Consider the following 56536-nt stretch of genomic DNA (forward strand, 5'->3'; position numbering starts at 1 on the left):
CGCGCCGGGCCTCGGCGTCGGCCAGCGCGGCGCGGGCCGCCAGCTCCTCGACGCTGGGGCCGGCCTCGGGCGTGGCGTCGCGCTTCCAGGCCTGCGTGCTGCCCGCCGGGCAGGGCTCGGACTGGATGCTCACCGCGCCCTTGGCGTCGGTGCACTTGTAGAGCGATTCGGCCGCCGCCGGCCCCGCGGCCAGCAGCGGCAGCACCAGGAAAATGACCGCGCGCACCGTTTACTCCGGCTTCGCTTCCGCGGCCGGGGCAGCCGGCGCGGCGTTCTTCAGGTGCGTGTCGAGGAAAGCCAGCATGCGGCCGTAACCCTCGATCTGGTTCTTCTTCTTCGAGAATCCGTGGCCCTCGTCGTCGAACACCACGTATTCCACCGGCACGCCGTTCTTTTGCACCGCCGCCACGATGTCGTCGCTCTCTGGCTTGATCACGCGCGGGTCGTTGGCGCCCTGCAAGACCATCAGCGGCACGTTGATCTTGTCGGCGTGGAACAGCGGCGAGGTTTCGATGAGGAAATCGCGCTGCGTCTCCGGGTTGCCGATCTCCTGGTACAGGGCCTCGCGGAAGCTTTCCCAGTAAGGCGGGATCGATTCCAGCGTGCGCAGCCAGTTCGACACGCCGAAGATGTTCACGCCCACCTTGAACTCGCCCGGCTGGAAGGCCAGGGCCGAAAGCACCATGTAACCACCGTAGCTGCCGCCGACGATGCCGATCTTGTCGTCGTCGACGTAATCGAGGGTCTGCAGGTACTTCTTGGCTTCCACCGTGTCCCACAGCGGCTCGCGGCCGTGCTTGCCGTCGTCGGCGGCGAAGAAGGTCTTGCCGTAGCCCGAGCTGCCGCGGTTGTTGATGCCAAGCACCACGTAGCCATGGTTGGCCAGGTACTGGATGAGCGCGGAATGCGCGCGCGTGGTCTGGCCGCCCGGGCCGCCGTGCACCCACACCAGGGCCGGCGCCGGGTTGTCGGCGCTGGCCTGGTGCGGCTTCCACAGGATGTTCGGGATGGCCATGCCGTCGAAGCTGGCGAAACGCACCACCGTGGAATCGACCAGGTCGGCGGGGTCGATGGCCGGGTTGAGCGAAGTGGTGAGCTGCTTGGGCTCGCCGCCGCCCAGCTCCAGCACGTACAAGTCGTTGGGCTGGCGGTCGCCGTTGAGGTAGAAGGCCAGGCGCTTCTCCGAGCGCGACACGCGCAGGTTGCGCACTTCGCCGGCCGGCATCTCGGGCAAGGCCACCTCGGTGCCGCCGGCCACGTCGAACAGCTGCACGCGGGTGCTGCCGTCCACGTTGGTGGCCACGGCCAGGTACTTGCCGCCGTGCGAGAAGCTGGCGTCGAAGATGTCCCAGTCGGCCGACTGCACCGGCTCGTGCTCCCAACTGCCCAGCTTCACGCGGCGCAGCTGCGCGAACTCGCCCTGGTCGTTCGCCGTGTAATACAGCCACTGACCGTCGGGGCTGAAGTCCTGGGCATCGAACGCGGCCTGGCCTTCATGCTGCGACACCTTGGTGGATTTGCCCGTGGCGAGCTCGACCAGGTGCAGGTCGCTGTCGTTGGTGGTGTTGGACTGGCCCAGCGCCAGCCACCTGCCGTCCTGCGACACCACGCTGGGCTCGTAGCCGTCCTTGTTCTCGTAAACCCGGGTGCGCTCGTAGGTCGTGGCGTCGTAGCGGTAGACGTCGAAGAAGCGCGCGTCGCGCTCGTTGGTGATGACGTGGAACGCACCGCCGTCGGCGGTGAAACCCAGGAACCCGGCCTTGAGGTTTTCGCCCGGGGTCAGGTCGCGTTCGCTGCCGTCGGCTTCGATCACGTAAAGGTGGTCGAGTTCGTTGCCGCCCTGGTCGCGGGTGACCAGCACGCGGTCGTCGGCCGGGAAATAGGACACGGCATAGACGTTGTCGGTTTCGGAGGCCGTCACCGCGGTCCACTCGCCGCCGGCCAGCGGCATCGAGTAGGCGTTCCATATCCCGCTCTTGTTGGAGGAGAACAGGATGCGCGACTCATCGGCGTTGAACGACGCGCCCGAGACGCCCGTGGACTCGATGAACTCCTCGATGCCGTACTGCCGGCTCGGGCGCGCCACTTCGGCGGGCGCCGCGGCGGCCTGGGTGCCCTGCCCGTCGGCGGGCGGCGTACCGGCGGGCTGGCAGGCGGCCAGGGACAGGGCCAGGGTGATGGCCAGCGGCAGGGCGGTACGGCGAAGGGTCATGGCTCGGGCTCCGGCGGGCGGTGTGAGGCCCCGACTTTACGCCTGTGCCCGGCGGGCCGCGATCAGTCCGCGGCTTCCACCCGGTTGCGGCCGCCGGCCTTGGCCCGGTAGAGCTGCCTGTCGGCGGCGTCCACCAGCGCGGTGGGCTCGCGGCCGCGCACGGGCGCGCAGGTGGCCACGCCCAGGCTGATGGTGACCACGCCGGTGGCTGGGTTGCCCTCGTGCGGCAGGGCCAGCGCCTGCACCCGCTGCCGCAGCGATTCGGCCACGGCGCGGGCGGCGGCCTCGTCGGCGCCCGGCAGCACCACCACGAATTCCTCGCCGCCGTAACGCGCCACCAGGTCGCCGCCCTGGCGCACGCCGGCCTGCAGCGCCGCCGCCACCTGCTGCAGGCAGGCGTCGCCGGCCACGTGGCCGTACTGGTCGTTGTAGCGCTTGAAGAAATCGATGTCGGCCATGACCACCGACAGCGGGCCGCCGCTGCGCAACGCACGCTCCCATTCGCGCAGCAGCGCCTCGTCGAAGGCGCGGCGGTTGGCGATGCGGGTCAGGCCGTCGGTGGCGGACAGTTCGCGCAGGCGCGCCTCGAGCTCCTTCTGCGCCGAGACGTCGTGCAGCACGACGACGAAATGCGCGATCCCACCGTCCTCGCCCCGCACCACCTCGGCTAGGGCACTGACGGGGTAGCGGGTACCGTCGGGACGCGTGCCCCACACTTCGTCCTCCCAGTGGTCGCCGGCGTTGATCGCGGCCATGACGCGCGACATCAGGGCCGGTTCCTGCGCCAGGGTCGGCGGGAGCTGGCCGACGACGTCCACGGCGCGGCGGCCGGTGAGGCGCTCGAAGGCAGGGTTCACGCTGACCACGTGCATCCGGGGGTCGAGCACCATGATGGCTTCGCTGGTGTGGCGCACCACGATGTCGGCCAGGCGCAGGCCTTCCTGGGCCTGTTCGAGTTCGCGCAGCTGTTCGGCGAGGCGTTGGCCCAGCCTGGCCATCCGTTGAGCCGCCTGCCGCTGCAGCTGCAGACCCACCAGGAACAGCGCCACCAGCGCCAGCACCAGGCCGGCGATGGTGAGGCCGAAGCTGCGGTAACGCGCCTGGGTGTCGAGCCAGGAATCCTGTTCGATGTCGATGCCCAGGACGGCGATGAGCCGGCCGTCGGCGTCATTCACCGGCGTGAGCGCGCTGACGAAACTTCCCCACTCGTCCTGCACGACGCCCGAGAAGACCGGGCGGCCGGTTTCGACCACGTTTCGAAGTTCGTACGAGGGGCCCTCGTACACGTCGCCCGGCGCCGAGTAGTCGGACGAGTCCGGATCTTCGGCGTCGGCCAGGAACACGAAGCGGTCGCTGCGCCCGGGCAGCGGACGCATCAGGTAGACGAAGCGGAATTCCGGGTTGGCATCGCGCACGCTGCGCAGGTCGGCGCGAACGGCGTCGTGCGCGGGGCTGCCGGCGTCGGCGGGCTGGCCGCGCAGCGCGGCGACTTCGCCGGGCTGGAGCAGCGCGGCGGCCGTATTCACCACGCCCAGGCCATGCTGCTGCTCGACGCGCTCGCCGAACTCCACCATCTGGTCGACGAACCAGGCCGAGGCCGCCAGCGTCACCAGGAACAACAGGCCACCCAGCCACAGCGGGCTGCGGGAGTTCGCGGGCGGCGGCGGTCCGGCGGGATCGGGGTCGGCCATGCCCCGAGTGTATCCGCCGGGGGCGCCAATGCCAGCGCCGCGGGGCGGCCCCGGGACGGGGCGTCAGGGGGCCTGCGTGGCGTCCGGCAGGGCTTCGCGGGGCCTGGCCAGCTGCACGTCGGCATCCTGCGGCGCGGGGCGGGCGTCGTCCGGGGCCGAGACGTCAAGCGGCCAGGCCTCGCAGCTGGCCTGGGGGCAGAAGGTAACCGGCACCAGCACGCGCGTGGCCAGCGGCTGGCCGTCCACTTCCTCGACGGCGAAAGTCCATTTCGCCACGGCACGCAGCACGGCCTTTTCGAAGGACGCGCGGCGCGCGGCGTCATCCGAGGGCTCGCCATTGCGCGCCAGCGCCACCCGCTCGATGCGTGAGTTGGCCATGTCCACCTTGCCGTCGGCCCGGATGGACAACAACGCCAGCACGCCGGCGCCATAGCCCGCGCTGGCGGCGATGCCCGGGAAGGGCACGCGGCGGCGCTTGTCGAAGGCGGCCGAGCCGCCGCTGATGCCTTCCAGCCTGGCCAGGTAATCGCCATTGCCGTCCGGCTCGAAGCGCATCTTCAGCGTCAGCGAAGTGCGGCTGGGCACCGCCACGCCGCCCTTGCGGGCCGGTTCGAATTCCACCTTGCGGGCGGTGTCGTCGAGCAGGGCGCGGATGGGCCTGGGCACCTCGCCCAGCATATCGGCGTCGGTCACGCGGCCGCTGGCGTCCACGGACACGTGGGCGGAGTAGTACTCGACCTTGCTGCGCGGTGCAGCCCCGGGCGCGGCGGCGAAGGCTGGCAGGGCGAGCGAGAGCAGCAGGAGGGGAAACGTCGCTTTCATCGGATGTCCTGTGTCAGTTCCGGTTTCAGGCCGCCGGCACCGCGGGCGCGGGCAGGTTCGGTTGGGCCAGGCGGATGCCCGCGTCCACGGGCGCCGGGCGCGCCAGTCCCGCGGTGACTTTCCGGCTCCATTCGTCGCAGGACCGGCGTGCCTGCGCGCCGGTGGCCGTGGCCCCTTCGAGGCAGAGCGTGACGGGCACGCGAAGTTCGGTGCTGACTGCCACGCCGTCCACTTCCTCGAGGATGAAGGACCAGCCCTGCAGGGCTTCCAGCAGCGCCTCGCGCAGGTCCCGCTGCTGGCGCGTGCTGGCGCCTTCCACCAGGCGGTCGCCGCGGTAGAACTCGATGCGTTCCACCGACGAGGCCGCCACGTCGGCCTTGCCGTCGGGGCGGGTGCGCACCACCACCACGGCCAGTACGTTCCTCCCCGCGCGCACGATGGCGGCCGGGAACTTCGGCGCCTGGGTGGTCGCCGCGTAAGTGCCGCCGCCCGTCACCTCAAGCACCTCGGCGCGGTAGTCGTCGCCGTCGGGCGTGAACTTCATGCGCAGCTGCAGCGAGGTGCGGCTGGGCACCGGCACGCCATCGCGCAGCGCGGGTTCGAAAGGGATGCGCGCGGCCGATTCGGACACCAGGGCGTGGAAGGCCACGGGCGTGTCGTCGATGAATTCGGTGCCGGTCACGCGGCCTTCCGCGTCCACGCTGACGCGCACGTTGAAGCGGTGTTCGAAGGTCTTGCCGGCGGTGGCCTGGGCCTGGGCCGTCAGCACCAACGCCAACGCGAGCAGCAGGCTCGCCAGCAGCGGGTGTTTCATCGGGCTTCCTCCTGGAGTTCGATCGTCGGGAAGACCTTAGCGGCAATTTTCCCGGCCCGCGTCGCGATTGTCCTGTATCGCTAACGGGATGAGCGGCTCGAAGCGGCCGGTGCCAGCGCAGCATAAGCCGCGCGCACGGCCAGTTCGCCGTGCTTGCGCTCGAGGCGGCGCACGATGAAATGCCCGCGCGCGGCCTGCTGGAAATGGCTGATGAAGACGAGGTTGAGCGTGGCGCCGCTGGCCGCGCCCACCAGCGGCGCGGCCTGGGCCAGGGCCTTCTGCGTGACCGGGATGGAGAAGCGGCTGGCCACGCCCTGGATCAGCTTCACCATGGCGGGCGCGGCGCCGCTGCCCATGCCGGCGGCGACGTAGCGCGTGGCGGCCGTCACCTGCTGCGCCAGCGCGGCGCGGGTGGCGAAGTAGCCCGATTCGGCGCCGTCGTCGTCGCTGCGCGCGCCGCCCAAGGCCAGCACTTCCAGGCAGGCGATGCGGGTGCCCGGATCGGCCGGCGATTCGCCTTCGCTGCGGGCGATGTCGGCGATCGAGCGCAGCATGGCCGTGGTGGTGAGCGGCAGCTCCACCAGCAGGCCCGGCAGGCCGAAGAAGCCACCGACGGCTCCGGTGCCCGCCACGGCGGCCTTGTGCAGGCGCGGGCTGGCGGCGGCGCCGGGCGTGCCTTCGCGCAGGGTCAGCAGCGCGGCGCGGAAGGCGGTTTCCACGGCCTTGCGCGCGGCGCGGTCGAGCAGGCGCTGGGCCGGTCCGGGCAGGCGCCCGAGCATGCCTTCGATGGGCGCGCCAATCACGTTCGCCAGTTGCACCGCGAGCCCCGGCGATTCGAGCAGCGCGCGGGCGCGCTCGAGCTCGGCCTGGTCGGCCGGCGGCAGCGGCCACAGGATGTCACCCATGCGCGCGGGTCAGTCCCGGAAGCCGTCGCCGCGCGGGGTGCCGCGGCGCACCGCGCGGATCTCCAGCGCCGGCAGGTAGCCGTCCTGGCCGGGCGCACCGGGCCGGCCTTCGGGCAGGGGCGCGGGCGGGAAACCAACCGCCGGCATCGGCGCATCGAACGTGGTCTTCGCCAGCACGATGGGCAGGCGCACCAGGCTCGCCACCGGCTCGCCGCCCACCTGCTCGGGTTCGAAGCGCCAGCGCGCGATGGCCAGCCGGGCCACGCCGAGGTGGGCACGGGTGGCATGGCGCACGCCCTGCGCTTCGACGTTCGCGGGCACGCCCTCCGGCGTCACGGTGAAGGCCACCACCAGGGCGATGGGATCTCCGGTGCCCAGCGCCAGGCGTGGCGTTTCCCGCAGCAGCGGCTTGGGCCCGAGCTGGGTGCCTTCTAAGCCCACGTGGTAGTCGTCGCCCTGCAGGTGGCGAATCACGACGCGGGCGGTGAGCCAGCTGCGGCTGGGCGCGGGCTTGCCGTCGCGCGTCGCCGGCACGAAGGCCGCCGACTGCAGCTGTTCGGTCAGCGTCGGCTGCAGCACCGGCGGCACCTTGGCGGCGGGATCGAACTCGAACGCCGTCATGCGGCCCTGCGCCGAGATTTCGATCCAGCCGACCAGCGGAAGCTTGCGCACTTCCCCGGCGGGCGCGTCCGCCGCCTGCGCCGCCAGCGACGGCAACCACAGCAGGAAGGCGCAGGCGATCGAGCGGAACCATGGGTTCATGTCGGGGCATCCAGGGCAAGAGGGCTGCCCCCAGTCTGGCAAAAAACGTATCGTTCCGCCTGCGGCGTCGCCCCGGGTGCGCGGCATGGCCGACCATGGCACCGAGGTGAATGAAATGACCGAACGCATCCGCTGCCCCGCCCTGCTGGCGCGGCTCAAGACCGCCGACGAAGCCGCCGCGCTGATCGGCCCCGGCGACACCGTGGCCATGAGCGGCTTCACCGGCGCGGGCTACCCGAAGGCCGTGCCCGGCGCGCTGGCGAAACGCATCGAGGCCGCGCACGCCGCCGGCCAGCCCTTCCAGGTGCGCGTGCTCACCGGCGCCTCGACCGCGCCCGAACTCGACGGCGCGCTCGCCCGCGCCCAGGGCATGGAGCTGCGCCTGCCCTACCAGTCCGACCCCACCGTGCGTACGCAGATCAACGCCGGCGAGATGGATTACCTCGACATCCACCTCAGCCACGTCGCCCAGCACGCCTGGTTCGGCTTCTTCGGCGAGATCGACGTGGCGGTGGTCGAGGTCGCCGGCATCCTCGAGGACGGCCGCCTGGTGCCTTCCTCGTCGGTGGGCAACAACAAGACCTGGCTCGAGCAGGCCAGGCGCGTGGTGCTGGAAGTGAACCGCTGGCAGCCGGCCGCGCTCGAAGGCATGCACGACATCTACTACGGCACCGCGCGCCCGCCCGAGCGCAAGCCCATCCCGCTGCTCGCGCCGGGCGACCGCATCGGCGAACCCTACCTGCGCGTGGACCCGGACAAGGTGGTGGCGGTGGTGGATACCGACGCACCCGACCGCAATTCGCCCTTCTCGCCGCCCGACGCCGATTCGAAGGCCATCGCCGGGCACCTGCTGGAATTCCTGCGCCATGAGGTGTCGCGCGGACGGCTCACGCCCAACCTGCTGCCGCTGCAGTCGGGCGTGGGCAACATCGCCAATGCCGTGCTGGCGGGCCTGGCCGAGGGCGGGTTCCGCGACCTGAGCGCCTTCACCGAGGTGATCCAGGACGGCATGCTGGGCCTGCTCAAGTCCGGCGTGCTCAAGCTGGCCTCGGCCACCTCGTTCTCGCTCAGCCCCGCGGGCATCGAGGAGTTCAATGCGCACGTGGGCTTCTACCGCGAGCGCATCGTGCTGCGTCCGCAGGAAATGTCGAACCACCCGGAACTGATCCGGCGCCTGGGCTGCATCGCCATGAACGGCATGATCGAGGCCGACATCTACGGCCACGTGAACTCCACGCACGTGGCCGGCACCAAGATCATGAACGGCATCGGCGGCAGCGGCGATTTCGCCCGCAACGGCTACCTGTCGGTGTTCATGTCGCCCAGCACGGCCAAGGGCGGCGCCATTTCCTCGATCGTGCCCATGGCCAGCCACGTCGACCACACCGAACACGACGTGATGGTGCTGGTGACCGAACAGGGGCTGGCCGACCTGCGCGGACTGTCGCCCAAGCAGCGCGCGCGGTTGGTGATCGAGCACTGCGCGCACCCGGACTTCCGGCCGATGCTGCAGGACTACTTCGACCGCGCCTGCCGCGACAGCGCCGGCAAGCACACGCCGCACCTGCTGGGCGAGGCGCTGTCGTGGCATGATCGGCTCGTCCGTACGGGAAGCATGCGGCCCTAGCCGCGACCTGGCCGGACACCATCCCCGGGGGAAGGATGTCAGACCAGGCACACCGCGCCGCGGACGCCATCGCCGAGCTCGACGCGGCGATGGACGTGCACCTCGACTGGACGCGGCGCGTCCTGCGCTGCGCCCTCACCCGCGAACCGCCCGGCGAGCAGATGCTCGCGCCCGACGCCCACGAGCGCTGCCATTTCGGCCACTGGCTGGCCAGGACCCTGCCCGAACTGGAGCGGCTGGACGCCAGGAAGGCGCACCAGCTGGCGGCACTGCACCGGCGGATGCACGATGCGATCCGCGTCCTGTGCGGGAACGTGCTGGAAGGCCACCCCGGCGATGGCGCGGCGCTCGCCAACTTCGAAGAGGCGCAGGCCGGGCTGGTGCAGCGCCTGGCGAGCTTCAAGACGCGCATCCTGGCCGAAGCCGTGCGCCTCGATCCGCTCACCGGGCTGCCGCTGCGCTACAGCCTCGAGGGCGAGTTCGTGCTCAGCCAGCGCCACGCCCGTCGCAGTGGCTCGCTCTTCTTCGTGGCGATGTTCGACATCGACCATTTCAAGCAGGTCAACGACATCCATGGCCACCTCGTCGGAGACCTCGCCCTGCGCCACCTGGCCGACACCCTGCGGCGGATCCTGCGGCCCAGCGACCGGCTCTATCGTTACGGCGGCGAAGAGTTCCTGCTGCTGATGCTGGCCGAGGACACCGCCGAAGCCGAGGCCGCGATCGAACGCTTCCTGCATGCCGTGCGCAACTCGCCGGTGGCCCTGCCGGGCCAGGTGGCGCTACCGCAGCGCGTGACCATCGGCCTGGCCCAGGTGGCCCACGGCGAAACGCTGGAGCAAGCCGTGGAGCGCGCCGACCGGGCGCTCTACGAGGGCAAGCACGCGGGCCGCGACCGCTACGTCCTGGCCCGCTGAGGCCGCAGCCGCGCTCAGCCGCGCCGCAGCGCCGAAAACGCCAGCCCGGCGCGGTGCCGGAAGCCCATGCTTTCGTAAAGCCCGAGCGCACGCGTGTTCGAGGGGCTCACGTGCAGGAAGGGCTGCAGCCCGCCGGCCAGCAGGTCGTTGCACAGGAAGGCGGTGAGCCGGCGCGCATGGCCGCGGCCCAGGTGTTCGGGGTGGGTGCAGATGGCGCTGACTTCGCGGAAGCCCGGCGGGCCCATGCGCTCGCCGGCGATGGCCGCCAGGCGGCCGTTTTCGTACATGCCGAAGTAGCGGCCCATCGCCATGGCGCGTGGACGGAAGTAGTGCGGGTACACCAGCGCGATCAGCTCCAGCAGGTCGGCGCGGCGGTCTTCGCCCAATTCGACGATCTCGGGCCCCGGCGTTTCCGCCAGCGGCTCCGGGCAATGCATCTGCACCAGCGTGAACTGCGGCTCGAGCACGAAGCCCGGTGGCAGCGCCGGGTGCGGGCCGATCACCAGCGCGGTGTCGCCGGGCGGCAGCAGGGCTTCGAGCGCCGCGGCGTCGGCGTGGCCGTCGCGCGGCACGCCCAGGAAAGGGGCAATGTCGGCCGGGTAACGCAGCACTTCGCCGTGTGCGAGCGCGAGGCCGCGGTGGCGGTTCGCCAGCGAATCAAACGCGGGGTTGTCGAGCGGGTGCGGGGCCATGGCGGCCAGTGTGGCGGGGCGGGCCGGGCCGGGGATGTGTCGGAAGTCGCGCCGCTCAGGCCGGCAGGTCGGGGTCGCCGGGCGTGAAGCTGATTTCCTCGATCTCGTCGAAGGCCTTGCTGTCGAGCAGGCCGTCGTCGAACTCGAACTCCTCGGGGGCCGGGGCGGTCTGCCATTCCTGCACCAGCAGGCGGGCCTCGTCGGCCTCGTCGCTCTCCACCACCACGCGGATCTGCGGCGTGGTGGCCAGGGCGCCGGACGGGTCGGCCACCTGCGGGCCGAAGATGTGGGCAGCGATGCCCGAGGTGACCAGCAGCTCCTGCACCAACTGCGCGTCCAGTTCGTTCTGGGCGATGTAAACGGGAATCACGGCCGGTCCATCCTGCGAAGGGTCCGGGGAGACATTGGGACGCCGTTTCACGCGTGAAACTGTGAACTCCGTCACATTTTGCAAGGGTTTCGGGCAGGTGGTGCCTGGGGGCTGACCAGCGGAGCCCGGTCCTCCGGCATAGGCGAAGTGCGGCCAGTGAACGTATCCTTCACGGGGCGCTCCTTCAGGGGGAGCGGGAGCCACCGCCTTGTGAATACGCTCAAAGCCATCAACGCGCAGGTCACCGCGCCCCAGGAAAGTCCCGACGCGATCCCGCTCACCCTCAAGCCGGGTGACCCGGTATACGTGCGCCACGCCCACCCGGACCGCCCGGGTTACGTCTGGGCCGAAGACGGCCAGCTCAGCGCCGGCTGGGTGCCGCTGGACCTGATCGACATGAACTCCGGCCGCCCCCAGGCCAAGGCCGAATACTGCAGCGCCGAACTCACCGTGGAACCCGGCGACACCGTGCGCCTGATCTGGGAAGACCCCAAGCACGGCGCCTGCTGGTGCGAAGACCGCCACAGCGAGCGTGGCTGGATCCGCAACGAGCGGCTGGCGTTCGAGCAGAAAAACTGACGCCGCCCGGAGGCGGCGTCAGGTTGTGCGATTAGGCATAAGGCACTACCAGCCACCTTGCCACCGCTGGGCTGGCTCTGAACGGGCGTTTCCCAACGCGACTGAATGTGAGGCAAAAGGCACTATTTCCGCCTGGCAGGGAAGGCAAAAGACGCTATTTTCCCCTTCACGACCAAAACCATATTAAAATCAACGCCATACAATTGACGCTCGGCAGCTCCGGCACAGGCGATGCCCCGCCAACCCAAGCCCTTGAGTGGCAACAATCGAGCTTGATGCACAGAACAGTAGACATCACTGCTCCATAGCAACCGGTGGTGCCAACCGCCTAGATCATTCCGCCTCGCGCGGAAGCAGTGTGGCGAGCAGGCTGCTTTCGTCGTTCTTGGCGCGATCCGGCACATTATCCGGACCGCTGACGAGATAGACCACGTTCTCGGCGATATTGGTGGCGTGGTCACCGATTCGCTCGATGTTCTTCGCGACGAACAGCAGGTGGACCATGTCCAGCGTTTTGGCTCCCGGCGCGGACATGTGCTGCACGATGTCGCGGAAAAGCGCCGTGTGCAGCTCGTCGAGCGTGGCGTCCTGCGCCAGCACCTGTTGAGCCAGCGCGGCATCCTGGGCACCGAACGCCTCCAGGCTGTCACGCAACTGGGAAAGTGCCAGTTCCACCATCCGGTGCAGCCCAACCAGCATGCCTTCCGGCAGCCTTGACGGCATTACCGCGATCGCACGCTTGGCGATGTTGCTGGCCAGGTCCCCGGCACGCTCGAGATTGGCGGCAATGCGCAGGGCGGCCATGACGTGCCGAAGGTCCACCGCGAGCGGCTGGCGTCGGGCGATCAGGTTGATGGCGTCATTCTCGATTCGCTCGGCATCACGGTCGAGAGCCTCATCGCCAGCGCGGACCTCGTCGGCAAGAAGCGCGTCTGAAAGATCAAGCGCGCGGACCGCGTTGGCGACCTGCTCTCCGACGCGACGGCCAAGGTCACCGACCTGCTCGGTGATCGCGCGGAGCTCCAGGTCGAAGGCTTGCACTATGTGAGTGGTCATGGCGACGTCCTGGTGTCAGCCGAAGCGGCCGGTGATGTATTCCTGGGTCTTCTGGTGCTGCGGCTGCGTGAAGAACTTGTCCGTTGGCCCATACTCGATCATCTGCCCAAGATGCATGAAAGCGGTGAAGTTCGAGATGCGGGCCGCCTGTTGCATGTTGTGGGTCACGATGACGATTGTGTAGTCGTTGCGAAGCTCATCCACCAGTTCTTCGATACGCGCGGTTGCAATGGGGTCGAGGGCCGACGTGGGCTCGTCGAACAGGATCATTTCCGGGTTGGGCGCCAAGGCCCTGGCGATGCACAGGCGCTGCTGCTGGCCGCCCGAGAGTCCATAGGCCGACTGGGTGAGGCGGTCCTTGACCTCCTCCCACAGGGCCGCCTGTCGCAGGGCATGCTCGACCCGCTCGCTGACCACGGCCTTGTTGCGGATCCCTCGAATGAGAAGACCGGAAGCCACGTTGTCGTAGATGGATTTCGGGAAGGGATTGGGCTTCTGGAACACCATGCCGATGCGCAGACGGACCTGCATCGGGTCGACGTCCTTGCCCACGACATTCATGTCCTCGGGAAACAGCTGGATGCGCCCTTCGTAACGGTTACCCGGATACAGGTCGTGCATCCGGTTGAAGCAACGCAGGAGGGTGCTCTTGCCGCAGCCGGAAGGACCGATCAGTGCCGTGACCTGGCGGTCAGCGATCGCCAGGTTGACGTCCTTGAGCGCCTGGAAGTCGCCGTAGAAGAAGTTCAGCCCCTCGACCTGGGCACGATAGGTGATGTCATCCGGCGCCGGGGTGCGGGCCGAGGCCAGGGCGGTGGGCGGGGCGAAAACGACAGGATTCATGAGAGCTCCAGACATGGTCTCAGCGCATCTGCCGGCGCAGACGGTAGCGTAGCCAGATGGCGAACCCGTTCATGACCAGTGTCATGGCGAGCAGGATCAGACCAGTCGCGGCAGCGTTGATGTGGAAGCCGGCCTGCGGCCGGGACACCCAGTTGAACATCTGGATCGGCATCACCGTGAACGGCGAGTCGAGCCAGTCGAAGTTGACGAACGGGAAGGTCTCCTGGACCGGTGACGGCGGCAGGAAGGCGATGAAGGTCAGCGCACCGATGGTGATGATGGGCGCGGTCTCACCGATGGCACGGGACATGCCTACAATGGCGCCGGTCAGGATGCCGGGGCGCGCCGCCGGCAGCAGGTAGCCGCTGACGGTCTGCCACTGATCGGCGCCCAGGCCAAACGATGCCTCGCGTATTTCCTGCGGGATGGCGCGCAGGGACTCCCGGGTGGCCACGATGATGATCGGAAGGATCAGCAACGCCAGGGTCATGCCAGCCACCAGAATGGTCTGGCCGAGGTCCATCGTCTGCACGAACAGGCCCAATGCCAGCAGGCCATAGATGATCGACGGCACGCCGGCCAGGTTGGTGACGTTGATCTCGATGAAGTCCGTACCCCAGTTCTTGGGTGCGTATTCCTCCAGGTAGACGCCCGCCGCCACGCCCATCGGCACCGCCAGCGCGGCCGTGACAATCATCACGAGCGTGGTGCCGACCCACGCCGACAGAATGCCGGCACTGGCGGGGCGACGCGACGGGTAGTTGGTGAAGAAGTCGCCATCGATCCGCCCCGCGCCATCAACCATGAAGTCCGCGATCAGTGCGCACAGGAGTAACAGCGATCCCACCAGGACGATGACGCCGACCACGGCAAACACGCCATCGGACCATTTGGCCCGGCGAAGCAGGCTCGCCTCGCTGTAGCCGTCGAAGCGGCTGGACGAGAGGGGAGAAGCCATCAGTACGCCTCCCGGTAGCGGCGCCGCAACCAGAACGCCAGGATGTTGAAGGAAAAGGTCAGCAGGAAAAGAGTCAGGCCCGCCGCGAAGATTGTCAGGTAGGCGATAGAACCGTGAGGCAGATCGCCCATGCTCAACTGCACGATGTAGGACGTGATCGTCGCCGCGCCCTCCATCGGGTTGGTGGCTATCTTGGCCTGCTGACCAGCAGCAATGGCCACGACCATGGTTTCACCAACCGCGCGGGACATGCCCAGCAGGTAGGCGGCAGTGATGCCGGAGAACGCACCCGGCACCACGACCCGCAAGCCAGTCTGCAACCGCGTGAAGCCCAGAGCATACGCCCCCTCGCGCAAGCTGTTGGGCACGGCACGCATCGCGTCTTCGCTCACGGAGACGATGTAGGGCAGGATCATCAGGCCGATCACGATGCCCGGCACGAGCAGGTTGAAGCGTGCCAGGCCGGGGATGAATTCCTGGAAGATCGGCGTGAGGAACAACAAGGCGAAGTAGCCGAAAGCCACGGTCGGCACGCCGGCGATCAGCTCGAGGAAGGGCTTGACCACTTCGCGTATCCGGGGTTTCGCATACTCGCTCAGATATATCGCCAGCACGGTTCCGGCCGGGACGGCGACCGCCAGGGCGATCAGGGTGGTCATGAGCGTGCCCGAGAGCAGGGTCATGATCCCGAAATGCTTGTCCTCGAACACCGGCGTCCACTGGGTGTCGGTGAGGAAGTCCCAGAGGGAGACCTGGGCGAAGAATCGGATGCTCTCGCTGAGCAGGACATAGATGATCCCGGCCGTCACGAGCACGGACAGTGCGGCGGCCAGGAACAGCACCACGCGGACCGATCGGTCAATCAGGCGTCGCCGATGCAGAAAGGCGGCTGTCGGGACCAGACGGATAGGGGAGTGATTCGTGGCAGGGGACGGCGCGCTCATGGCAGGCTCCGAGGAATGCGGCGGCGGGATCCGCCGCCGCATCCGTCCGGTCAATAGACCAGCTTTTCCTTGAGCAGATCTTCGATCGAGACACCGATCTTGGACCCGTCGAACCCGGTGCCGATCTCACGGCGGGCGAAGCGCTCGCGCACCATCGCCTGCGCCGACTCCGGCATCGGCACATAGCCGACTTCCGCCACCAGCTCCGCCGCGTTGGCCGAGTCGAGGTAGAAGTCGACAAAGCGCGCGACTTCCGGGCGCTCATCTGCGGCCTTCTTGCTCACGTAGATGAAGATCGGACGCGACAGCGGCTGGTAGGTGCCGTTGCGGGCGTTTTCGACGCTCGGCTCGACCGCGGCCGCATCGGCGGTGGCCTTGATCCGGACGCCCTTGAGCTTGTCCTGGTTCTCGGTGTAGTACGCCAGGCCGAAGAAGCCCAGGGCGTTGATGTCACCCGACACGCCCTGGACCAGCACGTTGTCGTCCTCGGACGCCGTGAAGTCACCGCGGCTGGAGTGTTCCTTGCCCACGACCGCCGCCGTGAAGTAATCGTACGTACCCGAATCCACGCCCGCCCCGTAGAGCACCAGCGGCGCATCCGGGAAGCCCTCACGGACCTGGTTCCAGTTCATGATCTTGCCCTGGGCTTCTGGCACCCAGACCTGCTGAAGTTCCTGGATGGTCATTTCCTCGGCCCAGGTGTTCTGCGGGTTGACCACCACCGTCAGGGCATCGAGCGCGATCGGCAGTTCGATGTACTCGACGCCGGCGGCCTTGCAGGCCTCCTTCTCCTCGGCCTTGATCGGCCGGGACGCGTTGGAGATGTCGGTCTCGCCGCGGCAGAACTTCTTGAAGCCGCCGCCGGTACCCGACAGGCCCACGGTGACGTTGACGTCCGGATTGGCGTTCTGGAACTCCTCAGCCATCGCCTCGGTGACCGGGAAGACCGTTGAAGAGCCGTCGGTGGTCACCAGCGCCTTGCTTGTGGGCTGCGCCGCGGCCGGCGCCGCAGCGGAATCGGCCGGGGCATTCGCCGCCGGGGTCGCGTTGTCCTGGCTGCAGGCCGTCACGGCGAGAATCGCCGCCGCCAGCACGCTGTATCGCTTGAGTTTCATGAGGCATCTCCGACAGGAAGTGAGGGTGATCGGGAAAGGTTCAGTGCAAGGTCCGGCAGGCCGCGTGCGAGCGTTCCGACGAGGAAGATGCCCCGCGCGGCCTAGTTGGATCGGGGTCCGTACGACCCTGCCAGGGCGCTCGAAGGCGTCGCCAAAGCCGAGGTCCCTGTCCCGGCTTGGCAGCGCTCCGGACGTCCCTGGCAGCAGTCGTGGGTGAGGAAGCCCAGCAGGTGGTTCAATCGGTCCACGCACGCGCGGTACTGGATGAAGCGACCCTGGTGACGTCCCTGGACCAAGCCCGCCCGGCTCATGACGGCCAGATGGTTGGACAGGGTGTTGTGCCGCAAACCCATCTGTCGAGCCAGTTCACCTGCCGTCAGCCCCTCGGGCTCCTGGCGGGCGAGCCGACGAAACACGTCCAGCCGCGCGGAGCTCCCCAATGCCCGCAGCGCCGCCAGCGTGGGCGCTGCTTCCGCGGCGAAGTCAGCCAGTAGTTCGGATGACTCGTCTTTGGACGGTGCATCGGGTTGGTCAGTCATGCGCCACTCCCTGCTAGGTTTCCGGCAGCCGTCCATCGGCTCCCGGTCCTGTCGATGTGTCAGGACACGTCGACATGGCGCGAACCTTAGGTCCATCGCGTGACCCTTTGATGACACCCGATCCTGGCGCGGTCCCTGCTGACCTAGGTCGCGCATAGTCACGGCTGTTTCCCCCGTGAAGTCTGCTCGGACGAACGGTGGGCAGCCCGATCCAGCCACCAGTACATGACGTCGACCGCTGCCACCCCACCCAATCCGGCCAGCACGAACGCCGCAATGCCGGCCGATGGCGCAACGCCCGTGGCGCGCTGCGCCCAGGTGACCACCGCGCCGACGAAGCAGAACATGAGCACTCGCAGGACCACGATGGACCTTCGCGCCAGTTGTCATTTAGGTGTATTTCTACCATACTAGAACCATGGAAATGAAGCATGCCGTGACCGCGCTGGCCGCCCTGGCCCAACCCTCTCGCCTGTTGGTTTTCCGCCACCTGGTCGAACTGGCCCCGGAAGGCGCCCACCCGGGTGACATCGCAGCGCGGCTCGAGATGCCGCCCAACACCTTGTCCTTCCACCTCAAGACCCTGTCCCAGGCGGGCCTGATCGACGCCGAGCAAAGCGGCCGGTTCATCCGGTACCGGGCCAACATCGCGGGTATGCAGGCGTTGGTCGGCTTCCTGACCGAGACCTGCTGTGGCGGTGACCCCGGCCAGTGCATCCCGACGGTCGCCCTGCCAATGCCGGCGGTGAACCGCCGGCGCGCTGCCTCTTTGGCGTCCTGAACGCCATGAACGTCCTGTTCCTTTGCACCGGCAATTCGGCGCGCAGCATCCTGTGCGCAGCGACGCTCAATCATCTGGGAAGGCCCCGTTTTCGCGCCTACAGCGCCGGCAGCCAGCCCGCGGGGCGTGTCCACCCCGAGGCCTTGGCGGAGCTGGCCCGGCGCGGCATTGAGGCCCACGACGCCCGCAGCAAGTCCTGGGACGAATACACCGGGCCGGACGGCCCGGCCTTCGATCTGGTTGTCACGGTGTGCGACAGCGCCGCCGCCGAGTCCTGCCCCGTGCTCTTCGGCGACTTCGCCAAGGCGCACTGGGGGCTGCCCGATCCGGCCGCGGTCGCAGGTGACCCGGCGACGATCCGCGAAGCCTTCTCGCGCACCCAGGACGTGATCGAAAAGCGGCTTGCCGCCCTGGTGGTACTGCCCGCGGACAACCTGACCCCGCAAACCTTGCCGCAAGCACTGGCCGCCATCGCCGAACGCGTTCCGGCGGTTGCATTGGTGGGTGGATCGCCGTGACCCATGCCGCTGATCCGTCTGTTGCGCCAACGCGCCGCCGCATGCCGGTTTTCGAGCGCTACCTGACCGCGTGGGTGCTGCTGTGCATGGCGGCAGGCACCGGGCTGGGGTTCGTGTTCCCCGGTGTGTTCGCACAGCTGGGGTCCGCCGAAATCGCCAAGGTCAATCTGCCGGTGGCGGTGCTGATCTGGCTGATGATCATCCCGATGCTGCTCAAGATCGACTTCGGCGCCATGCGCCAGGTGGGTCAACACTGGCGCGGCATCGGCGTTACCGTCTTCGTCAACTGGGCCATCAAGCCCTTCTCCATGGCCTTCCTGGCCTGGCTATTCATCCGCCATCTGTTTGCGCCCTACCTGCCAGCCGAACAGATTGATGCCTATGTGGCGGGCTTGATCCTGCTTGCAGCCGCCCCCTGCACGGCGATGGTCTTCGTCTGGAGCGGGCTATGCGGTGGGGACGCGAAGTTCACGCTCAGCCAGGTCGCGCTCAACGATCTGATCATGGTGATTGCGTTCGCCCCCATCGTCGGCCTGCTGCTGGGGATCTCGGCGATCACGGTGCCCTGGGCCACCTTGATGCTCTCGGTGGCCCTCTACATCGTCTTGCCGGTCATCGTGGCGGTCTTGTGGCGCCGCCGGGTCATCGCCCGCGGCGGGGAGAAGGCCCTGGAGTCCCTGTTGGCGCGGCTGGGGCCGCTCTCGCTGGGCGCGCTCCTGGTCACACTGGTCCTGCTGTTCGGCTTCCAAGGGCGGCAGATCATCCAGCAGCCCCTTATCATCGGTTTGCTCGCGGTACCGATCCTGATCCAGGTCTACTTCAACGCGGGTCTGTCTTACCTGCTCAATCGCCGGTTTCGCGTCGCCCACTGCGTTGCCGGTCCTTCGGCGCTGATCGGCGCCAGCAACTTCTTCGAGTTGGCCGTCGCCACGGCAGTGGCTGTGTTTGGCGTGCACTCCGGCGCTGCTCTGGCCACGGTGGTAGGCGTGCTGGTCGAAGTCCCGGTCATGCTGTCTGTCGTCTACCTGGTCAACCGTACCCGACCCTGGTACGAGGCCGGAGCCGAGCCAATTCCTCCCGCGGCGTCCAAGCAATTGCCGTAACCACTACCCCGGAGCAACCCCATGAGTTTGAAAGTTGGCATCAACGGTTTCGGCCGGATGGGCCGCCTCACCCTTCGCGCTGCCTGGGGTGACCCGACGCTGGATTTCGTCCATATCAACGATCCAGCCGGTGACCCCAAGACCCTGGCGCACCTGTTAAATTTCGATTCCGTGCACGGACGCTGGGACCGCGAGGCCATCGCCGACGGCGACGCGATCGTAGTGGACGGCAAGCGAATTCCGGTCTCCCGCAACAAGGACGTCGCGGCGACCGACTGGTCGGGTTGCGATGTCGTCATCGAGGCATCGGGAAAGTTCCGCAAGCCCGACGTGCTGCAACCTTACCTCGACCAAGGGGTGAAGCGCGTGGTGGTGACCGCGCCAATCAAGACCGCCGGCACGCTCGACATCGTGATGGGGGTCAACCACGGTCGGTTCGATTCCCAAGTGCACCGCATCGTCTCCGCAGCATCCTGCACGACCAACTGCCTCGCGCCGGTGGTCAAGGTCATCCACGAGCAGATCGGCATCCGCCACGGCAGCCTGACCACGATCCACAGCCTCACCAATACGCAGACCATCGTCGATGCGCCCCACAAGGACCTGCGCCGGGCGCGCTCCTGCGGCAGCAGCCTGATCCCGACGTCCACGGGCTCGGCCACTGCGATCGCCGAGATCTTTCCCGAACTCAAGGGCCGCCTGGACGGCCACGCCGTACGCGTGCCGCTGACCAACGCCTCGCTGACCGACTGCGTGTTCGAGGTCGAGCGCACCACGACCGTCGAGGAGGTCAATGCGCTGCTCAAGGCCGCTGCCGAAGGCGAACTCAAGGGCATCCTCGGCTACGAGGAACGCCCGCTGGTCTCGATCGACTACCTGCACGACCCGCGCTCGGCCATCGTCGATGCCCTCTCCACGCTGGTCATCAACGGCACCCAGGTGAAGATCTACGCCTGGTACGACAACGAATGGGGCTACGTGAACCGTACGGCCGAACTCGTGCGACTGGTCGGCAGCGCGGGCTGACCATGCTCTCCCGCCTCGCACCCGGAGTCCGTCAGTACCTGGCCATCACCGGGAACTACTGGGCGTTCACCCTGACCGACGGCGCCCTGCGCATGCTGGTCGTTCTGCACTTCCACCAGCTCGGCTATTCGCCGCTGCAGGTGGCGATGCTATTCCTGTTCTACGAGATCTTCGGCGTCATCACCAACCTGGTCGGCGGGTGGCTCGGGGCGCGCATCGGCCTGAACCGGACGATGAACCTGGGGCTTGCACTGCAGGTGATCGCGCTGGCCCTGCTGACGCTTCCGGCGGCGTGGCTGACAGTGCCGCTGGTGATGGGCGCCCAGGCGCTGTCCGGCATCGCCAAGGATCTCAACAAGATGAGCGCCAAGAGCAGCATCAAGCTGCTGGTGCCCAACGATCAACAAGGGGCACTGTACCGCTGGGTCGCTGCGCTGACCGGCTCGAAGAACGCGCTCAAGGGCGTGGGCTTCTTCCTGGGCGGTGCGCTGCTTACCGCCGTCGGCTTCGCGCCGGCGATCGCGATCATGGCGGCCGGCTTGGCAGTTGTGTGGCTGCTCAGCATGGTGCTGCTGAAGCGTGACCTGGGGAAAGCGAAAGCCAAGCCGAAGTTTCGCGACATCTTCTCCAAGAGCCGCGCGATCAACCAGCTGTCGGCCGCGCGCATGTTCCTGTTCGGCGCCCGCGATGTCTGGTTCGTGGTGGCCCTGCCGGTGTTCCTGGCCGCTTCGCTGGGGTGGGATTTCTGGCAGGTCGGCGGCTTCCTCGCAGCCTGGGTGATCGGCTATGGCGTGGTGCAATCGCTGGCGCCGTACGTGACCGGCCGCCGAAGCGGCAAGGTCCCCGATGGCCACTCGGCGCTGGGTTGGGCGAGCGTACTCGCGGTGGTGCCTGCGGCGATGGCGATATTGTTGCTGCAGGGCCAGTCGCCGCAGCTGGTGCTGATCGCGGGACTGACCGTGTTCGGCGTGCTGTTCGCGATCAACTCCTCGCTGCACAGCTATCTGATCGTCAGCTACGCGGCCGAGGACGGCGTCTCGCTCGATGTCGGCTTCTACTACATGGCCAACGCGATGGGCCGGTTGCTGGGCACGGTGCTGTCAGGCTGGGTGTTCCAGCGCTTTGGATTGGCCGCCTGCCTGATGGTGTCGGCGGGGCTGGTCGCGATCGCAGCCTTGGCCTCGGTCACATTGCCGCGGCACGACCGTGAGGATGTAGTCCCACCACGCGACATGGTCTAGTCCCGCATCTCGTTTGGAAACATCAACTTAGGCAGGATTCGGCCCGTTTTTACACGAATCCCTGCCGACCCTCGAGATGCTCCCCCTTCTGTATGACAACTTGATGACAAGCGGCTATTCAGTTGGCGATAAAGGCTCCAAAAGCAAAAGTCCCGCGAGAGCGGGACTTTGTTGGGGTACTGGCACCCCAGCGGATGTTCTTTGCCGCCTAGCCACACGCGGCTGCGTAACAGTCTGTAATTTGTCTCACTACCTCCCGCGCATAACGGGTCACACCGATCAGTGTGGCTGACGCGGCGCCATTCCAGTCGCCATAGCCCAGCAGCCAGACCGATGGCTCTGCGACCGAACGAACCTTGGTGTCATCTACGTCGATCCGACCTTGGGCGTTGACCAGGCCCAGTCCTTCCAGGTGCGACAAGGCCGGCCGGAAGCCGGTGCACCAGATCACCGCGTCGAAGTTGCGTTCGCTGCCATCTGCCCACTGCATGCCGGTGGCGGTGAAACGGACGGGTGGCGTCATGGAAACCAGTACACCGCGGCGCCGTGCGTCCACCACCGGCGGCACCATGACGATGTCGCCAAAACCACCCTGCGGAACATCCGGCTCGCGTCCTTCCTGCTGAGCCCTCCACTTCTCGGTTGCGCGTGCGAACAGAACGCGCCCGTCGACATCGTCGGCCAGGAAGGCTGGCTCCCGCTGGGTGATCCAGGTGGTCTCGGCCACCTTGGAGACCTCGGCCAGAATCTGTGCGCCTGAGTTGCCGCTGCCGATGATTGCCACGCGCATTCCGGCGAAGGGTTCGGGATGGCTGTAGTGGGCCGAGTGCAGCTGCACGCCGCCGAAAGCGTCCAGACCTTCATATTCGGGCGTGTAGGGATGCCGCCACGTACCCGTGGCGCTGACAACTGCACGTGTCTGCCACTGCCGGCCGTCATCTGCTTCCACCCGCAGCCGGCTCCCCGAGCGGCTGATTCGTTCCACCTGCACGGGACGGATGACAGGCAGCGCATATTTATGCTCGTAGCGCGCGAGGTAGTCGAGCACTTCCGCCTGCGACGGGTACGGTTCCCGGGTGGCAGGCATCGGCCAACCGGGAATCGAGCTCCAGCCCGCCGGCGAGAACAGGTGCAGCGATTCCCACGCATGCTGCCAAGCACCGCCGGGGGATGCCTCCGCATCGAGAATCACATAGGACAGCCCGATCCGACGCAGGAAGTAGCCAGCCGAAAGACCTGCCTGGCCACCTCCGATCACCACCACATCGACGCTGTCCATCTGGGCTTCCTCACACCGCTGCACTCAGGCGGCGTTCTTGTGCTGCTGTTGATCGGAGATCTTAAGTGCATCCAGATAGCGCTCGGCGTCCAGCGCTGCCATGCAGCCGAAGCCGGCCGAGGTGATCGCCTGGCGGTAGTGCTGGTCGGCCACGTCGCCAGCGGCGAACACGCCTTCCACCGAGGTCTGGGTGGCGTTGCCGCCCAGGCCCGAACGGATGTCCAGGTAGCCGTTGTTCATCGCCAGTTGGCCATCGAACAGGCTCGTGTTGGGGTGGTGGCCGATGGCCACGAAGAAGCCGTGCGCCTCCAGGTCGCGGGTGCTGCCGTCCAGGGTGGACTTCACCCGCACCCCGGTGACGCCGGCGTCATTGCCCAGCACCTCGTCCACCTGGTGGTGCCAGACGGTCTCGATCTTGCCGGCGGCGACCGTGGCAAACAGCTTGTCCTGCATGATCTTTTCCGCCTTGAGGGTGTCGCGGCGGTGCACCAGGTAGACCTTGCGGGCGATGTTGGACAGGTACAGCGCCTCTTCCACGGCGGTGTTGCCGCCGCCTACCACCACCACGTCCTGGTCGCGGTAGAAGAAGCCGTCGCAGGTGGCGCAGGCCGACACGCCGCGGCCCTTGAAGGTTTCCTCGGAGGGGATGCCCAAGTACTTGGCGGTGGCGCCGGTAGCGATGATCAGCGCGTCGCAGGTGTACTCGGCGCTGTCGCCGATCAGCTTGAACGGGCGCTGGGACAGGTCGGCGGTGTGGATGTGGTCGAAGATCACCTCGGTCTCGAAGCGCTCGGCATGGGCCTGCATGCGCGCCATCAGGTCCGGGCCCATCAGGCCATGCGCGTCGCCCGGCCAGTTGTCGACCTCGGTGGTGGTCATGAGCTGGCCGCCCTGCTGCAGGCCGGTGATCACCACCGGGTTCAGGTTGGCGCGGGCGGCGTAGACCGCGGCCGTCCAGCCGGCCGGGCCGGAACCGAGGATCAACAGCGGGATGTGTTGGGTCTTGCTCATGACTCAATGACTCCGTGCGTCGGCAGGAAAGTAGCGCTTGCCCAGCCGCAGGGCGACATGGACCAACAGGATCAGCACCGGCACCTCCACCAACGGACCGATGACTGCAGCGAAGGCGACCGGCGAAGCCAGACCAAAGGCGGCGATGGCGACGGCAATGGCCAGCTCGAAATTGTTGCCAGCAGCAGTGAAGGCGATCGCGGTCGTGCGCGGGTAGTCTTTGGCAATGAACTTGCCCATGAAGAAGCTCAGCACGAACTGAATGATGAAATAGAGCGTCAGCGGGATCGCGATGCGCACTGCATCCATCGGGATGCGCAGCACATCGCCCCCCTTCAGGCTGAACATGGCAACGATCGTGAACAGCAGCGCCGCCAGCGTGATCGGACTGATCGCCGGCAGGAACTTCTCTTCATACCAACGCACGCCTTTGCGCGCCTTGAGCCAGCGGCTGGTGAGGAACCCGGCGAGGAAGGGGATGCCCAGATAAATCAGCACCGCCTCGGCAATGGTCCAGAAGCTGACGTCGATCACGCTGCCCTGCAGGCCGAACACCGGCGGCAGCCACGACAGGAAGAACCACGCATACACACTGAACAGCGCGATCTGGAAGATCGAGTTGAAGGCCACCAGGCCGGCCACGTACTGGCTGTCGCCGCGTGCCAGCTGGTTCCACACCAGCACCATCGCGATGCAGCGGGCCAGCCCGATCAGGATCAGGCCAGTCATGTACTCAGGGTAGTCGCGCAGGAACAGCACCGCCAGGCCGAACATCAGGAACGGACCGATGATCCAGTTCTGCAGCAACGAGAGCATCAGTACGCGCTTGTCGGCGAAAACCCGCGGCAGTTCTTCGTACTTCACCTTGGCCAGCGGCGGATACATCATCAGGATCAGGCCGATCGCGATCGGGATGTTGGTTGACCCTATGGACAGGCTGTTCAACGCGCTGGGCACACCATCGAACAACGCCCCCAGGCCGACGCCGAGCGCCATGGCGGCGAAGATCCAGAGCGTGAGATAGCGGTCCAGGAAGGACAGGCGGGAGGTATCAGTAGTCATGGGGATTTCCGGAAGGTCGGTCAGTTGATCTGTGCGATCGGATCGAGCCGGGCCTTGAGGGCCTCGCTGTCATCCCAGACGCTGTCGGAGATCTCCAGGAAGGCCTTCAGGCGCGCCTTGATGATCTGGTGCGCGCGATCGAAGGCTTCGGCCTTCTGTTCGTCCGAGCCTTCCACACCGGCCGGGTCGAACAGGCCCCAGTGCACCCGCACAAAGTCGCCGAACACCACCGGGCAAGCCTCGGCCGCCGCGCTGTCGCATACGGTGACGATCAGATCCATCGGGGCGGCATCAGCTTCGGCGAACTCGTCCCACGATTTGCTGCGCAGGCCGTCCACCGGGAAGCCCTCGCGCCGCAGCTGGGCGATCGCGAACGGGTTGACACGACCGGCTGGCTGGCTGCCCGCGCTGAAGGACTCGTAGCGGCCTTCGCCCCACTTTTTCAGGGTCGATTCGGCCAACACGCTGCGAGCGGAATTACCGGTACACAAGAACAAGACGCGACGGGTCATTTGAGCGATCTCTAAGGTAGGGTTGGTCAGCAGCCAGCGGGGCGTTCGCAGGACTGTTCGTCGGCACAGCAGTTTTCGGTGAGGTAGGCCAGCAGCTCGTTCATCGCCACAAACTCGGCCCGGTAGCAGATGGTCCGGCCACGTTGCTCGGCGCTGATCAGGCCCGCAGTCAGCAGTTCCTTCAGATGGAAGGAAAGTGTGGCGCCAGGCAAGGCGAGCGCTTGGGCGATGTCGCCGGCCAGCTTGCCGCCGCTGCCGGCCTGCACCAGCAGGCGGAAGATCGACAGGCGGGTGGCATGGCCTAGGGCAGCAAGAGCGTGCGTTGCGTTTTTATGTTCCATGCTTCTAGAATAGTCGAACCGAATTGGCAGGACAACCCCATGCAGCAGATTCCCAACGTGGTTCCGGGCGCCTTGGACATTCCTACGGCCGCCAAGCTCAGGGATCCTGACCTGAGACGGATCGTGTAGCCAGTTGGCTGGTGAGTTCTCTACCCTTAACAGGCAAGGAGAGCTCCATGAAGAAGCGATTCACCGACGAGCAGATCATCGGCATCCTGCGCGAGGCCGAGGTCGGCGCCATGTCGATCAAGGCCCTGTGCAAGAAGCACAACCTGACCGAGCAGACCTTTTTCCGCTGGCGCAACAAGTTCGGCGGCTTGGACGTGCCCGATGCCCGTCGGCTCAAGGACCTCGAGTCCGAGAACGCCCGGCTCAAGCGGCTGGTGGCCGAGCAGATGCTGGTCATCGACGGGATGAAGGAGATCGTCCGAAAAAAATGATGACCCCGTCGGAGCGACGCGACACGGTCCAGGTGCTGGTCCGTCGGGGACTCTCGCAGCGAAAGGCCCTTCGTTACCTGGGCCTGAGCCGCCGCATCGCCAGCTACGCCCCGCGCCAGGCCGCCAAGGACCAGGCGGTGGCCGAGCGACTGCTCGCCGCGTCGCCGAAGGTGCCGCGCTTCGGGTATCGCCGGATGGCGGCGTGGCTGGATCTGGGCGAGGCCCGGGTGCGGCGTCTGTGGCGCCAGCTGGGGTTGAACATTCCCCGCCGCCGGCCGCGTCGCCGCCGTTCCGGCAACGACATTCGCCTGCCGGGCGCGGTTCGCCCGAATGCGGTTTGGAGCTACGACTTCGTCCACGACCAGATGGTCGACGGGCGCGCCCTGAAGATGCTGTGCGTGATCGACGAATACACCCGCGAATGCCTGGCCATCGAGGTCGGGGCCAGCCTGCGGGCGCAGGACGTGATCCTGACCTTGTCGCGGCTGATGCGGATCTACGGCAAGCCGGCTTTTGTCCGCTCCGACAACGGCGCCGAGTTCACCGCGGCTAAGGTGATGCGCTGGCTGCGCGACGCGGCGATCGGTCCGGCCTTCATCGCGCCAGGCAGCTCCTGGCAGAACGGCTTCGTCGAAAGCTTCAACGGCAAGCTGCGGGACGAGCTGCTGAACCGGGAATGGTTCCGCAGCCGCGCCGAAGCGAAGGTGCTGATCGAGCGCTGGCGGCAGTTCTACAACGAGCAGCGGCCGCACAGCGCCCATGGCTACAAGCCCCCGGCGACCGTTCGCCGGAACTGGTCGGAACCCGATACCATCTACCCCGGACTCACTGGCTGATTGGCTACAAGTTCCATACTCAGGTCACAACAGCTTAAGCCGTGAGGGTGTGCTGGCTCGACCGTCGGTACCGGTCGAGGCTGACCAATTTGTGGGGGCGAAGGTACCGGAGGCCGTTTACCCTTGGAGAGCTTGCAGGAGCAGGCTTTAAGGTGGCGTTTCACCCAGGCTCATTAATTTAATCAATCGCCACCCTGCCCCCCTTTGATGCAGGCGCTTGGCGGGTCCGCGATGCGCCGCTGCCGGCCGCAAGCGCAAATCGGCCCCGAAGAAATTCCAGTCGTGATCGCCCCAGCGGGCAAACTCAGGCATGGCCAGTGCTGCCGGTACGTGCTGATCGGCGGTTCTGGAATTGACTGAGTCAGCGCGCCGGGGCAACAGCCAATTGCCGTTACCGGCCAGAAGCGGGGTTCCCCCGCTCGGGCGATTCCACCGAGTTAGGTCGCGTTGATCAACGGGACGTCCCAGATATGCCGCCGTCCGCGATCAACTTTTCGATCCAGTCCGCGTAGTTCCCCAGTCTGACGCCAAAGACTGTCTCCCCGTACTTACCGGGATGTAGCTCAGTGCCGGTGACTACGACGCGCTTCCACGCCATGAGACCCGCGACGTGCCATTCGTCTCCAGTTGCGACGAGGATCGGACCGCCGCTGTCCCCGCTGCCAGTAGACGCCTCGAGGGGGAGCGCGTTCGGCGGTTTGTCAAAGCGATAACCGATCCACCGGTCCTCCGAGACGCTGATCTTGTTGTAACCGTGGCGAAGGTCAGTCCGCTGTGGAGCGTACAGGTGGTGACCGGTCACCCCTGTTCCCGTGGCACCCCGCCCCATGATCCGAACGACCTTGCCTAACGCGTCGCCGTTGTAAATTCGTGCTGGCGCAACGTCCAGAACCGGCTCGGCAAGCTGGACCAGCGCAATGTCATCGGAAGACGCCATGAACTCAAAAAAAGGCTCCCAATCGCCCGACGCAAGTGCGGAGTCGATCATCTTCTGGGGAGGCTTCCTGAAGCCGGGATGGATGAAAACATTGCGCACGGCACGGGGAGCACCGGCGACTACGACCACGCCCACAGCATGGTGCCGGTCGACTACGTGCGCGGCGGTAAGGACCCATAGCGGCGCGATGAGGACGCCGTGCCCCTCGCCGGGCATGTCGGCCAGCGCCGGGAACTCGGATGCGGCCATTCGATACTGCAGGTCCGGGACATCGTCACGAATGACGACTGCACTCGCACCGGAGGAGACAAGGAGAAGGAGAAGGACCGCGGAGCGCATGAGGAAAATCCGTTCTTGTGCCAACTTAGTGTGGGGGCTCAACACCTTGTTGCGCAATCCGAGGCTCTCGTGAGGTCCGCTTCGGCTCGGGAGGTAACATCGATCAAGCCCGTCTGGCGCAGATATTCAGCCAGCCAGTGCTGTACTCGCTACTGAAATGCGCCACTGAGTATGGATCCCAAAGCACGACTGACTGAAGCGATGCCCTCGTCTGTTGAGATTAGCTCCGCTGGCTGTCTGCCACCCAGCGCAGGCTGTGGCCGATGAAGCCAATCTTGGAGCCAAAGATCAATGTCAAATTCGGGCGGAGTATCTTCCTGGACCTCTAGTCGTTGCTGAATCTCACGCTTCACCGCTTCAATCTGCTCCGGGACGGGAATAACTTTTACCATTTATCATTCTCCACGGAACACTCGGCATGAGGCAGGCTACTAGGCCGATGCTATAGCGCTCTTCCCCTAGCACGCAGCACGATTTCTACTTCAGCAGCCAAGAGAGCTTTACATCGCCACCATCCTGCAGGGTCACAACATGGTCTGGTTCGGCTGCGAACCAGACAAAAGAGCCCCATGCGAGGTCAGGGACGTTCTTCTTGAATACAGCGGAACTCCGATCCAAGTAGGCCGACACAAAAGCGAGATGGTGTAGCTCGAAACCGGCGTCCACAGCCAGCTCAGTCAGCACCACCTTTCGACTCGCGTGAATAGGTCCATCGGTCGCGACCACTTCCGTGAACACGAAGAGCATATCGGAACCGCTCTCCTCATCCCCCAGATCGACCAGGATGATATCTGGCAGAGCCTTCGATGCATCGATATTTAGCCCCAGCGATGCCGCCAGATCATCATCCCTTTTTACGACCTTACTGCCCGACTGGGAGAGCCACAGCACTGCCGGTCGCCTCAAAAACCTTGGCGCAAATTCTTCAATGACTGCCTTCGCGATAGCACTCGAAGGGCCAGCCTCAAGGGCGCGCACCTCGCCATTAGGAAATGTCACCGAAACTACATCCGCAGCCTGGACCAGCCCCTTCTTGACTAGCCGCTGCCGTGAAAGCGCTGCCTTGGATAAATGGGACGTCTGCCACTCCGAAATTGCACTCTCGAGACTTGCACCGACAAGCCCTTCATCAAACAAGGCTGCAAACTGGGCCTCTAGCGCGTATCGCGGTTTGTCGGACGTGGTCGGTATGTTCGTTCTCTCTACGACTGCACGTGCAGGAATCAGTGCATGGCGCAACGTCTCGTCGCGAATCGGCTCACGCGTATCGCCGGCATACCACGTAACCGCCGGCCTAGCCTGCTTCCTGCTCAGCGACATCTCAACCCATGCCAGCCTGTCTGAATCCTTCAACATCTCTGCCTGTTCGTCCGACATCACCGTCACTTGATTGGGTCGAATCCAGCGATCCGTGCCTTCCACAGCCCCGGCATAGAACATGACATAGATAGTTCGCGCGGCCATCTCGCGAATTGCATAGTTTCGATGGGCGCTCCCCTCTGGAAAGATTAGGGGGAGTCGCTGTGCGATGAGCGCCAACGGCGGAACTGGGATTAGTTCTCCCACGAGACACCGTACCAGCCGGCCACTCGCCGATCGATTAATGCCAACGACGCCCCACTTTCCACAAGACGCTCCAGCTCTCGCAGCTTACCAAGAGCGGGCAGCGGCACGGCGTTCAACTCGAATGCAGAGACAGCAACACTTCCGCTGATGCAGCGAAACAGGCGATCGACAACCGAAGTGTTCAGGAGTGCAGCTATCGTTCCTGGCGAAACTGGCGCGTCCGGCAGCGGCCTTACAACATTCAGGTGGTTCTCGACGACCACCCCACCGTGCTCATCCAGAAACGGGCGCGGCAGAAGGGCCGCGAGCACCCTGCGGTTTTGTTCCTTTGAAGTCGTTCTCTGCACCAACACACATGGCTCTGTGGTGATCAAATGATCTTGGTTTGGATACACCTCAAGGAACGGCACGTGATTCCTCCGCTCAGCGCTAAAGCTGAAGCCAGAGGCCGTCACGGACTCCGACCAAATGAGCGGATATGTGTTTCGATTCTTCTTCGTCCTTAGTTGCTCTCTATGCCTATTCCATACGAGTGGCCCCGTAGATACGGCATAGCCAACGTCGATCAAGCGATTTGGCATGGAACGGACGTTTTCGAGCAACTCGGCATCCGAGCTGGAGCGAGGAAGCAGCCATGGAGATCCGTCATCTGAAACCCTGGTCGTCGCAATGGGCGCGACATCGGCACCGCCCAGGCCCCTCGTCAAGACCCTTGACACATTTGATGCTCGATCATTGCGCCCTATCGAATGGACGAAAAGAATTGTTTCCTGGAGAACGTCGTCGAAGACTCCGTCTCGATCAGCAACGAAGTCGAGCGAAACCGGAGAACCATCCAGGCAAAGCAGCCTGCGCAGCGACTTGAAGTACTGCCCTCCAAGGAATGACGTAGGGGTGACAAATGCTAGAACACCACCGTCGCGGACGTGACGCAGCCCCCAATCCATGAAAAGGCCGTATAGATTCGCATGACCGTACAGCGACCTAGAGAAATACTGCCGCTGCTCCGCGCTCAGTTGCACCCTGCCGTACGGCGGATTCCCGATGACCAATCCATAGTTTGAGACGTCTCGGCGCTGGAGCGTGTCGCTCACCTCCACCACATTCGGCATCCGACGCTTGGCAGCCACGCAAATCGGAAGGACCGCTGCCTCTACCAGTACTGTGGTCATCCAAGCAGCAAAGGGATCCAGCTCAATTCCCTTCAAGCGCCGAGCCAGACGACCAAGAATGAGTTCGGGGGACTGGCCGGCCCACGCCTCCGCCATCCGGCTCGCCAGCGGTGCTAGAAACGCCCCGCCGCCGCACGCTGGATCAATAGCACTATCAGTTGCAATGTTGAAACCCGCATCCTGCGCTTGGCTGATCAATCGCGCCACAAGCGGCGGTGGGGTGTAATACGCACCCATGGATGTTCGGTGCGCGTCTGGCAACATGACTGTGTAGATCGAACCAATCAAATAGCCCGCATGGTCTACCGGAAACTCCGCGATTAGCCTACCGGCGCTCACCGCCACAGCCTTCGCTTCTCGCGAGAACGCTGGCAGCTGAAGTGGTACCGGCCTGATTTTCATTCGGGCGTCATAACGCTCGACGAGGGAGGCCCAAAACGCTTCCAACACAACGGCAGTGAAGGCTCTCGCTAGAGATAGACGGGTTCGCTCATTTGCGCGCGCCTGAGCGTAGCCCCGAGCCATTGCCTTGCAGGACCCGTAGCGCTCGAGCAGCCCATCATTGGGCTCAGTGGCGGCGGGAGCGTTCAGCATCAAGGTTTGTTCTCAGGCGTAGGACGAGGGCGTCCATGCGTTGGCCAGGACCGGATGCCCGGATGCTACCCGAAGGGGTGTCTCAGGAGAAGAGAATGGTTCTCGGCGCCACGGAAAAGCCGTGTGCGGTAGGCCCATGAATTCGAGGGGTCGAAACGAGCCTGGTCCGGCTCCCATGGGCCCGCCGATCCCGGCCTGCTCTCGACCGAACCCGCGTCATCGGCATCGATTTGGATCGGACGCGTTCTTGAGCGCGATAACGAGTCGACCGGACGTCAGGGACTTCCCTTCGGGATGGGCGTTGGCGCAAACCCACCCTGCCTTCAGCACCGCCTCAACTGCTCGGGCCTTAGTCATTTGGCCTGAGAGCCAGCCATCGGGGAGGCTGTCGATGGCTCGAATCGCCTCCTGACCGGACAAGTACTGGATCGCCGTGAGTAGAGACCACTGGACTCCCATTGCCTCGCGCAGCATTCGGCCCGCCTCCTTGTCGTCTACAAGTCCGCTCTCGACCGCAAGAAGCATCCGAGCGGCAAGCAATGCCCGCTCCAACGGTGGTAGTCGGTTCAGGCGCTTTGCGGATGTGTAGCGTGAGGCCATGCCGTGCGTTGGTGCTCACATTCAATGGGGTTCTACTATCTATATTGAATCCGCCACTAACTGGATGGCAATGGTTGAACCCTCCATGCGGACGAGCCTAGCCCCATCCGCGCTGGCTATCCAGGTACTGGCGAACGGCGGACAGGTCTGACATCTGCCCGCCCAGCATACGATCTAGGGCGCTGCCACCGGCGAAAAGGGCAGCCGCATTTGCGCGCTTGATCCATTCGTCCGCCTGCGCCGGCACTACGAACAAGACGTGGAGTGCCTGATAAATACCTAGCACATAGCTGATGCGCTCCAGGACGTCCTCCGTGAGCACCCCCGTGCGACCCCGCTTCCATCGGTAGAAGGTTGAGCGTGGCGGACGGCCCAGCAGGGTGCGTGCCTGCTCCGACGTAAGGCGCCATTTTCCGCATATGTTGAAGAACACGTTCAGGGCAGGCCCTGAAAGATCCCGTCTAGCATGCAAAGGCATCTGAACATCGGGTTTCACGCAGTGTCCTTGCTGGCTCATGGGCGATTGGTAATCGGCTGCCGCCGGTGTGCCGGTCGAGATTGATCAGTGCCCCCATCCAGCGCTGCTCGGATCGCAGCCTCATGCCGCCGATGGACAAAGACCGTCGAGTGTTGCGTCGTCTTGACGGTGACGTGATCGAATGCTTCGAAATTCAATCGCGCATAGGCCGACTTGGCGGTCGTGCCTAGGCGCTTCGCAGTCCTCGCGAGCGCCTCGTAGCACTTGTCGAACGCGATGACGGAGGCAAGGCAGGGCATGTCCCGACCATGCTGCCTCCGCGTTTCCAGGTGCCCGCCACGCTTGAGCCACGTGACCACGGCCGCCGCGCACCCTAGGCGCTCCGCGGTTTGGGCTACCGAAATGCAGACGGCGGCACCCCCGCGAGCGTGCCGGAAGTAGGCCGCCACGACCGCTTCGCTGACCTGAAGTCGGCCCGCGCCGCGGCCTCGTTTGCGGCCGAGCACCATCGCAGGATCGGCGAGGAGGCGGGCCAGCAAGGCGGATTTCTCTGTCGGCGAGGCAGTCCAGGTAGAGAACGCGGCATCAAGCGTAGTAACGCCCAGGTCATTGACAGCACGCTTGTTGGTGCCGAGACCGCGCACCCTTTCGGCGAAAGCCTCCACATCCTCGTGAGTCAAGCTACCGGGAAATGCTGGACGGTACTCCTCGTTGAATACGCCGCCGGCCCGCAACTCCTTGAGCGTGTCAATTGATACGCCGATTCGAGGCGCGGCATCGCGAATAGACACTGCCGGGTACTGCGTGAGCTTGAGTGATCGGATCGCGTCCAGGTCGACAACGATGGCGCGGGTTGAGTTCTTTTTGATGCGCCGGCTCTTGATCTCGCCACTGGCGATCCGCTTCTTGAGCGTGAGTTGGTGGAGACCTATCGCTTCGCGCGCTTCGGCCATGGTTCCCCACCGCACACTCTCCGGAAGAAGACGCTGGGAGTCCTCATCCCGCGCCATCGACCCCCGTGTCCAATGCTGCGCGCCGAAGCGGTAGACCTCTCGCTCCAGGAATGCGAACCCGGATCGCGCGCCTTCGTCGTTCTTTATCAGCCGCACCAACAGCCAACTGAACAGAGCGGGGAATCGAGGCAGCTCTTCGGCGTTCTGGAGCACGTCGTCGTAGGTGGCAGAGAGGAAGTCGCGGAACCCGACAGGCCACCTCGTCAAGGCAGACGCCACGACCTCCAGATGGTCCCGGTAGTGGCATCGAGCCTTTGGTGCCCGCTGGCCGCCCCCGGCCTGGTGCACCACACCGCTCATGACCCAGATCAGCTTGCAGAGACGGCGCAGGTCGAGGTGCGCCAGATGGCCCATCGTCGAGGGCGGCGGCGCCAGCGCGTCATCCTGGTAGACCTGGGACCGAATTACTGCCATGAGCTCCGCGAGCGCCGGCGTCGCTGGCGCAACCGGAGCCGTGGCCAGGTCGAACCCACACTTGCACTGCCGCACCTTGGAACGTGCCCACAGCAAGCGCTTGTGGCACCCGGGGCATTCGGACACCAGTTGAACCTGGTGCACCGGACACACCGCTGCCTGGGCCAGGTCCCAAAATGCTTCGCACGGTCGGCCCTCCGCCAGGCACGCGGGGCAGACCTTGGGGTGCCTGAGGTTGACCTCGTAGCCCGGCAGGTCCGACCCGTAGACCCGGACATAGGCTCGCGGCCGCTCCGCCGGTAGGTGCGTCAACCGATCGATGTCACCCTGGCCCACTCCGGCGAGGGTCGCCAGTCCGGCGGCATCGAGCCGACCTACCTTGGGCCGGTACCATTCCTTGCCCATAGCAGCGAGCACGTAGGCCGTGCTCGGGTAGCCATTGAGCTCGGTAAGGCGCAAGGCAAACCCCATCAGCGATTCGGTCGGCGCCGGTCGCGCCGTGACCACCAGCCTCACAGCGCCTTCCCCAGCTCTTTCTTGGGGTTGGGGCGCCCACGCAGCGGCGGGCGACCTTTCGCCTTCCTCGCCTTCCCGGGGGCGTTACGGACCCGGCGGGGTGCCGCAGGCGGCTCTCGGCGGTCCTCGACGTCGTCGGCGTCAGGCGCCGGCTTGTTCTTGCCGTAGACCGCGACAGCGGCGCTCTTGTCCGCCACCTCTTCCAGGGCCGCATTGGCAAAGACCGTCTCCTGCACCCCTTTGGCCAACAGCGCGGTCGTGTCCGCTCCAAACGGACCGCCAGGTACCGGGAAGAGACGGGCGGACCAGATGGCGCGGGTATACGCCTTCTTCAGGTCGTCCAACCCGATATTCACGGTCCCCGCACGCACGGCATTGCCCACTGCCCTGTCGAGAAGCTTGGCCACCAGGCCAATGCGACCCGCACTCGCAAGAAATACCCGGAGCGCCATCTCCCGGCCATCAAGCGCCGGGAGCTGGAAGGGATGAAGTTCGGCCTGGAACTGGCGCAGGATTGCCCGGAACTGGTCGGAAGAGCCCTTTTCCCCCCAGTCGAAGAGCGGCATCTTGAGTTCGTCGTCGAAGCGACCAGCCAGCTGGGGGTGACCATGAACCACCGAGGCCGCCGTCGGCAGCCCCACGGCCACCAGCCCATACTTGCGGCTCTCCAACAGAACCTTCAGCCAGTCCGCCAGCATGTGCAGTGACTGCTTTTGCCCCTTGTCGCACAGGTGCTGGAACTCGTCGAGGATTATCATCTTGCACTGAACGGCATCGAGCAGCGTGTAAAGCCGCTGGGTCATGTTGCCGAGGGAGCCCCGGCTCCAGTACGGATCGCCCAGCCCGTGGAGTAGGGACTCAAGCAATGACTTAACCGTGGCTTTGGCGGGCGCAACAGCGTAGACCACCGTCCGGATGGTGCGGTCTTCCACGTGGGTGGGCAGGTAGGTTTCCAGGAGATCCCGGACAACGCTGGATTTTCCGGTGCGACTCTCACCGGTGATCAGCAGGCACACCGGCGTTGCCGTGGCACCAACCGCGTCATACGCTTCGGTCAGCTCCTCCAGAATATCGGCATAGGCGCTGTGATCGATCCGGATGCGGGACACGATGTCACGGTACTTGCCCAGTTCCTTCTTGCGGCTCATGAAGCCACCCCCTGCCTGACTTTGCGGCTGGTAAAGGTCGGAATGCTGTCGTCGTCCTCATCCTCCGGTTGGGCCGTCTCGGGCTTGGGCTTCGACCGCGGCGACGGGTTGGCGGTTTCCTTCTTCGACTTCGCTACCGGCACGGACGGCACCACGGGGGCGGGGACGGACGCGGGAACCGCGGGGGACACAGGGTCTGCGGGCAACTGCTCCGCATTGCTCGATGCCTCGGTTTCCGCGGCCGGCGCACCCTCACCAACGAATCGCTGCTGCTTCTTGCGCGACTTGCGCGACCCCAGCCTCATGTCCTCCTCAATCAACGCCCGAATCCGCTGGCGAGCCTCGAGCAAACTGATCTCACGGGCATCGTCCTCCTGGACCCGGCGCTGGAACCGCTTGCAAACCTTGTGCTGCCAGCGCGTCAGGCCGAGCGCGTACTCGGGGTCCAAGGCCGGCACCTTGATCAGGGTGAGCTGGTCAGGCGACACCACCACCACGTGACCGAGGTCGTCATCGCACGTGCGGACCTCAACCTTGATACGGCTGCCGTGAAGCTCACGCAGGGTGCCGAGCTCCCGGGAGTTGTAGAGCAGCGAGTCGAACTCGATACCCTTGTGAGTCAGTTCCCGATGGCACGAGGCGCTGAACGCAGAATCCATCGCCACCGAGGACGGCGGGAGGTAGCGATCGACTTGCTGGATGCCGCTGTTCCAGGCTTCCTGTGGCGTCATACCCAGCCCGGAATGCACCTCCTGGTGGTAGACGTCCACAATCCACATCTGCAACACCCGGCGCAGCGTCGCCAGGGTCATCACCGCATGCTTGGCAGGGTCATAGTCGCCCTTGAGCACGACGCTGGAGAAGGTCTTACCCTTCATGTCCACCAGCAGTCCGGTGTTCATCGTGCCGAAGAACCGCTCCACCTTGCCCTTGTACCAAGGCTTGCGGCGAGGGCAGAACTGCACGTCGATGCCGTAGCGGCCGGCGCCGGCTTCCAGCGCGCGGGCATGAAACTCTAGGCCGTTGTCCACGACCAACAGCTCCATGACCCCCCAGGCATCCCAGGAACAGCGGGTGTCGGGGCACTCATCCTTAGGGGCCAAGGCATGGCGCAGCGCCCGGGTCATGCTGACGTTGCTCGGTTCCTCGAACCCGAGGTAGTAGCCCAACACGTAGCGGCTGTACTCGTCGATGACCAGCGTGAGCCACGGCCGACCCAGCGGCAGGCCGGTGCGGTCATCCACCACAAACAGGTCCATCCGGCTGTGATCCATCGCGGCGCGGGCGAGCGGGCGCGGCGCCACGACGCCACGCCCCGCCGCGCGGAACTCGATGTCGGCGGCGCGCTGACCATAGCGCGCCCGATAGACATCATAGGGAGCCAGTGCCTGTACCAGGGACTTGAAGTAGTTGTAGCTCGGGGTCTTCAGTTGGTCAGACTTCAATCGCGTGGCGTTGCGCTGAGCAATCAGGCCCTTCGCCTCGCCTCGTACCGTCTTGATCGATGGGCGTTCCAGGGTCAGGTAGCGCGTTTCGATGAGCTCCCGGGCAATGGTCTGGACTACCTCGTGGTGTCGCCCGGAGCAATTCCCCTTACCTTCATGCCGGTCGACCAAGCTACGCACATCGCGTCCGCTGGCCTGGTAGGCATTGATCCAGTTCACGACGGTGGTGAAGTGCGGACATTTCTTCTGCGGCTGGCCGTTCCTCCAAAGCTTCTTGTCGTCCCAGATCTCCTTGATGATCGGGGTCATCACTTCGAAGGTTCGCGGCAGCTTTTCCAGCCTCTCCACAAAGGCCAAGCGGGCCTTTGCCTGGTCCTGCTGGGCCTCGGAGTAGCTTTGGCGAAAGGCGTCCAGATGGGCGCTGTCTATCGCTTTCTGCCTGGCACTGTCCGGGGTCGTGTCCCCGCCATCGAGGATCAGACGCCCCGCCTTCCATTCCTTGAGCAGGTCTGCCACCGCATGCTGGGCGATTCGCCCGGTGGCGAGGTCCTCTACCGCGATGATTCCCTCGCCCAGATCGCGCAAGACGCGATGGCGTTGGTTGTTGAGCATCAGGCTTTGGCCGACGCTGAAGCAGCCGCCGGTCATGCGACACCTACCGCGCAGGCGGTGTCTCGGGCGAGCCAGACGCAGGTGCGGTCGGAGAGCGGGCCGTGCGTGTCGATGGCCGCATGGCCGCTCATGATCAGCTGTGCGATACCGACCGCCTCTTGGCTGTCGGCAACGCTCCAGCCAAACGCAGCCAGCGGAACGCGGTCAACGGCGCGCAGCTTCTCCAACGTCGCCAAGAGCTGAACCTCGCTGATCGCGTGACGCGCCCGCCGCAGGACGCGCAATGCGTTCTGGATGTAATCCCCTTGTCGCAGGTGGCGGTCGGTCAGCAGGCAGTAGTCGGCGCCCAAGGCCTCGAGCTGCCCCTCCAGATAGCGGGTGCGCTCACGCACCTCGGCGTCGACGTCCTTTTCGAACTTGATCTCGACAAACGTGAGGCGGTCAGCGACCACCACCGCGAAGTCGGGGATGTGGCTGCGCCAGCCGTCCTCAACCGTGTAGTGGATGCGTACCGGCTGCTCGGCGAAGGCCTGCACGACGGGGCTGACATCGAGGAGCAAGGCCGCCTCGTGTTCGAGTGCGGACTCGCACTGAACGACGCGGCCGAGCTTGACGGAGGTGGTCTTGAACACGGGCCGCGGAGCACCCCGGTGCACGAGGTTTCGGATGCGCACCTCGCCTGGGGGCGGGAGATCCAGACGCAGTGCTTGAGTCGATTCGGCGCCACGCTGGGCTTGCAGCAGGGCGCGGGCCAGCAGGCGTTGGCGCGGCAGCCCCAAGGCGGTGTCAGCCGTCGCTAGGGACGCGGGCGGTGAAGTCGGACGGCACCCGGCGGTCGCGAGATGGGAAAGCAAATTCATGGGCAAAGGGCTCCCGTCATCGCCGCGGCGCGGCGATGGAGTGTCGGTATCAAGGCGTTCCCGCCGGCGGCGGGCACGAATCGGCGCGACCAGGCGGCCCATTGGACGGGCGCCGCCGGTCTGCTAGACTGGGAGTCACTGCGGTGGTCCAAGTGCAGTGCCTCAACAACGGCCCGGGTCTTCACCCCGGGCCGTTGCCGTTTCCAGCCCTTACGCACTGGGCTAGGTGGTCATGGAGTGGCGCTCCTGTCGGGGGGCGAAGGGTTCAGGCCGGCCAGGTAGCGGGCCAGGTCGTCGGACCGGGCGTAGACGCCACGCGCCTGGCCCGGGAGCGGATAGAGCGGTATCGGCACCTGATTGGCCTGCCGGGCCCGCTGGAACGCCCGCTCGTTGGCAAAGCCCAGCGCCTGCCACAACGCCCGCCCGGACACCGGGACGATCGAGGGAGCAATGCCGGGTTTTGTCCGCATGGGGCGCTCCTTGTCGGATGCCGTGATAACCCCCCTATTCCAGCGAGCCCGGTTGGCGGGCACAACCCGGGCATAATTCGGGAATTCTGCACTCCTATCGACAGCATGCGAATCTCGGATGATTTGGCCTTCCGGCTCAGGAACTGGTTCTGGTACTGGCAGGTCCGGGCGATATCCGGTCTGAGTGACGAAGGCCTGGACCATAAGTGCTTCGGAGAGACCGAGAATCAGCGGCGTCATTTCGAACGGATCCGCGCCTCGGCCTCCTCACCTGACCGGGTAAAGGTAGTGGGCGATCTAACCCTGCTGGACGCGGTGGATGGCTGGGATCAAGTGGATGACGGGGAACCGGGCCCCTACGCCGAAGCAAAAAGAGCCTTCAGATCTCGCTTCTGGGAATTCCTGGCGACGCGTGACCTCGAGGCATGCGAGTACTCCGAATTTATCCAGAAGTACGTCAAGGAGCGCGACTGGATCCGAGTAAGCGCGGATGACAGTGCCCTCTTCCGCACTTTCCTTGGAGAAGAAGAACCGGCTATTGAACAAGGCATCTCCACCGCCTACAGCGCGATGTTGCACAAACTGGTGGAAGAAGCGACCCCTGACACTGCGGCTGTGCTCGTCGCGCTTTTCCGAGAGGCAATGCATCGCGTTGATCTTGATCAGGCAATCGCAATTAAGTCAGCGCTGAGCACGGCGGTGATGGTCATGTGCCGTCTCGCCAAGATTGATGGGCCCACCGGGCACATTATCTGGCAGATCACCAAGGACAGGGTGCTCGCCAACCATTGGATTACGGAAGCGCATTGGCGCGAGCACACACAGACCCCCGCGAAGCGAAACCGTAGCACGCGTGAACGGATCAAGGAGTTCCAGCAATGGGTCTGGTGGTATGTCGCGCGCCCATTGTCTTTCCACAACACCGGTTATGGCCTGTTTCCAATTGTCCCCGGATCCGAAAGGACTACCTGGATAGAGCAGAATCGCGGTGTGCTGGAAGCAATCCACGACGACGTCAGCCACTATCGTCGGGAACATCTCCTCACAAGAGATGCTTCTGACCCCGCAATTCGGCGCCACGCCGAAGAGCTGAGAGAAAAGGCTGACGAACTAGTTGCTGCCTTTCCTGCTCCGTCCGGCTCGCCCGCCCGATTCTATTTCAGTCGACCGAACCTGGAGATGGAGCACCTTCCACCAGCCTATGTCGAGGCGGAAGCGTCGGGCGCGTGTGCCGATTAAGTCGGTCGTCTGCTCCCGCCTATGCTGATCATGCCGCTGGGGCTGCCCGTGGCGGAGGTCGTGCTACCGTCCACATCCGATTCCGAACCTTAGCGGCCCAAGTTCCAAGTCGGTCTCCAACCTGAAGCGAACCCGAAGTGCTCGGCAGCGAACAGCCGGGACAGGGCGGGAATTACGGCGCAAGAAATGGGGACTCGTAATTTACGAAAAACCGCCTCAAATTTCGTAATTGGTCTTAATCCGTTGTTCTTGCGGGAAATTCCTGCGCATTTAGTATCACCCTTGAATCGCTAGCGACTTGGGCGCAAGGCCGTCTCCCAACCCATTCCAGAGATCGGCTCCGGCTCATAAAGCGAATTCGATTCAGACGATCCCCACTCGCCGGCAGGAAGAGATCACTCGCCTGCAGTGGACTGATCTAAACCGCGAGACGGGCACTGCCCTCCTCCGCGACGCGAAGCACCAGACGCACAAGATGGGCAACCACGGTGCGTTCCGGGTGCCGGCCGATGCTTTGGCGATCATTGATCGCCAACAGAAGTCAAAGCTAGAGGACGGCAGCGAAGATCCGCGGATCTTCCCGTTCAACCCGAAATCGATCGGCGCGGCGTTCACCCGGTGCGTGCAGTTCCTTGAGATTGAGGACCTGCACTTCCACGACATTAGGCACGAGACCGCTAGTCGGCCATTCGAGCGGGGCTATTCCATCCAGGAGCTGGCGCGGTTCTCGCTGCACGAGTCGTGTACTACGTTGAAGCGGTACACGCACCTCCAACCAGAAGACGTGCCAGAACGATAGACCTACAGCTTGAAGCCCTCGCTCTTCCATCGATCCCGCACGATTTCATCGAGAGCTACGAATACTTTCTCTTGCCCGATTTTGCAGTGGGCCCTCACATGAGCTGTGGCGTCATAGAGTTGGATCGCAATGTCGCCCAACGTCTGGTGGATCATGCGCTCATCAAGTTCCCGCAAGCGAATTCCTACGCAAACGAACTCATAGAAATTCAAAAGATACTTGACGCCTTGCAATGACTCATGTTTTGCGGTGATGAGCGCCAGTTCATTAGCGAACTGATCGTCTAGGGCGGGCAGCGATTCGTCTTTTGTTCTGCCTCTAGCTATGGCATGTGCTGCTTCCAGCGCGTCCTTTTGCTTCGCGTAGCCACGGGGCGAGATCAACTCCGCGTCTTGCATGGCTACGTCAACACCAGCCCAATAGACCTCGCACCGCTTCTTGACTTGGTTTTGGAACTCTGCGCTCAGTCGCGACTGAATGAGAACATTGAACGTATGCGTCCTGCGCGCCGCCCTAGCCGTGCTTTGCGCTTGAACAACCCAACCAATACCGACCACCATCGCTGCAGCGGACGTCGAGAGCAACGTAGTAACTGCGTTCGGATTACCCGACTCGAAAAGCGTGACAACGCTGATAACGATAAATGTGACCAACAGCCCTGAGCCAGTGCCCAAGAGGACCCCCATCGGAAGGTCATTCGTTGCCCGTCGGATGTTGATGATCGGACCAACTACGGCAACGACCAGCAAGCCCCAGGACGTGTACCAAAATGTTGGATAAAAAGCTTCATAGACCCTCCCCGCTCCACTCGTCTCTGGCAAGAGGCTCAGAACCAAAGTAACCAGAAAGAGGACCACAAAGGCGCCAAAGAAGATCCAGCTGAGCGGATCTGCAGCCCTTGCAAGCGGAGTAAGGACATCTCCCCACGCCATACCAACCACGTTGTCTTTTTTCATCCCCCCCCCCCTCAAATGCCGAGCCCCCAACATGTGGGGGCTCGATCCTGTGATTCTCGCGACGGCTTAACCTTCGCCGAAACCGGTCTGATAGCTCTTCATACGCTACTCCTCCTCAAATTGCGGTCCCTGTCTCCAACGCTGATCAACGCAACGTCCGGACAGTTAGACCAAGTGAAAGGGGCCAGCTGCACTGTTACGTGAATTCGCCGTCCTTGCGATCCATTCTCAGCAACTCCCTTACGGCGCGAGTATCGACATCCAAGACATGGTTGCCAACCCCCAAAAGACAATTCAGCGTTCTTGCGGGCGACATCCCGAGCCGTCGTTCCAAGCTATTGATTTTAATGGCTATTAACAAGCCTTCTGCTTGGAATTACTGAACGCAGCTGTACCGGTCTCAACGTCTATGAGCCGGAACACTCGAAAGTGCGCAGGTTCTGCGGGGCAATCTGGCGCAGCGGTAGGCTCGGCGGTGAGGCTCCCGCCGAGCCTACCGCTGGGCCAGATCAATCGCAACTCGCTGCGAAGGCGTTGGGTTCTGGTTGTTGGGAGACAGTCCGCCCACCGCGGCCCCCCGACCCGTCCCAGGTCACGACCTATCGACTTGCCACACGTTGAGCTCAGCCTCTGCGTCTACGGATGCCTTGAAATAGCGCATCTATCGCATCAATGTCCTGCAGCAGATCGGCTGGCTGCGTCACCGCACGCTGCTGGCCCGCGGCATGGGAATGCGCCCGGACGTTTCGGCAGCATTTGTCATGCAGTCGTTGAACCTCACGGTACTCGGCATCCTGGACGATCATCACTCCGTCGAGTCGGCCGACCGAGATGTTGTCTCGGAATCTCACGACTGTTTCATTGAGAATGGTGTCCTCGATCCCGACTTCGATCGTCACCCGAAGGTCGTCGTAAGCGTTGCGGATCGCAAGCCGTTCGTTGTCTCCCGGTGGATTGTTGAAGCTGGCGGCGATCCGCTGGTGATCGGCGCGATGCTGCGCGATGCGCTCACGGTGTCGCCGCATGTCATAAGGCAGTCCTGCGTCGATGTATCCGGGACCCTCTGCGCGATAGCAGATGGATCTCACACTGGATGCCCCACCCGCGTCCCCACAAAGTGTATTCAGCTCCCCAAAAAACACTGCGTCATGCGTGAAGACAATGACTTGCCGCGCGGCCGATTCCTCGACAATCCTTCTCGCCACGGCGGTTCGGTGGCTGTGGTCTAGACTCGATACCGGATCGTCGAAAACGATTCCGGAATAGGACCCAGATTGGTGGAGCTCAGCGAAGAAATACGCGAGCGCGCACATGCGCTGTTCGGCCTCGCTGAGCACGAGGTGCAGGTCTAGCTGGCTTTCGGGAAGGAGAATGCCAAGACGCACCGATCCTGCGTCGCCGGTTGAACTAACTCCGACGCGAATATGGTAGAGATCCAGCCTCCTGAGCTCATCATTCATTCGGTTGGCAAGCGCTTCGCTGACGTAGGTCCGGGCAAGCTGGCCTGCAAAAAGACTGATCGGGCGCGTGTTGCCGATATCCTCAAGGCATCTCTGAAGTTTTGCCTGGTGGCCGAGATTGTCGACCACGTGGACAATGCTTTCGATGTGGTCCGAGAGCATTCGTCGCGCTTCCAGCTCCTTCATCCGAAGCCGCTTAGCCGCTAGTGCAGCCTCGTCAAGGTTGGCGCGCAAGTCGGTAGCCTCGGCGCGCAAGTTATCCGCGATCTGGCGCATCGAAACAGTGGGGTTCGCGCCGCGGTACGCCGGCCTGTTCTGCCACTCCCCGTTTGCCATCGCGGTTCTGAGCCACTGAAGACGGGAAAGTAGGTCTTCCTGGAACATCCGGATAGCGTCTGGTAGCGTCTCCATGCGCCCACCCAAGCTGTCGGACATGTTCTGAGAGACGGCAAATGTGACCGACGCCAGCCCAACGTCGCGCACCACCTGGTGCCAGAAGTTGCGCGCGGCCTGGGCGGCTTCGGAGGCAGTATCCCGGACGTAGCGATCAAAACGCTGCAAACGATCCTTCGCTGCTGCCGTAAGTTCCTGCTGGCAAAGCACGCATTGCGAGCCTTCAGTGGTGACTGGAAAGGCTTGCTCCGGATACGCCGCGCCAGTCGAGAACTCGCGCGCGGCATTGAACAGAAGTGCCCAAGGGCCTTGGCCAGTACCCGGAAGAAGCTGCGTCACATCCTCGGCCTGCAGCAAGGCCGATGCGGCTCGCTCAGCCGCCTCGGCGTCAAGCAGCCGTCGATGCGCCGACTGCGCGGCGTCGATCGCATCATCGGACACAACACCGGCTGCGGTGCCGATAGCGTTGACTAGCTCGTCGACTCTCGTCGCGGCGTTCTCTAGCAGCGTCGCCTTGGCTGTGGGGTCTGCTTCGGTGATCTCTTGCGGCAGGCGCGCAAGCTCAGCTTGTTCATCTGAGGTGAGTGCACCAAGTGCGCGCGCACGCGTCGTATCTGTTGTGGCACTGATCGGATGCACCGCCCGGCCCGCCTCGGTGTCCCCGGGAATGACGTTGAACGGCGTGACATCCACCGCGAGCCCGGTGATCTCAGCCTGAAGCCGCGGACGCAGCGCCTGATTCAGGCCGTTGGCTAGCTGCTGAAGATAGGTGAGGGCGATCGGTTGAAAGGTGGCCGCTTCCCTCGCCTGAAGGTAGTGGCGCGCGCATTCGCCGTCCAGTACGGATATGCCCCGGAGTTCGGGCTGTGGAACGTGACCGCGTTGACCGCGCCAGTGCGCCTGATGCGGGATGCCGTCCAGCTCGAAGGAAATAGTGGCGCTCGGCGTGAGCTGCGGGAAGTTGGGGTCGTAAGCATTGGCATAGACGTTGCCGGGACTCCTGGCGCGGCAGGCCTGCTTTAACACGCGAGCATAGCCGGACTTTCCGGTGCCGTTGCCGCCGTACGCAATGGTTAGCCCGTGCGGCTGGAACTCCAGGGCTTGGTCGCTCGGAATTCTCCCGACGTTAACAAGTGTGTGCAGTGACGTGAGCACGACGGTAGAGTCCTGGCTCGCCGCGGCGGGAAAATGATCTCTTGCGAAAGGGATTGGCTCCGGCGCAGGGTCTAGCGCGCTGCCGATTCCGTGATGCTGCTTGGCAAGATCTAGAATCTCCCCAAGATCGTTCTCGTCCCACCCTCCTTGGACGCAAAGGCGCCGCAGTGCGTCCTGACGCCACGAGGGCAGCCTATCCGCCCATGCCAGCACTTCATCAAGAATTGCCATGTCTCGGCCCCTAGGTTCCCGAGATCAAGCATATGAGCTTGCGACGCATTCGGCGACCCACCGCGCCGAGCAGCTGAATGATCGAGACGCGGGGCTGCCGAGGCTCACTTCTGGAACTGTTCTCGCTCCCCAGGCTCAGTCCGCCAACAAGGCCAGGCCGTCTGGCTCATCACGTGTGCGATGGTGCGCGCCGGCCTCACCGCGATCTTTCGGTTGGCACGACTTGACCCCTGAGCGTCCCTCCTTTTCTGAACGAGGAGTGGACTTGGAAGGGCAGCTATAACCGCTCACCAATGGCCGACTATGTCGGGACCATAGCTCTTTCTCGCTTATTGCGGCGCGGTCGCCTCTATTGAGGCGCCCCTACCAATCGATCGCATGTCGATGAACATTCGCTCGTTTCGGCCGAGAAGCTCGGTGGTCAGATGCGGGGTCGGAGTTTCCGACCAAACAATCTGACCACCGAGAAAGCTAGGAAACAGGCGCCACCCAGGAATAGCGACTTATGCCTGCCCGAATAGTGCCTTATGCCTGCCCGAATAGTGCCTTATGGCTTACCGCACACAGGTCCACGCTACTGCGGGCGGGCTCTTCGCCTCAGCCGCACTTCGAATAGCCGCAATTCAGGCACGTGGCGCAGCCGTCCATGATGACGGTGGCCTTGGTATTGCACTTGAAGCACATGGTGGCGCTGGGCGGGAAAGAGGCGCCCTCGCCGGTCACCTGCACCGCCTCGTCGGCGCCGCGGGCGCCTTCGGTGCCGGAACCGGCGGGGGCACCGCTCAGGCCGGAATCACTGGACTTTTTTTTTGCGCGAGCCTCGTAGGCGGCGCGCTTTTCGGCGATCAGGCGCTTCTGCTCTTCGCCCAGCTCGGGGTCGAGGATCATGCCGATCGACTTGAGGTGCTCTTCGACCACCGAGCCGATCTCGGCCACGATGGACGGCATGTACACGCCGCCGGCCTTGAAGTAGCCGCCGCGCGGGTCGAACACCGCCTTCATCTCGTCCACCAGGAAGGTGACGTCGCCGCCCTTGCGGAACACGGCGCTCATGATGCGGGTCAGCGCCACGATCCACTGGAAGTGGTCCATGTTCTTCGAGTTGATGAACACCTCGAACGGGCGGCGCAGTTCGTGTTCCGTGCCCGGGTTGAGCACGATGTCGTTGATCGTCACGTACATGGCGTGTTCGACCAGCGGGGATTTGATCTTGTAGGTGGAGCCCACCAGCACTTCCGGCCGCTCGACCTTCTCGTGCATGTGGATGATGTTCGATTCCGGCTCCTGCACGACCACGGGCGCGGCGACGGGCGCGGCAGCCTCCTTGGCCTTGTCTTCCGGCTTCTGGACGCTGTAACCCTTGATTTTCTTGCTGATCTTGATGGCCATGCTCGGTTCTTTTCGCTTATGTGGTGCGGGGGGATCCTGCCCGGAGCCCCCCGCCGCGGGCGGCGGGGGGACGGGGTACGACAATCGGGACAGCCTCAGGCTTTAGCGCTTCCTGGCAACCTTTCGGGCCGTCGTCTTGCGGGCCGCCGGCTTCCTGGCGACCTTCTTCGCCGCCGCCTTCTTGGCGGCCGGTTTCTTGCGGGCCGGCGCCTTCTTGGCGGCAACCTTCTTCTTCGGCGCCGCCTTCTTCGCCGCGGCCTTGCGGGCCGGGGCCTTCTTGGCGGCCGCCTTCTTCTTCGGCGCGGCCTTCTTCACCGCGGCCTTCTTCTTGGGGGCTGCCTTCTTCTTGGGCGCCGCCTTCTTGCCTCCAACCTTGGCCTCGACCGCCTTCACCGCGGCCTTGACCTTCTTCTTCGCGCCGGCGACGGCCTTCTTCACCGCCTTGCCGGCCTCGGACTTCTCGGCCTTCTTCACCTGCGCCTTGGCCTTGCGGATCACCGGGGCGGCCTTCTTCTTCGCCGCCTTCACCACGACGTCCGCCTGGTGGGCGATGGCGCCGCCGATTTCCTGGGCCTTCTCGCTGACGCTGTCGGCGGCGCTGGAAATGGCCGCCGTGACTCCGTTGCCGTTGCTCATTACCGCTCTCCTCGTCATGGAACCCCGCGGCAAGTGCCGCAAGCCTAAGTTAGCGCGTTCTCAGAACTTGCCGTAGTAGCCTTCCTTGAGCGCATCGAACAGGTTGGCGGCGCTGTGCAGCTCGCCGTCGTATTCGATTTCCTCGTTGCCCTTGGCCTCCACCACGGTGCCGTCCTCGAGCTCGAAGCGGTAGGTGGTGTTCTCCAGGTCGGCTTCCTTCACCAGCACGCCCTGGAAGGCGGCCGGGTTGAAGCGGAACGTGGTGCAGCCCTTCAGGCCCTGCTTGTGGGCGTAGAGGTAGATGTCCTTGAAGTCCTCGTACGGGTAGTCCGTGGGCACGTTCGCGGTCTTGGAGATCGACGAGTCGATCCACTTCTGCGAGGCGGCCTGGATGTCCACGTGCGCCTTCGGGGTGATGTCGTCGGCCGAGATGAAGTAGTCCGGCAGGCGGGTCTTCTCGTCGGTGCTGAACGGCATCGCGTCCGGGTTCACCAGGGTGCGGTAGGCCAGCAGCTCGTAGCTGAAGACCTCGACCTTTTCCTTGGACTTCTTGCCTTCGCGGATCACGTTGCGGCTGTAGTGGTGCGCGAAGCTGGGCTCGATGCCGTTGGAGGCGTTGTTGGCCAGCGACAGCGAGATGGTGCCGGTGGGCGCGATCGAGCTGTGGTGGGTGAAGCGCGCGCCGCTCTCGGCCAGCTCCTTCACCAGCTCCGGGGCCACGGTGGCCACGCGCTGCATGTAGCGCGAGTACAGCGCGTGCAGCTGGCGGCCCTTGATCTTCTGGCCGACCTTCCAGCCGTCCTTCTTCATCTCCGGGCGCTTGCGCAGCATCTCGGCGGTGACCTTGAACTCCTCGTCCATGATCGGGGCCGGGCCCTTTTCCTTGGCCAGGCTCAGCGCCACTTCCCAGCCCGCCAGGGCCATCTCGCGGCTCACGTCCTCGGTGAACTTCACCGAATCGGCCTCGCCGTACTTCATCTTGAGCATGGTCACGGTGCTGCCCAGGCCCAGGAAGCCCATGCCGTGGCGGCGCTTGCGCATGATCTCGTCGCGCTGCTGCTGCAGCGGCAGGCCGTTCACTTCCACCACGTTGTCGAGCATGCGGGTGAACACGCGCACGACTTCCTTGTATTCCTCCCAGTCGAAGCGCGCCTTGTCGGTGAACGGGTCGCGCACGAACTTGGTGAGGTTGACCGAGCCCAGCAGGCAGGCGCCGTAGGGCGGCAGCGGCTGTTCGCCGCAGGGGTTGGTGGCGCGGATGGTTTCGCACCACCAGTTGTTGTTCATCTCGTTGACGCGGTCGATCAGGATGAAACCCGGCTCGGCGAAGTCATACGTGGACGCCATGATGCGGTTCCACAGCTGCTGGGCGCGGATGTGGCCGTAGATCTTGCAGGCCACCATGCCGTCTTCGCGGGTCACGTAGTTTTCGCTGTGCGGCCAGTCGCGCCAGATGACCTGCTTCGGGTCGTTGACGTCCACGTCGCCGGCTTCCTTGACGTTCACCGGGAACACCAGCGGCCAGTCGGCGTCGGCCTCGACGGCGTGGATGAATTCGTCGGTGACCAGCAGCGACAGGTTGAACTGGCGCAGGCGGCCGTCCTCGCGCTTGGCGCCGATGAATTCCTTCACGTCCGGGTGGGCCACGTCGAAGGTGCCCATCTGGGCGCCGCGGCGGCCGCCGGCCGACGAGACGGTGAAGCACATCTTGTCGTAGATATCCATGAACGACAGCGGGCCCGAGGTGTAGGCGCCGGCGCCGGACACGTAGGCGCCGCGCGGGCGCAGGGTGGAGAACTCGTAGCCGATGCCGCAGCCGGCCTTGAGCGTCAGGCCGGCCTCGTGGACCTTGCCCAGGATGTCGTCCATCGAGTCGGTGATGGTGCCCGACACGGTGCAGTTGATGGTGCTGGTGGCCGGCTTGTGCTCGAGCGCGCCGGCGTTCGAGGTGATGCGGCCGGCCGGGATGGCGCCGCGGCGCAGGGCCCAGAGGAAGCGCTCGTACCAGTACTTCTGCTTTTCGGCGGTGGGCTCGGCCTCGGCCAGGGCCTTGGCCACGCGCTGGTAGGTGTGGTCGATGCTGGCGTCGACCGGGTCGCCCTTCTTGGTCTTGAGGCGGTACTTCTTGTCCCAGATGTCATAGGACGCCGGCTGCATCTCGATGTCCTGCGCCGCGTTGGTCTTTACCGCCTCGAGGCGAACCGTGCTCATGAGTCTCTCTTTCCTCCCGGGCCGCCCCCGGGGGGAGGCGTCTTTGTCTGAGTTCTTATCGGGTGATGCCGGCCGGAAACCCCGGGGACCCGACGCCCGCCCGTGGGGCCTGGCCCCGGGCAATCCGTGATGTCCGTCCCTGTTCCCGCATGCCGTCTCGCCGTCGCGTCGTGCAAGCTTGCGACCCCAAGCCTTGGGGCCGCCCCCCGCTGCCCGACACAAGATGTAGTGGCAGCGGAAAGCAAAACTACCCCTCGCCGGGGGGGCTGTCAACACGAGGAATCCGTACGAAAAAGCTGTCGCTTCAAGATGTTCCACGGCACTCCCGACATTGTCCTGAGGCGCCGCCGGACCCCGTTGCCGGCGCTTCCCGGTGCCGTGGAACCACCCCGCCGGGGTCCTGGCCGCCCCTTGTCCAGCCGCGGTTTTGCTCCCATCTGCTATCCCGTTCATCTTGTTCATCGCCTGCGCCCAGGAGACCGCCCGATGCGACCCGCCACCGCCGCCGCCGCCCTGCTGACCGCCGCCCTGGCCGGTGCCGGGGCCAGCCACTGGCTGGCCCAGCCCGCCACCCCGGCCGAAGCCGTGCCGCCGACCCGGGGCGAGGCCGCGCTCGACACCGCCGCCCGCCTGGCCCTGCCGCGCACCGCCGAGGCCGCCCTGCCGGCCCAGCTGGAAGGCGTGGCCCTGCCCTCGCTGGCACCCATGCTGGAAAAGGTGACCCCGGCGGTGGTGAACATCTACAGCCAGCAGGTGGTGCGCGTGCGCAACCCGCTGGCGGAGCTCTTCGGCATGCCGGGCATGCCGCAGCAGCGCACCCAGCAGTCGCTGGGCTCGGGCGTGGTGGTGGACGCCGAACGCGGCCTGGTGCTCACCAACCACCACGTGATCGAAAACGCCGACGCCGTTTCGGTCACCCTGGCCGACGGCCGCACCCTGGAGGCCGAATTCATCGGCTCCGACCCGGACACCGACGTGGCCGTCATCCGCATCCCCGCCGAAGGCCTGGTGGCCATCCCGCTGGCCGATTCGAGCCGCCTGCGGGTGGGCGATTTCGTGGTGGCGGTCGGCAATCCCTTCGGCCTGGGCCAGACCGTCACCAGCGGCATCGTTTCGGCCGTGGGCCGCAGCGGCCTGCAGGGCCTGGGCTACCAGAACTTCATCCAGACCGACGCCTCCATCAACCCGGGCAATTCCGGCGGCGCGCTGGTGAACCTGCGCGGCGAGCTGGTGGGCATCAACACCGCCAGCTTCAACCCGCGCGGCAGCGCCGCCGGCAACATCGGCCTGGGCTTCGCCATCCCGGTGAACCTGGCCGACGAGGTCAAGCGCCAACTGCTGGCCTACGGCGAAGTGCGCCGCGGCTCGCTGGGCGTGGACAGCGAGGACCTCAATGCCCGCCTCGCGGAACAGCTGGGCCTGCCCGCCAACCAGCGCGGCGCGCTGGTGACGCGCGTCTACCGCGGCTCGCCGGCCGAAGCCGCGGGCGTGCGCCCGGGCGACCTGGTGGTGGCCGCCAACGGCGAGCGCGTGGACGGCGCGCAGTCGCTGCGCAACCTCGAGGGCCTGCTGCCGGTGGACAAGCCGGTGGCGCTGGACCTGCTGCGCGACGACCGTCGCCTGAGCGTGCAGGCCGTGCTCAAGGCGCGCGCCACCGAGGTGGACGGCAGCCGGATCGACCCGCGCCTGGCCGGCGCCACCCTCACCGAGTTGCCCGAACGCGTGCGCCAGCAGGGCCTGTACGGCGTGGTGGCCAGCAAGGTCGAACCCGGCAGCCGTGCCGCCGCATCGGGCCTGCGCCCGGGCGACTACATCCGCGGCATCAACCAGCGCCGGGTGGACGACCTGCAGGCCTTCCGCGACCGCCTGGCCGACGCCCCGCGCCAGCTGCAGCTCGACGTGGTGCGCGGCGGCCGCGTGGGTTACCTGGTGATGCAGTGACCCCGTGGCGCCGCCGCCGGCCGCGGCGACGGTGTAAGGTGGCGACAACGTCCAAGAGGAGCCCGCCATGAGCCCTTCCCCGGAAGAAAAAGCCCGCCACATCGACCAGGCCAAGGAAAACCTCGGCGAGGCGCGCGAGGCGCTCAAGTCCGGCGTCACCGACGCGCTGGAAGCCGGCGCCGCGGCCGCCAAGGAAGCACGCGCCGAACTCGACGAGAAGCTGCAGGGCCTGCTCGACCAGGGCCGCGGCATGCTCGGCCAGGCCGAGGACCTGATCCGCAGCAAGCCGCTGGCCTCGTTCGGCATCGCCTTCGCGGCCGGCTACCTGGTCGCCGCCCTCACCCGCCGCAAGTAAGCCCCGGCCATGGCCGACACCGAACCGGGCGCCGCGGCCGGCGCCGGCAAGCTCGGCGACGACACCCAGGCCGTGCTGCAGGCCGCGCGCGACACCGCCGGCGCCTACGTCGGCGCGCTGCACGCGCTGCGCCAGCTGTTCGCCGCCGAAGTGGGCCTGGCCCGCGACGCGCTGGTGCAGGCGCTGGTGTTCCTGCTGCTGGCCATGGTGATGGTGGCCACCGCCTACGGCCTGCTCACCGCGCTGCTGGTGGCCGGCATCCGCAGCCTGGGCGCGCCCTGGCCGCTGGCCATCGCCATCCCGCTGCTGCTCAGCGCCGGCCTGGCCTGGCTGGGCGTGCTGCGGGCGAAGTCGCTGCTGCGCCACGCCGATTTCGAAGGCACCCGGCGCCAGATCAAGCTGGGCCTGCAGGGCCTTCCCGACCAGGACGCCGCGCCGTGAGCCTTGCCGCGAAGATCGCCGCCGCGCAGGCCGCCGAAGCCGAATGCCAGCGCCGCCGCGAAGCCATCGCCGAAGCGCGCGCGCACCTCGCGGCGGAAGTGAAGCGCACCGCCACGCCGGGCCGCATCGTGCTCTCGGGCCTGGCGCTGGGCTTCGCGGTGGGTTTCCGCGAGCCCAAGGCCGGGCCCTCGCTGGCCGGCAAGGTGCTCGGCGGCCCGCTTTTCTCGATGGTGCTCGACGCGGTGCTGCCGGGCATCGTGGCCGGCATCACCGCCGCCGCCGGGCTGCAGGAACCCAATGAAGACGCCGACACCGAAGATGCCCAGGAACCCGCCGACGAAAGCGAAGCCGGAGACGACGCCGAAGCCACCCGCGGCGCGGCCTGAAACGGCCGCCGACGCGGCCCGCGGCAACGCGCGGCTGCTCTGGACGCTGGTCATCGGTGGGGTGCTCTACACCTGCTACCTGGCCAGCAGCCTGATCCTGCCGATCGTGCTGGCGGGCTTCTTCGCCCTGCTGCTGAGCCCGCTGATGCGGCGCGCGCCGCTGCGCTGGCTGCCGCGCGGGGTGTCGGCGCTGCTGCTGGTGCTGGCCCTGCTCGGTTCGCTGGGCGCCACCGGCGTGTTCCTGTCGGCGCCGGCGGCGGAGTGGGTGCGCAAGGTGCCGTTCGTGATGCGCGAAGCCGCGCCCAAGCTGCGCGAGATGGTGGAAACCTTCAACCAGGCCAGCCGCGCCCGCGCATCGCTGGGTGAACTGACCGGCAGCCGCGAGCCGGGCGGCGACACCGTGGTGGTGCAGCCGCCGCAGCCCGACCTGATCGAAGCCACGCCGCGCGTGCTGGGCCCGGTACTGGCGGTGATCCTGCTCACCTTCAGCTTCCTGGTGTACGGCGACGACGTGCTGCGCAAGCTGCTCATGCTGCGGCCCACGCGCGCGCAGAAGCAGCTCACCGAGGAAATCGTGCAGCAGATCCAGAGCGACCTGTCGCGCTACATGCTCTCGGTGAGCGCCACCAGCGCCGCGCTGGGCGTGGCCACCGGCCTGCTGCTGTGGCAGCTGGGCGTGCCCGACCCGGTGCTCTGGGGCGCGCTGGCGGCGGCGCTGAACCTCACGCCCATCGTCGGCCCGCTGCTGATGGCGCTGCTGCTGGCCCTGGTGGGGCTGTCGCAGTTCGACACCCTGGGCGCGGCCCTGCTGCCGGCGGCCGGTTTCCTGGTGCTCAACGGCTTCGAAAGCCAGGTGCTCACGCCGATGGTGCTGGGCCGCACCATGCGCATCAACCCGCTGGCCATCATCCTGTGGCTGATGGTCTGGGGCTGGCTGTGGGGCGTGGCCGGCCTGCTGGTGGCGGTGCCCATGCTGGTGTGCCTGAAGATCGTGGCCAGCCGGGTGCAGGCCTGGAACCGCTGGTCTCTGCTGCTGGAATAGCCCGGTTTCACGGCCGGGCCACCGGCCCGCGGGCTATCATTCCCAAGTGGAAACGCTGCCCCGGGCCCTGAGCCTCGACCTCGACGACACCCTCTGGCCGATCTGGCCCCTGATCGAGCGCGCCGAACTTGCGCTCGACGCCTTCCTGCGCGAACGCTGCCCGCGCACCGCCCAGCGTTTCCCCATCCACCGCATGCGCCGGCTGCGCGAGCAGGTGGCCGCCGAACACCCGCACCTGGTGCACGACTTCACCGAGCAGCGGATGATTTCGCTGCGGCGCGCGCTGGCCGAATCCGGCGACGACGTGGCCCACGCCGACGCCGCCTTCGAGGCCTTCTACGCCAGCCGCAACGACGTGGTGTTCTACCCCGACGCCCTGCCCGCGCTCGAACGCCTGGCCGCGCGCTGGCCGGTGGCGGCGCTCACCAACGGCAACGCCGACCTGGACCGCATCGGCATCGGCGCGCACTTCCGCGCCTTCGTCAGCGCCCGTGACCAGGGCCACGCCAAGCCCGAGCTGCCCATCTTCATGGCCACCTGCGAGCGCCTGGGCGTGGAGCCGCACGAGGTGCTGCACGTCGGCGACGACCCGCTGCTGGACGTCGTGGGCGCGCGCCGCGCCGGCATGCGCAGCTGCTGGATCAACCGCAAGAAAGTTTCCTGGCCGATGGGCCTGCCCCGCCCCGACCTCGAGTTCGCTACCCTTTCGGGACTGGCCGACTGGCTGGAATCCCACCCCGCTGCCCTGGAGTCCCGATGAGCCTGCCCGCCTGCTTCGCCAGCCCCGACGCCGCCCCGGCCGCCCTGCCGCTGGTGCTGGTGGACCCGGGCACGTTCGAAGCCTGGCGCGGCGCCCAGCCGGCCGCCGTGGTGGCCTGGCTGGACGCGCATGCGTTTTCGCCCAAGTCCGGCGCGCCGCTGCTGGTGCCCGGCGCCGACGGCCGCCCCGCCTTCGCGCTGGCCGGCGTGTCCGACGCCCGCGACCCGCTGGCGCTGGCGCACCTGCCCTCGCTGCTGCCGGCCGGCAGCTACCGGCTTTCCGCCGAGTCGCCGGTGCGCCCCGAGGCCGGCCAGGCCCTGCTGGGCTGGGGCCTGGGCGCCTACCGCTTCGAGCGCTACCTCAAGCCCGCGCGCGCGCCGGCGCGGCTGGTGCTGGAAAACGCCGAGGCCGGCGAGTCCGAGGCCTTCGCCCTGCTCAAGGCCGCCACCTTGGTGCGCGACCTGGTCAACACCCCGACCGAACACATGGGCCCGGCCGAACTCGAGGCCGTGGCCGTGCGCCTGGCCCAGGCCTACGGCGGCCAGTGCCGCAGCGTGGTGGGCGACGCACTCAACGACCAGAACTTCCCGGCCATCCACGCCGTCGGCCGCGCCAGCCACCGCGCGCCGCGGCTCGTCGAGCTCAACTGGGGCGACGACAGCCACCCGCGCCTGGCCATCGTCGGCAAGGGCGTGTGCTTCGACACCGGCGGCCTCGACATCAAGCCCGCCGACGGCATGCGCAACATGAAGAAGGACATGGGCGGCGCCGCCCACGCCCTGGGCCTGGCCCAGCTGGTGATGGCGCTCAAGCTGCCGGTGCGCCTGCAGCTGCTGGTGCCGGCGGTGGAAAACGCCATCGGCCCGAACGCCTTCCGCCCCGGCGAAGTGCTGGCCACCCGCCAGGGCTTGAGCGTGGAGGTGGACAACACCGACGCCGAAGGCCGCCTGGTGCTGTGCGACGCGCTCACCTACGCCGCCGAGGCCAAGCCCGCGCTGCTGATGGACTTCGCCACGCTCACCGGCGCCGCCCGCATCGCCCTGGGCCCCGACCTGCCGGCGCTGTACGCCAACGACGAACGCCTGGCCGCCGACTACCTGGCCGCCGGCGAGGCCGCGCGCGACCCGCTGTGGCGCATGCCGCTGTGGCGCCCCTACCTGAGCTACCTGAAGTCGAACGTGGCCGACCTGGCCAATTCCGGCGCCTCGCGCATGGCCGGTTCCATCACCGCCGCGCTCTACCTCGAGCGCTTCGTGCCCGAGGGCCAGGCCTGGTCGCACGTGGACGTGTACGCCTGGAACGACAGCGACCGCCCGGGCAAACCCGCCGGCGGCGAAGCCCAGGGCCTGCGCGCGGCCTGGGGCCTGCTCAAGGCCCGCTTCGGCAAAAAGTGACAAACGGCAGGATGACCCTGCCCGCCTGACGGCTCACAATCCCGACACCAGGACCGGCGCAGACTGCGCCGGTCCGTTTCCGGAGTCGCCCCATGGATTCGCCGCAGGACCTGCTCAAGCAACTGCACATCGACCGCCGCCCGGCGAAAAAACGCCGGCCGCGCTGGCTGCTGCCCGCCATCGTGGCGGCGGTGCTGGTGCCCGGCGTCGTGGTGATGAACGGGCTGCGGCCGGTGGTGGTGGAAACCGCGGTGGCGCGCAAGGCCGCCGAGATGGGCACCGCCTCGGTGCTCGACGCCTCCGGTTACGTCACCGCGCGCCGCATCGCCACGGTGTCCTCGAAGATCACCGGCAAGGTGCGCGAGGTGCTGATCGAAGAAGGCCAGGTCGTGGCCGAAGGCGAAGTGCTGGCCTACCTCGACGACGCCGACGCCAGCGCGCAGCGCGACCTCGCCGGCGCCCAGCTCGCCTCGGCGCAGTCGCAGCTGGCCGAAGCCCGCGCCCAGCTGACCCTGGCCGAACAGACCCTGGTGCGACAGCGCGAACTCGCCGCGCAGAAGCTGGTGGCCGCCTCGGCGCTCGACGCCG

55 protein-coding genes (1 of these 55 cut by a window edge) are annotated in these 56536 nt (G+C 65.8%); 19 read left to right on the forward strand and 36 right to left on the reverse strand.

Features of this window, described 5'->3' with window-relative positions; translation table 11 throughout:
* The 7 genes from N790_RS11315 to N790_RS15330 all read right to left on the reverse strand — a co-directional run.
* Window positions 1-226, reverse strand: a 226-nt coding sequence (locus tag N790_RS11315) for a DUF4124 domain-containing protein (protein WP_043804234.1), incomplete at its 3' end; no start/stop codon positions are given.
* 3 nt (window positions 227-229) lie between these two features.
* A complete protein-coding gene (locus N790_RS11320) occupies window positions 230-2212 on the reverse strand; it encodes a S9 family peptidase (protein ID WP_084062868.1) in 1983 nt (660 codons plus the stop codon).
* A 62-nt stretch (window positions 2213-2274) separates the two neighbouring features.
* Entirely contained in the window at window positions 2275-3903 is a 1629-nt protein-coding gene (locus N790_RS15325; protein ID WP_052385893.1) for a sensor domain-containing diguanylate cyclase, read from the reverse strand.
* 63 nt (window positions 3904-3966) lie between these two features.
* A complete protein-coding gene (locus tag N790_RS11330; RefSeq protein WP_043804235.1) occupies window positions 3967-4725 on the reverse strand; it encodes an energy transducer TonB in 759 nt (252 codons plus the stop codon).
* Window positions 4726-4750: 25 nt separating this feature from the next.
* Window positions 4751-5539, reverse strand: coding sequence for a hypothetical protein (locus tag N790_RS11335; RefSeq protein WP_043804237.1), 789 nt, complete (start codon window positions 5537-5539; stop codon window positions 4751-4753).
* An 80-nt stretch (window positions 5540-5619) separates the two neighbouring features.
* Window positions 5620-6423: an EcsC family protein gene (locus N790_RS11340; protein WP_156970057.1), complete on the reverse strand. Its 804-nt coding sequence runs from the start codon at window positions 6421-6423 to the stop codon at window positions 5620-5622.
* 30 nt (window positions 6424-6453) lie between these two features.
* Window positions 6454-7206: an energy transducer TonB gene (locus N790_RS15330; RefSeq protein ID WP_052385894.1), complete on the reverse strand. Its 753-nt coding sequence runs from the start codon at window positions 7204-7206 to the stop codon at window positions 6454-6456.
* A gap of 115 nt (window positions 7207-7321) precedes the next feature.
* Between N790_RS15330 and scpC the strand changes: the two genes are divergently transcribed.
* Window positions 7322-8833 (forward strand): succinyl-CoA:acetate CoA-transferase ScpC, encoded by a 1512-nt coding sequence (scpC, locus tag N790_RS11355; protein ID WP_043804317.1) that lies wholly within the window; start codon window positions 7322-7324, stop codon window positions 8831-8833.
* A 35-nt stretch (window positions 8834-8868) separates the two neighbouring features.
* On the forward strand, window positions 8869-9750 hold the full coding sequence (locus N790_RS11360) for a diguanylate cyclase (protein ID WP_043804243.1): 882 nt from the start codon (window positions 8869-8871) through the stop codon (window positions 9748-9750).
* Between the two features lie 14 nt (window positions 9751-9764).
* Here N790_RS11360 and N790_RS11365 read toward each other — a convergent pair whose 3' ends face one another.
* Both N790_RS11365 and N790_RS16470 read right to left on the reverse strand, forming a co-directional pair.
* A complete protein-coding gene (locus N790_RS11365) occupies window positions 9765-10442 on the reverse strand; it encodes a GNAT family N-acetyltransferase (protein WP_043804245.1) in 678 nt (225 codons plus the stop codon).
* A 55-nt stretch (window positions 10443-10497) separates the two neighbouring features.
* Entirely contained in the window at window positions 10498-10812 is a 315-nt protein-coding gene (locus tag N790_RS16470; protein ID WP_043804246.1) for a putative signal transducing protein, read from the reverse strand.
* Between the two features lie 210 nt (window positions 10813-11022).
* Between N790_RS16470 and N790_RS16475 the strand changes: the two genes are divergently transcribed.
* Window positions 11023-11391, forward strand: coding sequence for a cupredoxin domain-containing protein (locus N790_RS16475; protein WP_043804248.1), 369 nt, complete (start codon window positions 11023-11025; stop codon window positions 11389-11391).
* Between the two features lie 333 nt (window positions 11392-11724).
* Here the strand turns inward: N790_RS16475 and phoU are convergent, their stop codons facing one another.
* From phoU to N790_RS11405, 7 genes are all read right to left on the reverse strand, one after another.
* Window positions 11725-12432 carry a phosphate signaling complex protein PhoU gene (phoU, locus tag N790_RS11380; protein WP_169742178.1) on the reverse strand — a complete coding sequence of 236 codons (708 nt, stop codon included), beginning with the start codon at window positions 12430-12432 and terminating at the stop codon, window positions 11725-11727.
* 30 nt (window positions 12433-12462) lie between these two features.
* Window positions 12463-13290, reverse strand: a complete 828-nt coding sequence (pstB, locus tag N790_RS11385; RefSeq protein ID WP_211251990.1) for a phosphate ABC transporter ATP-binding protein PstB — start codon at window positions 13288-13290, stop codon at window positions 12463-12465.
* A gap of 19 nt (window positions 13291-13309) precedes the next feature.
* Complete coding sequence (gene pstA / locus N790_RS11390; protein WP_043804251.1) at window positions 13310-14248, reverse strand: phosphate ABC transporter permease PstA; 939 nt, start codon at window positions 14246-14248, stop codon at window positions 13310-13312.
* Window positions 14248-15192: a phosphate ABC transporter permease subunit PstC gene (gene pstC, locus N790_RS11395; RefSeq protein WP_084062871.1), complete on the reverse strand. Its 945-nt coding sequence runs from the start codon at window positions 15190-15192 to the stop codon at window positions 14248-14250. Before pstC ends, pstA begins: the two co-directional genes overlap by 1 nt.
* 50 nt (window positions 15193-15242) lie before the next feature.
* Entirely contained in the window at window positions 15243-16307 is a 1065-nt protein-coding gene (locus N790_RS11400) for a PstS family phosphate ABC transporter substrate-binding protein (RefSeq protein ID WP_043804254.1), read from the reverse strand.
* Between the two features lie 101 nt (window positions 16308-16408).
* Window positions 16409-16846, reverse strand: a complete 438-nt coding sequence (locus N790_RS15720) for an ArsR/SmtB family transcription factor (RefSeq protein ID WP_084062879.1) — start codon at window positions 16844-16846, stop codon at window positions 16409-16411.
* Window positions 16847-17004: 158 nt separating this feature from the next.
* Window positions 17005-17193 (reverse strand): hypothetical protein, encoded by a 189-nt coding sequence (locus N790_RS11405; RefSeq protein WP_156970051.1) that lies wholly within the window; start codon window positions 17191-17193, stop codon window positions 17005-17007.
* A 77-nt stretch (window positions 17194-17270) separates the two neighbouring features.
* On the opposite strand from N790_RS11405, the gene N790_RS11410 reads away from it, so the two are divergent.
* From N790_RS11410 to arsJ, 5 genes are read left to right on the forward strand one after another with little or no spacing between them, the layout of a single operon-like run.
* Window positions 17271-17627, forward strand: coding sequence for an ArsR/SmtB family transcription factor (locus N790_RS11410; protein WP_245593779.1), 357 nt, complete (start codon window positions 17271-17273; stop codon window positions 17625-17627).
* Between the two features lie 5 nt (window positions 17628-17632).
* Window positions 17633-18145 (forward strand): arsenate reductase ArsC, encoded by a 513-nt coding sequence (locus N790_RS11415; protein WP_043804258.1) that lies wholly within the window; start codon window positions 17633-17635, stop codon window positions 18143-18145.
* Window positions 18146-18186: 41 nt separating this feature from the next.
* The gene (arsB, locus tag N790_RS11420) at window positions 18187-19248 is read left to right on the forward strand and encodes an ACR3 family arsenite efflux transporter (protein WP_052385895.1); all 1062 of its coding nucleotides are present in this window, start codon (window positions 18187-18189) and stop codon (window positions 19246-19248) included.
* Window positions 19249-19269: 21 nt separating this feature from the next.
* Window positions 19270-20274, forward strand: coding sequence for an ArsJ-associated glyceraldehyde-3-phosphate dehydrogenase (locus N790_RS11425; protein WP_043804260.1), 1005 nt, complete (start codon window positions 19270-19272; stop codon window positions 20272-20274).
* A gap of 2 nt (window positions 20275-20276) precedes the next feature.
* Window positions 20277-21515: an organoarsenical effux MFS transporter ArsJ gene (gene arsJ / locus N790_RS11430; RefSeq protein ID WP_043804262.1), complete on the forward strand. Its 1239-nt coding sequence runs from the start codon at window positions 20277-20279 to the stop codon at window positions 21513-21515.
* A 208-nt stretch (window positions 21516-21723) separates the two neighbouring features.
* Here arsJ and N790_RS11435 read toward each other — a convergent pair whose 3' ends face one another.
* Genes N790_RS11435 through N790_RS11455 form a run of 5 tightly spaced genes read right to left on the reverse strand, consistent with a single transcriptional unit; the run spans window position 21724 to window position 25720 of the window.
* Entirely contained in the window at window positions 21724-22794 is a 1071-nt protein-coding gene (locus tag N790_RS11435; RefSeq protein WP_043804324.1) for an ArsO family NAD(P)H-dependent flavin-containing monooxygenase, read from the reverse strand.
* 24 nt (window positions 22795-22818) lie between these two features.
* Window positions 22819-23805: a thioredoxin-disulfide reductase gene (gene trxB / locus N790_RS11440; RefSeq protein ID WP_043804264.1), complete on the reverse strand. Its 987-nt coding sequence runs from the start codon at window positions 23803-23805 to the stop codon at window positions 22819-22821.
* Between the two features lie 3 nt (window positions 23806-23808).
* Entirely contained in the window at window positions 23809-24867 is a 1059-nt protein-coding gene (gene arsB / locus N790_RS11445) for an ACR3 family arsenite efflux transporter (RefSeq protein ID WP_043804266.1), read from the reverse strand.
* Window positions 24868-24887: 20 nt separating this feature from the next.
* Window positions 24888-25379 (reverse strand): arsenate reductase ArsC, encoded by a 492-nt coding sequence (locus N790_RS11450; RefSeq protein WP_043804268.1) that lies wholly within the window; start codon window positions 25377-25379, stop codon window positions 24888-24890.
* 26 nt (window positions 25380-25405) lie between these two features.
* Window positions 25406-25720 (reverse strand): ArsR/SmtB family transcription factor, encoded by a 315-nt coding sequence (locus N790_RS11455; protein ID WP_043804270.1) that lies wholly within the window; start codon window positions 25718-25720, stop codon window positions 25406-25408.
* Between the two features lie 176 nt (window positions 25721-25896).
* Between N790_RS11455 and N790_RS11465 the strand changes: the two genes are divergently transcribed.
* A protein-coding gene (locus N790_RS11465; protein ID WP_156970052.1) for an IS3 family transposase occupies window positions 25897-26996 on the forward strand; the annotation gives its coding sequence in 2 pieces (ribosomal slippage) (window positions 25897-26146 and window positions 26146-26996; 1101 coding nt in all).
* Window positions 26997-27447: 451 nt separating this feature from the next.
* Here N790_RS11465 and N790_RS11470 read toward each other — a convergent pair.
* The 10 genes from N790_RS11470 to N790_RS11505 all read right to left on the reverse strand — a co-directional run bounded on the left by N790_RS11470 (window position 27448) and on the right by N790_RS11505 (window position 39160).
* Window positions 27448-28329 (reverse strand): trypsin-like serine protease, encoded by an 882-nt coding sequence (locus N790_RS11470; RefSeq protein ID WP_245593780.1) that lies wholly within the window; start codon window positions 28327-28329, stop codon window positions 27448-27450.
* A gap of 92 nt (window positions 28330-28421) precedes the next feature.
* A complete protein-coding gene (locus tag N790_RS16885) occupies window positions 28422-28664 on the reverse strand; it encodes an MbcA/ParS/Xre antitoxin family protein (RefSeq protein ID WP_084062872.1) in 243 nt (80 codons plus the stop codon).
* Between the two features lie 85 nt (window positions 28665-28749).
* The gene (locus N790_RS11475; RefSeq protein WP_281174852.1) at window positions 28750-29838 is read right to left on the reverse strand and encodes a BsuBI/PstI family type II restriction endonuclease; all 1089 of its coding nucleotides are present in this window, start codon (window positions 29836-29838) and stop codon (window positions 28750-28752) included.
* Window positions 29826-31604, reverse strand: coding sequence for an Eco57I restriction-modification methylase domain-containing protein (locus N790_RS15730; RefSeq protein ID WP_245593781.1), 1779 nt, complete (start codon window positions 31602-31604; stop codon window positions 29826-29828). Before N790_RS15730 ends, N790_RS11475 begins: the two co-directional genes overlap by 13 nt.
* 697 nt (window positions 31605-32301) lie before the next feature.
* Window positions 32302-32721: an antitoxin Xre-like helix-turn-helix domain-containing protein gene (locus N790_RS11480; RefSeq protein WP_245593782.1), complete on the reverse strand. Its 420-nt coding sequence runs from the start codon at window positions 32719-32721 to the stop codon at window positions 32302-32304.
* The gene (locus tag N790_RS11485) at window positions 32718-34625 is read right to left on the reverse strand and encodes a TniQ family protein (RefSeq protein WP_043804280.1); all 1908 of its coding nucleotides are present in this window, start codon (window positions 34623-34625) and stop codon (window positions 32718-32720) included. Before N790_RS11485 ends, N790_RS11480 begins: the two co-directional genes overlap by 4 nt.
* Window positions 34622-35773, reverse strand: coding sequence for a TniB family NTP-binding protein (locus N790_RS11490; protein WP_043804282.1), 1152 nt, complete (start codon window positions 35771-35773; stop codon window positions 34622-34624). Before N790_RS11490 ends, N790_RS11485 begins: the two co-directional genes overlap by 4 nt.
* Window positions 35770-37866: a DDE-type integrase/transposase/recombinase gene (locus tag N790_RS11495; protein WP_043804284.1), complete on the reverse strand. Its 2097-nt coding sequence runs from the start codon at window positions 37864-37866 to the stop codon at window positions 35770-35772. Before N790_RS11495 ends, N790_RS11490 begins: the two co-directional genes overlap by 4 nt.
* A complete protein-coding gene (locus N790_RS16100) occupies window positions 37863-38690 on the reverse strand; it encodes a TnsA endonuclease N-terminal domain-containing protein (RefSeq protein ID WP_169742179.1) in 828 nt (275 codons plus the stop codon). Before N790_RS16100 ends, N790_RS11495 begins: the two co-directional genes overlap by 4 nt.
* A gap of 230 nt (window positions 38691-38920) precedes the next feature.
* Window positions 38921-39160: a hypothetical protein gene (locus N790_RS11505; RefSeq protein WP_156970054.1), complete on the reverse strand. Its 240-nt coding sequence runs from the start codon at window positions 39158-39160 to the stop codon at window positions 38921-38923.
* Window positions 39161-39265: 105 nt separating this feature from the next.
* On the opposite strand from N790_RS11505, the gene N790_RS11510 reads away from it, so the two are divergent.
* Together N790_RS11510 and N790_RS11515 are read left to right on the forward strand one after the other, a co-directional pair.
* Window positions 39266-40399, forward strand: a complete 1134-nt coding sequence (locus N790_RS11510) for a hypothetical protein (RefSeq protein WP_043804289.1) — start codon at window positions 39266-39268, stop codon at window positions 40397-40399.
* 298 nt (window positions 40400-40697) lie between these two features.
* Window positions 40698-41198 carry a tyrosine-type recombinase/integrase gene (locus tag N790_RS11515; RefSeq protein ID WP_052385896.1) on the forward strand — a complete coding sequence of 167 codons (501 nt, stop codon included), beginning with the start codon at window positions 40698-40700 and terminating at the stop codon, window positions 41196-41198.
* Between the two features lie 2 nt (window positions 41199-41200).
* Here the strand turns inward: N790_RS11515 and N790_RS16105 are convergent, their stop codons facing one another.
* The 5 genes from N790_RS16105 to N790_RS11535 form a co-directional block, all read right to left on the reverse strand.
* Window positions 41201-42154, reverse strand: a complete 954-nt coding sequence (locus N790_RS16105; RefSeq protein ID WP_169742180.1) for a DUF4760 domain-containing protein — start codon at window positions 42152-42154, stop codon at window positions 41201-41203.
* Between the two features lie 623 nt (window positions 42155-42777).
* Window positions 42778-45393: an AAA family ATPase gene (locus N790_RS11520; RefSeq protein WP_043804290.1), complete on the reverse strand. Its 2616-nt coding sequence runs from the start codon at window positions 45391-45393 to the stop codon at window positions 42778-42780.
* Between the two features lie 597 nt (window positions 45394-45990).
* A complete protein-coding gene (locus N790_RS11525; RefSeq protein ID WP_043804292.1) occupies window positions 45991-46782 on the reverse strand; it encodes a TSCPD domain-containing protein in 792 nt (263 codons plus the stop codon).
* 102 nt (window positions 46783-46884) lie between these two features.
* The gene (locus N790_RS16110; protein WP_043804293.1) at window positions 46885-47418 is read right to left on the reverse strand and encodes a hypothetical protein; all 534 of its coding nucleotides are present in this window, start codon (window positions 47416-47418) and stop codon (window positions 46885-46887) included.
* Between the two features lie 60 nt (window positions 47419-47478).
* Window positions 47479-49629, reverse strand: a complete 2151-nt coding sequence (locus N790_RS11535; protein ID WP_043804295.1) for an adenosylcobalamin-dependent ribonucleoside-diphosphate reductase — start codon at window positions 49627-49629, stop codon at window positions 47479-47481.
* Window positions 49630-50115: 486 nt separating this feature from the next.
* On the opposite strand from N790_RS11535, the gene N790_RS11540 reads away from it, so the two are divergent.
* From N790_RS11540 to N790_RS11575, 8 genes are all read left to right on the forward strand, one after another.
* The gene (locus tag N790_RS11540; protein ID WP_043804297.1) at window positions 50116-51570 is read left to right on the forward strand and encodes a Do family serine endopeptidase; all 1455 of its coding nucleotides are present in this window, start codon (window positions 50116-50118) and stop codon (window positions 51568-51570) included.
* A gap of 67 nt (window positions 51571-51637) precedes the next feature.
* A complete protein-coding gene (locus N790_RS11545) occupies window positions 51638-51925 on the forward strand; it encodes a hypothetical protein (RefSeq protein WP_043804298.1) in 288 nt (95 codons plus the stop codon).
* Window positions 51926-51934: 9 nt separating this feature from the next.
* A complete protein-coding gene (locus tag N790_RS11550) occupies window positions 51935-52366 on the forward strand; it encodes a hypothetical protein (RefSeq protein ID WP_043804300.1) in 432 nt (143 codons plus the stop codon).
* Window positions 52363-52752 (forward strand): hypothetical protein, encoded by a 390-nt coding sequence (locus N790_RS11555; protein WP_043804302.1) that lies wholly within the window; start codon window positions 52363-52365, stop codon window positions 52750-52752. The genes N790_RS11550 and N790_RS11555 overlap by 4 nt, the downstream gene beginning before the upstream one ends.
* Entirely contained in the window at window positions 52685-53794 is a 1110-nt protein-coding gene (locus tag N790_RS11560; RefSeq protein ID WP_169742181.1) for an AI-2E family transporter, read from the forward strand. The genes N790_RS11555 and N790_RS11560 overlap by 68 nt, the downstream gene beginning before the upstream one ends.
* Before the next feature lie 46 nt (window positions 53795-53840).
* Window positions 53841-54554: an HAD family hydrolase gene (locus N790_RS11565; RefSeq protein ID WP_245593784.1), complete on the forward strand. Its 714-nt coding sequence runs from the start codon at window positions 53841-53843 to the stop codon at window positions 54552-54554.
* Window positions 54551-55948 (forward strand): leucyl aminopeptidase family protein, encoded by a 1398-nt coding sequence (locus tag N790_RS11570; RefSeq protein ID WP_043804303.1) that lies wholly within the window; start codon window positions 54551-54553, stop codon window positions 55946-55948. Before N790_RS11565 ends, N790_RS11570 begins: the two co-directional genes overlap by 4 nt.
* Before the next feature lie 92 nt (window positions 55949-56040).
* Window positions 56041-56536 carry the 5' end (the start) of an efflux RND transporter periplasmic adaptor subunit gene (locus tag N790_RS11575; protein ID WP_043804305.1) on the forward strand. It continues 707 nt past the right edge of the window, so the window shows 496 of its 1203 coding nt (coding positions 1-496); the start codon lies at window positions 56041-56043; the stop codon falls past the right edge of the window.

Source organism: Arenimonas malthae CC-JY-1 (assembly GCF_000747075.1).
Taxonomy (GTDB): Bacteria; Pseudomonadota; Gammaproteobacteria; order Xanthomonadales; family Xanthomonadaceae; genus Arenimonas; species Arenimonas malthae.

What these genes read in the sequence shown, in the direction of transcription:
- N790_RS11320 (WP_084062868.1), bottom strand. Translation starts at nt 2,212, where the DNA reads ATGACCCTTCGCCGTACCGCCCTGCCGCTGGCCATCACCCTGGCCCTG.
- N790_RS15325 (WP_052385893.1), bottom strand. Translation starts at nt 3,903, where the DNA reads ATGGCCGACCCCGATCCCGCCGGACCGCCGCCGCCCGCGAACTCCCGC.
- N790_RS11330 (WP_043804235.1), bottom strand. Translation starts at nt 4,725, where the DNA reads ATGAAAGCGACGTTTCCCCTCCTGCTGCTCTCGCTCGCCCTGCCAGCC.
- N790_RS11335 (WP_043804237.1), bottom strand. Translation starts at nt 5,539, where the DNA reads ATGAAACACCCGCTGCTGGCGAGCCTGCTGCTCGCGTTGGCGTTGGTG.
- N790_RS15330 (WP_052385894.1), bottom strand. Translation starts at nt 7,206, where the DNA reads ATGAACCCATGGTTCCGCTCGATCGCCTGCGCCTTCCTGCTGTGGTTG.
- scpC (WP_043804317.1), top strand. Translation starts at nt 7,322, where the DNA reads ATGACCGAACGCATCCGCTGCCCCGCCCTGCTGGCGCGGCTCAAGACC.
- N790_RS11360 (WP_043804243.1), top strand. Translation starts at nt 8,869, where the DNA reads ATGTCAGACCAGGCACACCGCGCCGCGGACGCCATCGCCGAGCTCGAC.
- N790_RS11365 (WP_043804245.1), bottom strand. Translation starts at nt 10,442, where the DNA reads ATGGCCCCGCACCCGCTCGACAACCCCGCGTTTGATTCGCTGGCGAAC.
- pstB (WP_211251990.1), bottom strand. Translation starts at nt 13,290, where the DNA reads ATGAATCCTGTCGTTTTCGCCCCGCCCACCGCCCTGGCCTCGGCCCGC.
- pstA (WP_043804251.1), bottom strand. Translation starts at nt 14,248, where the DNA reads ATGGCTTCTCCCCTCTCGTCCAGCCGCTTCGACGGCTACAGCGAGGCG.
- pstC (WP_084062871.1), bottom strand. Translation starts at nt 15,192, where the DNA reads ATGAGCGCGCCGTCCCCTGCCACGAATCACTCCCCTATCCGTCTGGTC.
- N790_RS11400 (WP_043804254.1), bottom strand. Translation starts at nt 16,307, where the DNA reads ATGAAACTCAAGCGATACAGCGTGCTGGCGGCGGCGATTCTCGCCGTG.
- N790_RS15720 (WP_084062879.1), bottom strand. Translation starts at nt 16,846, where the DNA reads ATGACTGACCAACCCGATGCACCGTCCAAAGACGAGTCATCCGAACTA.
- N790_RS11405 (WP_156970051.1), bottom strand. Translation starts at nt 17,193, where the DNA reads ATGTTCTGCTTCGTCGGCGCGGTGGTCACCTGGGCGCAGCGCGCCACG.
- N790_RS11410 (WP_245593779.1), top strand. Translation starts at nt 17,271, where the DNA reads ATGAAGCATGCCGTGACCGCGCTGGCCGCCCTGGCCCAACCCTCTCGC.
- N790_RS11415 (WP_043804258.1), top strand. Translation starts at nt 17,633, where the DNA reads ATGAACGTCCTGTTCCTTTGCACCGGCAATTCGGCGCGCAGCATCCTG.
- arsB (WP_052385895.1), top strand. Translation starts at nt 18,187, where the DNA reads ATGCCGGTTTTCGAGCGCTACCTGACCGCGTGGGTGCTGCTGTGCATG.
- N790_RS11425 (WP_043804260.1), top strand. Translation starts at nt 19,270, where the DNA reads ATGAGTTTGAAAGTTGGCATCAACGGTTTCGGCCGGATGGGCCGCCTC.
- arsJ (WP_043804262.1), top strand. Translation starts at nt 20,277, where the DNA reads ATGCTCTCCCGCCTCGCACCCGGAGTCCGTCAGTACCTGGCCATCACC.
- N790_RS11435 (WP_043804324.1), bottom strand. Translation starts at nt 22,794, where the DNA reads ATGGACAGCGTCGATGTGGTGGTGATCGGAGGTGGCCAGGCAGGTCTT.
- trxB (WP_043804264.1), bottom strand. Translation starts at nt 23,805, where the DNA reads ATGAGCAAGACCCAACACATCCCGCTGTTGATCCTCGGTTCCGGCCCG.
- arsB (WP_043804266.1), bottom strand. Translation starts at nt 24,867, where the DNA reads ATGACTACTGATACCTCCCGCCTGTCCTTCCTGGACCGCTATCTCACG.
- N790_RS11450 (WP_043804268.1), bottom strand. Translation starts at nt 25,379, where the DNA reads ATGACCCGTCGCGTCTTGTTCTTGTGTACCGGTAATTCCGCTCGCAGC.
- N790_RS11455 (WP_043804270.1), bottom strand. Translation starts at nt 25,720, where the DNA reads ATGGAACATAAAAACGCAACGCACGCTCTTGCTGCCCTAGGCCATGCC.
- N790_RS16885 (WP_084062872.1), bottom strand. Translation starts at nt 28,664, where the DNA reads ATGGTAAAAGTTATTCCCGTCCCGGAGCAGATTGAAGCGGTGAAGCGT.
- N790_RS15730 (WP_245593781.1), bottom strand. Translation starts at nt 31,604, where the DNA reads ATGCTGAACGCTCCCGCCGCCACTGAGCCCAATGATGGGCTGCTCGAG.
- N790_RS11480 (WP_245593782.1), bottom strand. Translation starts at nt 32,721, where the DNA reads ATGAGCCAGCAAGGACACTGCGTGAAACCCGATGTTCAGATGCCTTTG.
- N790_RS11490 (WP_043804282.1), bottom strand. Translation starts at nt 35,773, where the DNA reads ATGAGCCGCAAGAAGGAACTGGGCAAGTACCGTGACATCGTGTCCCGC.
- N790_RS11495 (WP_043804284.1), bottom strand. Translation starts at nt 37,866, where the DNA reads ATGACCGGCGGCTGCTTCAGCGTCGGCCAAAGCCTGATGCTCAACAAC.
- N790_RS16100 (WP_169742179.1), bottom strand. Translation starts at nt 38,690, where the DNA reads ATGAATTTGCTTTCCCATCTCGCGACCGCCGGGTGCCGTCCGACTTCA.
- N790_RS11505 (WP_156970054.1), bottom strand. Translation starts at nt 39,160, where the DNA reads ATGCGGACAAAACCCGGCATTGCTCCCTCGATCGTCCCGGTGTCCGGG.
- N790_RS11510 (WP_043804289.1), top strand. Translation starts at nt 39,266, where the DNA reads ATGCGAATCTCGGATGATTTGGCCTTCCGGCTCAGGAACTGGTTCTGG.
- N790_RS16105 (WP_169742180.1), bottom strand. Translation starts at nt 42,154, where the DNA reads ATGAAAAAAGACAACGTGGTTGGTATGGCGTGGGGAGATGTCCTTACT.
- N790_RS11520 (WP_043804290.1), bottom strand. Translation starts at nt 45,393, where the DNA reads ATGGCAATTCTTGATGAAGTGCTGGCATGGGCGGATAGGCTGCCCTCG.
- N790_RS11525 (WP_043804292.1), bottom strand. Translation starts at nt 46,782, where the DNA reads ATGGCCATCAAGATCAGCAAGAAAATCAAGGGTTACAGCGTCCAGAAG.
- N790_RS16110 (WP_043804293.1), bottom strand. Translation starts at nt 47,418, where the DNA reads ATGAGCAACGGCAACGGAGTCACGGCGGCCATTTCCAGCGCCGCCGAC.
- N790_RS11535 (WP_043804295.1), bottom strand. Translation starts at nt 49,629, where the DNA reads ATGAGCACGGTTCGCCTCGAGGCGGTAAAGACCAACGCGGCGCAGGAC.
- N790_RS11540 (WP_043804297.1), top strand. Translation starts at nt 50,116, where the DNA reads ATGCGACCCGCCACCGCCGCCGCCGCCCTGCTGACCGCCGCCCTGGCC.
- N790_RS11545 (WP_043804298.1), top strand. Translation starts at nt 51,638, where the DNA reads ATGAGCCCTTCCCCGGAAGAAAAAGCCCGCCACATCGACCAGGCCAAG.
- N790_RS11550 (WP_043804300.1), top strand. Translation starts at nt 51,935, where the DNA reads ATGGCCGACACCGAACCGGGCGCCGCGGCCGGCGCCGGCAAGCTCGGC.
- N790_RS11560 (WP_169742181.1), top strand. Translation starts at nt 52,685, where the DNA reads ATGCCCAGGAACCCGCCGACGAAAGCGAAGCCGGAGACGACGCCGAAG.
- N790_RS11570 (WP_043804303.1), top strand. Translation starts at nt 54,551, where the DNA reads ATGAGCCTGCCCGCCTGCTTCGCCAGCCCCGACGCCGCCCCGGCCGCC.